Genomic DNA, 57,671 nt, shown 5'->3' with positions numbered 1-57,671 from the left:
ATTCGAACTGATCCAGACGGAAAGCTACAGCCTGGCGAATGGCACCAATTACGGCGGGCTTGGCCCCACGATTGTCGGTCCTGCCGCATGGTTCAAGCCCAACAGGCACAGTACTTTCGGCATCCAGACCTTCATGCAGACCGCAGTGGGCACGCGCGATGCGACATCGCCCAATTACTGGTCAAACATTTCCAGCTTCATCTTCGATTATGAATGGAAACATTTCAGCTTCGACGGGGATGCCGGAACGGTCGCCGGGGCGGCAAAACACCAGAAGGGACAGCATAGCTATAACCCCGGTGTCGTATTCTACACCAACCTGCGTTTCAGTTGGAAGGCGACGCATCTGTTCGAGCCGTTCCTTGCCCTTGACTGGCAGAACGTCAAGGGAACGTATGACAATACCGCACGACAGTATCTGGATGATTCCAACAGCCGTGAAATCACGCTTGGCGCCGGGGTGATGTTCAATATTTCGCAGCACCTATCCTTTACCACCCGCTACTCCCATTCCGTGGACGGGCGCAATGTTCCCGAAAGCAATGCCTATTACGTCAAATTCGTCTATCTATGGTAAATGAAGGGTCCTGCGCTGGCATCCGTCATTCCCGTAATGGCGTGGGCATGGTTCGTCTTTTCCATATCCTGTGACATTTATTTCCATCCATGGTGCAATCCGGCAGCCACGTCGCGCCAGCAGGCAATGACACCCGTATCTCGGCAAGTTGATACAGGATTGATGGAAAATATGAGACAAGTGCCTCCATGCCTATAATGGAAGGCGGGATATTCCATGAGCAAATGGACCTGTACAGGAAAATCACGCTTTTATACCCATGCATCGCGCATGACCTGATGTACAGGCCATGAACCAAGATCCGCATGGCCTGTGAAAGGCGCAGGGGCCCCATCGTCCCGAAGCAGTTGCTGCGAATGTCGAGCACGAGCAAGGTCGCCAAATCCTGACAGCACTGTGCCTCGTCCCACAATATGGACCCGCCGCAGGGATAGAGGACCGATGTCCTGTCCGGGGCGGAATTCCGACATGTTGCTGTCTGTTTCACAAATCTTCTGAAAACCGACATACCTGAAATGCGCCGCCTGTTCGGCCTTGTGCGAGGGGTGGGCCTGATGATCCTACGGACCGATCGGGACGCCATCATTCTGGTCCGTAATACTGATGACGCATGTCTCAGGCTGGAACTGCGCGAAGGCGCGATCTGGAGCGAGATTACCGCCGGAACCAGCGGGATCGGTACCGGCGCGCAGGATTGCCCCCTGTTTCTGGGGGGGGAATGGGAGTAGATGCGATCGTCCTCCCTTTGCCGTCCCGGTCACTGGCGTATATCGTGGACCGTCCGGTAATGGACTACGAATAATTGACCACGGGGGCAGAAAATATGACATGGGTTCCTGACACACACCGTTATGAACAGGCCGGTTTCCGGCGTTGCGGCCGTTCCGGGCTTGATCTGCCGCCGATCTCCCTAGGGTTATGGCAGAATTTCGGTGGGGTCGATGTGTTCGAAACGGGCCGTGCGGTCATCCGCCGGGCATTCGACCGTGGGGTCACGCATTTCGATCTGGCGAACAATTACGGCCCGCCCTATGGCTCCGCCGAAGAAAATTTCGGCGAGATCCTGAAAAAGGATTTCGCCGCCCATCGTGACGAGATGGTCATCTCCTCCAAGGCGGGATGGGACATGTGGCCCGGCCCTTACGGGGTGGGGGGATCGCGCAAATACCTGTTGGCCTCGCTGGATCAGAGCCTGCGTCGCATGGGCCTTGATTACGTCGATATCTTCTATTCCCACCGTCCGTCGCCCGATACCCCGCTTGAGGAGACAATGGGCGCGCTGGTGCAGATGGTGCGTCAGGGCAAGGCGCTGTATGTCGGCATTTCCTCCTACGGCCCGGAACGCACGCGTGAGGCTGCGGCAATCCTGAAGGCGCAAGGCGTGCCGCTGCTGATCCACCAGCCATCATATTCCCTGCTGAACCGGTGGGTGGAGGTCTCGCTGCTCGACACGCTGGCGGAACTTGGCGTGGGATGCATCGCCTTTTCGCCGCTGGCGCAGGGGCTGCTGACGGACAAATACCTCCACGGCGTTCCCGATCAGTCCCGCGCGACAAAAGGCACCTCCTTCAGTCCCGGGATGCTGGGGGAGGAAAACCTTGCCCATGTACGGGCGCTCAATGACCTTGCGGCGCAACGGGGACAGAGTCTGGCGCAGATGGCCATTGCGTGGGTGCTGCGTGACCCGCGGGTGACATCCGCGCTGATCGGCGCGCGTACCGTGGCGCAACTGGACAATTCGCTTGATGCGCTGAAGAACCTGCATTTCACCACGGATGAACTGAACCGGATCGACCAGTACGCCCGGGACGGAAAGATCGACCTGTGGCGCAGTGTCAGCGCCCTCTGACCCGCGATGACGGTGCGGTGGCCCCATCCCTGTTCCATAATCACGCCCGTACTGTAAAACGTTACGGGGACGTCAGGACACCTGCGGCCCTGCCTTGTATATCACGGGACTTACGACTGCATGCTTTCAAACATACTTGCCGCGATGCTGCCACTCATCTTGGTGTTTTCCCTTGGTTACCGGGCAGGCTGGCATAAGGATTTCGATGGGGAGCAGGTCTCCACCCTCAACCGGATGGTCATGCTGTATGCGTTCCCGCTGAACCTGTTCGTGGGCATCACCAGGACGCCACGCGCAATCCTGGCGCAGCAGGTGCCCCTTGCGGCCTGTGTCTTCCTGCTGATGTGCGGCAGTTTTGTCGTGGCCTATCTGATGTCGCGGCATGTGTTCCGGCGTGATGCGTCGGGTGCGACGCTGCAGGGACTGGCGATTGGCGCGCCGTCCGTCCCCTTCATCGGTTCGGCCATGCTGCCGCCACTGATCGGGCATAGCAGCGCCACCGTCGCCATTTCGGCCGCGGTGTTTGCCATGGTGCTGGTGCAGACACCGCTCTGTTTCATGCTGCTGGCAAAGAATGCAAGTGCGGGGATCGCGGCCCCGCCGGGGATCCGCAGGCAGATCATCTCCTCGCTGGAGGAACCGATCGTCTGGGCGCCGATCGCGGCGACGATGCTGGTGGTGATGGATATGCATCTTCCCGGGACGCTGCTGGACTCGCTCGGCCTGCTTGGCAATGCGGCGGCGGGTGTGGCGCTGTTTGCGTCGGGGATCGTGCTGTTTGCACAGCGTGTATCCATCACATTGCCCGTCGTCATGACGGTGGCCGCGCGCAACATCCTCGTGCCTGCGGTCTCGTGGGGGATCATGGTGCTGATCGGCATGTCACACGAGACGATCCGTGCGGCGGTGCTCGCGCTGTCCATTCCGGTTGGCACCGTGATGGTGATCCTGGCCGTCCGCTTCAGGGTTGATGAGCGTGAGGCCGCATCGACCCTGTTCCTCAGCGCGGTCCTGTCGGTCCTGACGATGACGTTCTTCATCGCCTGCACGGAATGAGGCCCGTATCATCGCCGGCGTCATTGTAAAGTTTTCGCGCCTACTGATACCCCGCCGCCTGCAGTGCAAACAGTTCGGCATAGCGTCCGCCATGGGCCAGCAGTTCGTCATGCGTGCCGGATTCCAGCACCTGCCCATGTTCCAGCACCACGATGCGGTCCGCAGTCCGCACGGTCGAAAAACGGTGGGAAATCACCAGCGCGGCCTTGCCATGGCGCAGGGCGCGCATGCGTTCAAAGACATCGGCCTCCGCCCGCGCATCAAGCGCGGATGTCGGTTCATCAAGGATCAGCAGGTCGGCATCGCGCATATAGGCGCGTGAAATGGCGATCTTCTGCCACTCCCCACCGGACAGGTCGCGTCCTTTCGCCACCCGCTTGCCAAGGGGCTGGTCGTATCCCAGCGGCAGTTTTTCAACCACCCCATCGGCCAGTCCTTCGCGCGCGGCGGCCGTGATCCGCGCGGAATCCGACAGTGCCCCGATACGCCCGACGGCGATGTTTTCCGCCGCCGTCAGGCTGTAGCGGACAAAATCCTGAAAAATGACCCCGATATGGGCACGCAGGTCATCAAGGTCCATGTCGCGCAACGACACGCCATCGACCGTGATCTCTCCCTCATCGGGATCGTACAGGCGCGTCAGCAGCTTGACGATGGTCGTCTTGCCCGCGCCATTTTCCCCCACCAGCGCCACAGTTTCCCCCGCCGCGATGCGCAGGTCCAGATGCCGCAGCGCCCAGCGGTCCGTGCCCGGATACCGGAACCCGACATCGCGAAAGCGGATTTCATGGCGGATCGGCGATGGAAACGGGCGTGTCGCAACCGGGGACATGATGACCGGGCGCAGGTCGAGAAAGGCGAAGAAATCATCAAGATACTGCGCCTGTCCCGCTGTCTGCGTAATGCCGAGCAGCAGACTGGACAGCAGGCCATGCAGCCGCAGGAACGATCCCGATAGGAACGTGAGGTCCCCGACCGAGAACTGCCCGCGCACCGTGTCATGCACGATCACGACATAGACACCGTAATAGGTCACGGACCCGATGGCGGCGAACAGGCTGCTCCACCCAAAACGGCGCACGGCAAGCCTGCGGTTCTGTTCAAGGACGGTGGCCGCCGCCGCGCGGAAACGCCCCACGAGGAAACCGCCCAGCCCGAACAGCTTGATTTCCTTGGCATGTTCCGCACTGGCCCCGATGCTGCGCAGATATTCCATTTCCCGCCGTTCCGCGGTTTTCGCCCGCATCAGGCGATAGGCCTCGGCATTGAAGCGGGCCTCCCCGGCGGCAGCGGGCAGCAGGCCGACAATCAGGATCAGGACCATCCACGGGGCAAAGGCGACAACGCCGATGACCAGCGTGATGGCCGTCAGCGCCGTCTGGCCGATATTGAACAGTTGCACCAGCAGGTTGTTGCGCCCCGATGCCTGCCGGCGGGCACGTTCCAGCAGGTCCTGCAGTTCGCTGGATTCAAACTGCGCAAGGTCCAGCGTCGCCGCATGTTCCATCAGCGCAATACTGACGGCGTTGATATAGCGTTCGTTCAGCAGGCCATCGACAAGGGCCACCGCACGCGATGTCAGGTCCGACAGGATGATCAGCCCGAATTCCACCGCCAGCCAGAGTTCCAGATGATCCGCCCCCGCACGGTCCCGTGCATGTCCGCCGAGATGTATGACCCCATCGACAATCAGTTTCGCGACATAAAGTGCGAGCGGTGGCTGGATCGCCTGTATCAGGCGCAGTCCCATGCTGGCCAGTGTCAGGGCAGGGCTGCATTGCCACAACTGCCGGAACATGCGCGGAAGGTGGCCGTACACCCCGAAACGCCGCGACAGCCATGTGCGCCATGATGGACCTGCATCGGACCGATGCGTTCGGGAGGCAGACTTATCAGGCAAGACCGGTTTTCCATGAACGTGACAGAAAGGACGGGCCGCATGACCGTCCGGGGCAGGGGGTGAGGGAAGGGGAAGGCATTATTCCCGCGCATCGGTGATTGTGGGGTAATCCGCCACCGGACGACAGCCATCGGGCGTGTTTTCGCGCAGGAAACGGGCGAATGCGCGGAATGCGTCCTCCCTCGGGTCTGATGCGCGCCAGACAAGGCCGATGGTGCGTTGCGCATCCGCAAGGGGCGTGGTGGTGATCAGGTCCTCCCACTCCCCGCGATGATGCAGGGCAAGGCGGGGAATCAGCGAATATCCTTCGCCCGCGCCGATCATGTGCCACAGCATTTCCAGACTGGTGGCAAGGCGCTGTCGGTCGTGATGCGCAGGCATGCCGCACAGGGCCAGCGCCTGATCGCGCAGGCAATGTCCTTCTTCAAGCAGCAGCAGGTCCGGCCCGTCAAGGTCGCCCATCGCAAGCGTCTGGCGGTGCGCAAGCGGGTGGCTGGCGGGAAAGGCGGCGACAAAAGGCTCTTCAAAAATTGGTGCGTAATGGAGGGCTTCATGACTGACCGGCAGGGCGGCGAAGACAAGGTCAAGTTCGTCATGACGCAGCATCCGCAGCATGGGAAGTGTCTGGCTGTCGGTTAGTTGCAGCCTGAGTTGCGGATAGGCATGGCGCAGCAGCGGCAGCAGGCTTGGCACGTAATAGGGGCCCAGCGTGGCGATGACACCAATGCGCAGCATGCCTTCGAGCGGGCCTGCCTGCACGCGCGCGGCCTCGATCATGGCGCGGGCGGCGGCAATCACCTCGCGCCCCAGCGCGATCAGGCGCGCGCCCTGCGGGGTGGGGGCGACATGGCGGCGGGTGCGTTCGAACAGGACCACGCCAAGCAGGGTTTCAAGCTTGCGCACCTGCTCCGACAGGCCACCCTGGCTGACGCCACAGCGTTCCGCCGCACGGGAGAAGTTGCGCAGGTCGTCCACCGCGACAACATATTCAATGTCCCGCAGCGACAGGCCGGAAAGGGGAATATAGCTCATGTGTATAGGTATAACGGATTCCTGAGGAGGGATTGAAAGGTTCTGCCTATCAGAGCTATCAGAACAAACAGTTTCCGCGTCATCCGTGTTCGTGGGACAACATGACCTGTCATCAACTGACAAGCGAAAGCGAGGAGCATTTCACATGGCACGCATCAATTCGCCCCTGAAGCCTTTCAAGGCCGACGCCTTCCACAATGGCAAGTTCATCACGGTGACCGATGCCGATGTTAAGGGCAAATGGTCCGTTTTCTTCTTCTATCCGGCCGACTTCACGTTCGTCTGCCCGACGGAACTTGAGGACCTGGCCGACAACTATGCCGCGTTCCAGAAGCTTGGTGTGGAAATCTACTCGGTCTCGACCGACAAGCATTTCACGCACAAGGCATGGCATGACACCTCGCCGGCCATCAGCAAGATCAAGTACGTGATGATCGGTGACCCGACCGGGCATCTCGCACGCAATTTCGATGTGCTGATCGAGGACGCCGGCCTTGCCGAGCGTGGCACCTTCCTGATCGATCCGGAAGGCAGGATCCAGTATATCGAAATCACGGCAGGCGGCGTCGGCCGCAGCGCGAGCGAACTCCTCGGCAAGATCGAGGCCGCGCAGTATGTCGCCTCCCACCCGGGCGAAGTGTGCCCCGCGAAGTGGAAGGAAGGCAGCGCGACCCTGACCCCGTCGCTGGATCTCGTCGGCAAGATCTGATCGCAGGTCCGTGGTCCGGCCCCTTTGCGGGTCGGGCCACCGTACCCACCTTTTCGGAAAAAGCGGAGTTCTTTCCCATGTTGCAGGACACCATCAAGGCGCAACTCAAGGGGTATCTGGCGACCCTGGTCCATCCGGTCGTGCTGGAGGCCTCGCTCGATGACAGCGCCCCATCGCGTGAGATGCATGAACTGCTGCACGAGGTCGCCGCCCTTTCCGACAAGGTGCAGGTGTCGGAGCAGGGCGTGGCCACACGCCGTCCCTCCTTCGTCATCCGTCGGGCCGATGCCACCGGGCAAGGCATGGCGGGCGTGACCTTTGCGGCCATCCCGATGGGCCATGAATTCACGTCCTTCGTGCTGGCGTTGCTGCAGGTTGGTGGACATGCGCCGAAATTTTCGGATGACGTGATCGCGCAGATCCGCGCCCTGCCGGGAAAATACGCGTTCGAGACCTACGTCTCGCTGTCATGCCAGAACTGCCCCGACGTGGTGCAGGCGCTCAATGCCATGAGCGTGCTTAATCCCAACATCCACAACACCACCATTGACGGCGCACTGTTCCAGGACGAGGTGGCGGCGCGCAACATCATGTCCGTGCCGCAGGTCTACCTCAATGGCGAGCCGTTCGAGACCGGGCGCGCGGATGTGGAGCAGATCCTTGCGAAGCTGGATGCGGACGCGCCCCGGCGCATGGCGGAGACGCTGAAAAATGTCGCGCCCTTTGACGTACTCATCATTGGCGGCGGTCCGGCGGGGGCTTCTGCCGCCGTCTATGCCGCGCGCAAGGGCGTGCGCACCGGCATCGTGGTGGAACGCTTTGGCGGGCAGGTGATGGATACGGACGGGATCGAGAATTTCATCTCGGTCAAGGAAACCGACGGCCCGAAACTGTCCGCAGCGCTCGAGGCCCATGTCCGGCAGTATGATGTCGATGTGATCTCCTCGCAGCGTGCGCAGGAACTGTTCCCCGCGGCACAACCGGGCGGCCTGCATGGCGTGGCGCTGGAAAGCGGGGCGATCCTGCATGCCCGCACGGTCATCATCGCCACGGGCGCGCACTGGCGTCACCTCGGCGTGCCGGGGGAGGAGGAATATCGCAACAGGGGCGTGGCCTACTGCCCGCATTGCGATGGTCCGTTCTACAAGGGCAAGCGCGTTGCGGTGGCGGGCGGGGGCAATAGTGGCGTCGAAGCCGCGATCGACCTTGCCGGGATTGTCGCGCATGTCACGCTGCTGCAGCGCGGATCGCACCTGAAGGCCGACAAGGTACTGCAGGACAAGCTGTACAGCATGCCCAACGTCACGGTCCTGACAGAGGCGCTGACCACCCGGATCGAAGGCAACGGGAAAAATGTCACCGGCCTGACCTATCGCGGGGGGGATGGCGCGGATCACCATCTGGATCTGGAAGGGGTGTTCGTGCAGATCGGCCTGCTGCCCAATACCGGATGGCTGAAAGGCACCGTAAAGCTGAGCGATTTTGGCGAGATCGTCGTCAATGACCATGGCGCGACGTCCATTCCGGGCATCTTTGCGGCCGGGGATGCCACGACAACGCCGTACAAGCAGATCGTCATCGCCATCGGTGATGGTGCAAAGGCCGCGCTTTCGGCCTTTGATTACCTGATCCGCGTCCCTGCCGCCGGGGAAAAGCATGTCGCTGCCCTGGAAACCGCGGCAAAGTAATCAAAAATCTTCACCAGACGCCGCCTTCTTTCACGAAGGCGGCGTTTATGCATTCAGCCCTGAAGCCGGGTCACAAGCAACTGGTTGATGCGGAATCCTTCGACATCGACCACTTCGAAGCGGAAGCGCGCCGTGTCCACCCGGTCGGCCTTGCGCGCCATGCGGCGCAGGCGGTGCATGACAAAGCCGCCGATGGTGTCAAAGGGACCGGCTTCGTCAAGGTCCGTGGCGTCGAGTTCACGGCGCACATCCTCGATCGAGGCCGCACCGTCGATCAGCCATGAATTGGCATCACGCCGGACGATCAACTGCTCCTCGAACGGGTTTGCGACCCCTCCCATCAGGGCGCCCATGATGTCCTTGAACGTGATCAGGCCCACCACAAGCCCGTATTCGTTCACGACAAGGGCAAAGCCGACCCCATGTGTGTCGAACTGCGCCAGGGTGTCCCACAGGTTGATCGTCTCTGGCACTGACAGGACATCGCGCCGCACCCCGAAATCCACCCTGTCGTCAGGAGAGGCCACGCCGGGGGCCGGGACACGGTCCACCACGGCGGCCAGCACGTCTTCCGCCCGGATGGACCCCACCACGTTGTCGAGGCCGCCATTGCACAGGGGGTAGCGGGAATAGGGCTTGGCGCGGACCTTGGCCTTCTGCTCCTCCAGGCTTTCCTGCAGGTCGAGGAACACGATCTCGTCACGCGGCGTCATGGCCGATGTGATGGAACGGTCCTGCAGTCCCAGCACGTTCTGGATCATCTGGTGTTCCTGCTCCAGCAGGACGCCCGATGCGGTGCCTGCGGCAAGGATCGCGCGCAGGTCCTCCGGGGTGACGGGCTCGACCGCAGATGCGGCGGGGATTTTCATCGCCCGCAGGATCGCATCCGACATCTTGGAAAACACCCAGACAAGGGGATAGAGCAGTTTCAGCGCCATGGCCGGGAACCACCCGACCGCAAGGGCGACCTTGTCCGGGGCGTTCATCGCGACGCGCTTGGGGATCAGGTCGGCAAACAGCACGAACATGCCGGTCACGAGGAAGAAGCCCACCGTTGCGGCCAGGGTCTGGGCCGTGGCTTCGCCCAGGTGCCATGCCATGAACCCCTGCGTCAGGGACGGGGCGAGCATTTCCGAACTGATGATCCCGCCCAGTACCCCCACACCGTTGAGGCATATCTGCAGGACCGTCATGACCTGCCCGCTATTGCGGCGCAGGCGCAGGAAGGCGGTGGCGCGTTCATCGCCCGCATCCGCGCGTGAGCGAAGCCGGACATCACGCGCGGCCGCGAACGATATTTCCGAAAGTGAAATAAAAATATTGAGTGCGACCAGAAGAACAAGAGAAATCAGGCCGGATAGAAACAGAATCACAAGGGCACCTGTTAAGAGACAACGCCCTCAAAGTAGCACGAAACCGACAAGGCATGGATATATTTTAAAAAACATACATACGCCATGTAAGTATGTTTTTTATAAATAATAACGGACATAATTTTTCATGCGGGCCAGATGCGGCCCGCATGGAACGCTACCTGACCGACAGGGCGGACAGGTTCGGCCCGGTCAGGTTGTCTTCGGGATCCTCGCCACGGGTGCGGGGCGCGGGGACATCGCCGACCGCGCGGGCCTGATGCAGGCCGGAATACTGCAATGGCCCCACGGACGGCAGCCGGTTCGGCGCTGGCAGCAGGGAGGCATCCCATCCCCCGCCACAGGCCCGGATCAGCCCGACCTGCGCCTGAAGGTAGCGCGTCTGCACCTCGACCTGCTGTATGCGTGCCTCCAGCGTGCTGACCTGTGCGATCAGGACATCGAGATAGGCGGCAAGGCCCCCCTTGTACAGGTTCATCGTGATGTCCTGCGTCTGGCTTGCCGCGCCCACGGCGGCCCGCAGGCGGGCGTTTTCACCATCCAGCCGCTTCGTGCGTGACAGCCCGTCCTCCACATCGCGGAAGGCCGTCAGCACCGTCATGCGGTAATGATCGCGTGTCTCGCGATAGGCCGACCAGCTTTGCTGCAACTGCGCACGCCGCAGCCCACCTTCAAACACCGGAAGCGTGGCCGTGGCGCCATAGGTCCACATGCTGTTGGCGAGATTGGCGAGGTTGAAGCCGTTATCACCAAAACCCCCATCCATCCGGAAGGAGACATGGGGATAGAACGCCGCGCGCGCGATGCCGATGGCCCGGTTGGCCTGCGCCATCTGGCGTTCGGCCATGGCGACGTCGGGACGGCGTTCAAGCAGTTCGGACGGCAGCCCGGGCGAGACGGCAAGCCGGTTTGCGTTCAGGTGGCTGTCGGCGGCAAGGTGAAAGGAAGACGGCGCGACATTGACCAGTACGGCAATGGCATGCTCCATCACCTCACGCTGCGCCTGGATGTCGAGCAGATGCGCCTGTGTGGTGTAAAGCTGGTTTTCCGCGCGCGCCACGTCGAGGCGCGAGGCCGCCTGGTCCTGCAGGCGCGTACGCGTCACGCGCAGGGAGTCCTCGTAGTACCGGATCGACTGGGTATAGATATCGGCCTGCGCATCAAGCCCGCGCAGGGTGAAGTAATCGCTGGCCAGTTCCGCCTGCAGGCTCAGCCGGGCGGAGGCGTATTCGGCGGCCTGTTCCTGCGCGTAATCCTTCTGCAGGCGGACGCGGTTGCGGATGGAGGACCAGAAATCCGGCTCCCACGAGGCCATGCCGCCATAGAATTCATCGGAATCCGTGATCGGCCCCTTGTAGCGGAACAGCCGTTCGGCCGAACTCTTGTTGTTGCTGCCGCCAAAGGCAATCCCGAAATGGGGCAGCAGGTCGGACCGGGCCTCGCTGACGACGGCGCGGGCCTGCATGAAGCGTTCGGACGCCGCCTGCAGGTCCCCGTTATGCGCCGTGGCCTCGGCCTCCAGCGCATCAAGGCGGGGATCGGCAAACCCCTTCCACCAGTCCGCGCGGACGCTGTCATCCATCGGATGCGCGGGCGCGAAGGGGGCCTGCCCCTGCCATGTCGTCGGGATGACGTAATGTGGCGTGTGATAGGCGGGGGCAAGGTCGCATCCCGCCAGCAGCAGCATGGAGGCCACACAGGCCCCGCGCAGTGTCGGGGCAGGACGAATGGCGCGCTTCATCATTCATCGTCCTTTTCAGAGACGTCGTTGCTGTATCCGGCGGCAGGCGGGACGACATGGACCTTTTCCCCCTCCAGCAGATCGGCGGGGGGATTGTCGATGATCCGGTCGCCTGTCGAGACGCCGGAGAGTACCTGCGTGGCCCCGTCCCCCATGCGCCCCACCGTGATGTCGCGGAAATGCGCGGTGTCGTGGCTGTCCACGACCGCGACCTGCATGCCGTGTTCCTGAAACACCAGCGCCCCCGTGGGGATGCTGAGGTGGCCTGACTGTTCCGGCGCGCTCAGCGTCACGGCGGCAAAGGTGCCCGGCCACAGGGCATTGTCCTTGTTATCGATCACGAATTCGCTGACGCTGGTCCGTGTATCAGGGTCATACCCGCCGGAAACCGTCAGGAATTTCCCCTCGAACACGCGATCGGGGAACTGCGGCACGCGCACGCTGGCCTGCAGGCCGGGCTGGAGGATGTAGGACATGTTTTCAGGGATGGAGACGAAAAGTCGCATCTGGTGCGTGTCCGCCACGCTGAACAGTTCGCTGGCCCCGCCATTGGCGTTGAGGTTGCCGCCGCCTTCATGCACGTAATCGCCCACATTGATGTCGCGCTCCGTCACCACGCCGCTGAAGGGGGCGACGATGACCTTGAACCTCTCAAGGGCGGCGTAACGGTCAAGGTTATGGCGCGCGGCCTCAAGGTCGGCGGCGGCCGATTTCTCGTTGGCATCCTGTACGGACACCGACTGGCCGGAGACGGCCTGCGACCGGCCCATCAGGCGCCAGCGCTGCGCCGTGACGACGGCGAGGTCGTATTTCGCCTGTGACGACTGCAGGTCGGCCTGCGCCTGCGCGAACTGCGCATCAAGGCCGGGCGTATTGATTTCGGCCAGCACGTCGCCGGCAGCAACACGTGCGCCATAATCCTTGTACCACATGCGCACATAGCCCGAGGCCTGCGGATAGATCGGGGCCTGGTACCAGGCCTCCACCGTACCGGGGAGTTCGAGGCTGACATGCCGTGCCTCGGGGCGGGGGGAGATCACCATCACGTCGGGAATGGCGGCCTCACGCGCGGTACGGCGCAGGGCGGCGGCATGGTGGATGCGCTCCCCCACAAGGTAGCCGCACCATCCCATGATGACGACACTTCCGGCCACCAGCAGCATTTTTTTCGATTTTCCGATCGACATCACTTCGGCTCCTCCCGGTGGCGGGACGGACGGTTATGCAGGATTGCGTAAACACACGGCACGAACAGCAAGGTGGACACCGTCGCCACCAGCAGGCCGCCAATGACGGCACGGCCCAGTGGCGCGTTCTGCGAATTGCTCATGGCCATCGGCACCATGCCGATCACCATCGCCAGCGCGGTCATCAGGACCGGGCGGATGCGGCCGTACCCTGCCTCCACCGCCGCGCGCAGGGCATTGCCATGTTCCTCGATCCGTTCGCGTGCGAAGGAGACGACAAGGATGGAATTGGCGGTGGCCGTGCCCATGCACATGATGGCCCCCGTCAGCGCAGGTACCGACAGGCGGGTATGGGTCAGGAACAGCGCCCATGCGATGCCGGCCAGCGCGCCGGGCAGGGCGGTGATGATGATGAACGGGTCAAGCCACGACTGGAAGTTCACCACGATCAGCAGGTAGATCAGCAGCACCGACACCACCAGCCCGAACACCAGTTCCACATAGGAATGGCGCATGGTTTCGGTCTGCCCCCGGATGGTCACGGCGGCGGTGGAGGGGACCATGCGTTCCGTCTGCTGCAGGACGCGGCGCACGCCTGTTGTCACCTGCCCCAGGTCCGCGCCTTCGGCCGAGACGTAGATATCGACTTCGGGCATGGAATTGAAATGCGACACCTGTCCCGGCGTGCCAGTGGCGGTGACATTGCTGATACCACCGAGCAACTGCATGTGCCGTCCCTGCGGGTCACCATCGCCCTTGTCCACCGGAATGGTCATCAGGTTGCTGAAATGCGTCAACTGGTCCTGCGAGACATAGACGTTCAGCGGAAAGGTGATCCCGGTCTGCGGATCCAGCCAGTATTGCGGGTCCACCGTCTGGCTGCCCGACAGGGTCATCAGTTCATTGTTCGCCAGGTCGGCCTCCGTCATGCCGGTCGCCTGGCCGAAGGTGCGGTTGCCCTGCACAAACAGGGTCGGCGTCTTCATGGTCTGCTGGATCACCACGTCGGCGGTTCCCGGCACCGCGCGCAGGCGATTGACCAGTTTGCGGGCATAGTCGTAATTGTCGCGCAGGTCCGGGCCGGAAATCTGCACGTCGATCGGCGCGGGGGAGCCGAAATTGAGGATCCGCGCCGTAAGGTCCGCAGGCTGGAACGTGAAGACCGTGCCGGGGAAGCGCGCCGACAGGTCCCGGCGCAGGACGGCGCGGTAATCCCATACGGGCGTTTCCTCGTCCTTCAGGGCGATCGTGATGTCGCAGTCCTGCGTGCCGATGGTGGGGGTGGGGATGAAGGCCTGGTTATGCGCGCCCTCGGGCAGGCCGCAATTCTCGATCATCGTGTCCACGCGGTCTGGGAAAAGCTGGTTGATGCGATCCTCCACCAGCGAGGCCTCGCGGCCTGCGACTTCGATACGGGTGCCAAGGGGCGCGCGCATGTGCATCTGGATCGTGCCGGACTTCGTCTCGGGGAAGAAGTCGCGCCCTGCGACAAGGTACAGCGCCATCGAACAGACGGAGACGCCCAGGAAGGCCCCGACGAACGGCCGCCTGCGCGCGATCGCCCAGCGTAGCAGGCCAGCATAGCGTTCGCGGAAGGTATTGAACCCGCGTTCAAACGCCTGCTGGAAACGTTCGGGCAGGCGCTGGGGGTATTGCAGCTTGTGATGCTGGGGTTCGCAGTGGTGTGAATCCCCATGTCCCGCAACGCTGTGCCCGGCCAGCAGGTATTTCGCCATGGTCGGCACCAGCGTGCGCGACAGGATGAAGGACGCGATCATGGCAAAGATGATCGCCTCGGCCATCGGCATGAACAGCCATCCCGCAACCCCGCTCAGCCCGAACAGCGGCAGCCAGACGATGCAGATGCAGGTGGTGGCGACAAAGGTCGGGATGACGATCTGGTTGGCCGCGTCGATGATCGCAAGTTCCAGTTCCTTTCCCATCTCCAGATGGGCGTCGATATTCTCGATCATGACGGTGGCGTCATCGACGAGGATCCCGACCGCGAGCGCAAGCCCGCCGAGCGTCATGACATTGATCGTCTGCCCCGCCCAGTGAAGGCCGATGATCGCGCACAGGATCGCCAGCGGGATGGAAGTCGCGATGATGACGGTCGGCCGCCACGAACCGAGGAACAGCAGCACGACCATGCCCGTCAGGCACGCCGCCGTCAGCATTTCACGCACGACGTCGAAAATGGAATCCTTAACAAAGACAGAGGCATCGCCAAGGATGCTGACCTTGACGTCCGGTGGCAGCAGTTTCTGTATCCGTGGCAGCAGCGCCTTGGCCCCGGCGACGACATCGAGCGTCGAGGCATCGCCACTTTTCATGACGACGATTTCAACGCCCTGCTTGCCCTTGACCAGCACGAGGTTGGTCTGCGGATGGCCGCCGCGATAGACCTCGGCCACGTCATGGACATAGATGACGGCATTGCCCACCCGCTTGACGGGAATATCGCCCAGTTCCTTCATCGAACGCGGCGTGGCGTTGGTCTGCACCATCCAGTCCGTGGCGGAGATTTTCTGGTCCCCCGCCGGCAGGACGATATTCTGGCCGCGCAGGGCATTCTGTACATCCATGGCCGACAGGTGATGCGCCTGCAACTGCTGCTGGTTCAGCGCGACCATGACAAAGCTGTCCATCCCGCCATAGGCCTGCGGCACCACCGCGCCCGGCACGGTCACCAGCAGGGGACGCACGCGGATCATCGCCAGCTTGAACAGGTCGGACGGCGTCTGCCGGTCCGACGTGACCTGCAGCGTCAGCACGGGCACGGACGATGCATCGAGGCTCATGACCATAGGGGCGGGGATGTTTTCAGGAAGCTGCTTGATCACCGTCTGGGAAATGGCGGTGACTTCGGCTTCGGCCTTGCCGATGTCCGTTCCGGGCTGGAAGTATATGTTGACGATGCCGCGGCCATAATACGAACTGCTTTCCATATGTTCGATGCCCTCGACGGTCGAGGTCACCATCAGTTCGTAATTATAGATGATACGACCGGCGAATTCCTCCGGCAGCATCCCGCCATAGGTCCAGACAACGGACACCACGGGGATGCGGATGTTCGGGAACACGTCCGTCGGCGTGCGCAATACCGACATGATGCCAAAGACCACGATAAGGATCGACAGCACCACGAAGGTATAGGGCCGACGTAGTGCGGTAACTACGATGGCGTTCATGGGATATGTATTTCATGCGTGGAAACAAACCCTGCACGCGCGGATGTCGTGCGGACATCGTGCCGGGTTCATTTCTGGTTCTGGTCCCCGGTCATTCCTGACCGCATGCGAATACGAAAGGTTAGGACAGACAGGCCATATCTGTGGAAAGTGACATGCGTGTACACTCCGGCAGGGTCGGCAGAAGATGCCTGACATGGTTTCATGGGGTAATGACCTGCGTGGTAGATACAGGGTTTTTTACAAAGTATGAATGGAAAATGTTTAAAATATTTTTTTAATACCTAAAAAATTTTCATTATTACTTATAATACATGAGATTCTTTTTAAGAAACTTCCGGACTGTAACGGATCCGTGAACCAGGGCCTGTCCTGCCGGGACAGGGCATGACCGCCATGCCATGGGACCGGAGATCGCGGCGGGACAGGGGACCAAGGCTCGACAGGTGGGCAGCAGCATGGCAAGAAACCGCAAAATCCCCTGATCGACCCATCCTGATGTGGTCACGGCCCCGCGTAAGCCCCGTTTTTCCTTGCGCCTTGAATGTTCGCGATGCCCTGCGGCATGATGAATGCGGACATGAGGAGAGTGTATGAAGCCCGACGCCACTGAGGACCTGCCCAAACCCGGCCTGCGTGAGCGCAAGCAGGGACGCATCCGCGCCACCCTGATTGCCGAGGCGATGCACCTGTTTTCCGAGCAGGGATACGACCAGACGACGGTGGATGAAATCGCCGATGCCGCCAAGGTTTCGCGACGCACGCTGTTTCGCATGTTCGAGACCAAGGGGGACATCGTCCTTGCCTGGACGCGCGGCATGACCCAGAGCCTGAGCGACGCGCTGGCTTCATGTCCTGCCGACATGCATCCCGCCGATGCGATGATGCATGCCTTCACCGCGCTGGTGCCCCAGATCGCGGAAAACCGGAAAGACACCTATGCGTTCGTGTTCCTGATTGAAAAGACGCCCTCCCTGCGGACGGTCAGTTTCCAGAAATACGCCAAGTGGGAGGACTGCCTTGCCGACGGGCTTGCGAAACGTATTTCCGACCGCAAAAACCGCCGCAACGCCGCCCGCCTGATGGCGCGGGGTGGCATTGCCATCTTCCGTACGGCTCTGGACGAATGGATACGCCTGAAGGGACGGCCGGCGCTGGTGCCACTGTTGCAGAAGACGTATGAACTGCAATCCTCGCTCTGGCCCGCGCCGGTCGGGGAGGCGACGGCCACTGCGACCTGAGTCCGTGGGGCATGGCCCCAAGCCCCTTTTGAAAAAATCTTCACCAGAAACTGTATCTCATTTCCCCATAACCTTGCGCACACCTTCGCCCAGCAGGTTGAAGCCCAGCACGGCGATCGTGATGGCAAGGCCGGGGAACAGGGACGGCAGGATGTCGATCCCCAGGTAATTGCGGCCATCACTCATCATCGCACCCCATTCCGGTGTGGCGGGGGCCACCCCCAGTCCCAGGAACGACAGGCTGGACGCCGTCAGGATGACCGATCCGGCCGTCAGCGTGGACTGCACCAGGATCGGCCCCAGCGCATTGCGCATGATATGGACATGCAGGATACGCCACGTGCCGGCACCCAGCGTGCGGGCGGCCTCCACATATTCCGTGCGTTGCAGGCTGTGCGTCAGGTTCTGCGCCAGGCGGGCATAGACGGGGATGGAAAAAAGCGAGATCGCCAGAAGCATGTTGAGAAATCCCGGTCCCAGCAGGCTGAGGATCAGCAGCGCGAGCACGATCCCGGGAAAGGCGAAGATGATATCGACAACCCACATGACCGCCTGTTCCACATATCCCCCCACAAGCGCGGCCAGCATGCCCGCCAGCGTCCCGGCAATGCAGGAGACGAGGACGCTGATGCAGACTTCGGCAAGGGAATAGCGCGTGCCATAGACGATGCGGCTGAAGACATCGCGCCCGAACGCATCCGTGCCGAACGGGTGGTGCCATGACATCGGCTGGAACGTGGCGTACAGATCCTGTGACAGCGGGTCGGCCGGACTGATGAGCGGGGCGAGGAGCGCGCCCAGCACCAGAAACGTGGTCAGCCCCATCCCCGCCAGCAGTGAAAGCGGCAGGCGTGTGAGCAGGACGCGAAAGGAAGCAGTCATGGCGGGATCTCCTTCAGCTACGCCGTGCCCTGGGGTCAACCCGGGAAATGAGGATGTCGGCCGCAAGGTTGACCAGGATGACCGACAGGACCGCAACCAGCGTCACGCCCTCGATCACGGGATAGTCGCGCCAGCGCACCGCCTCGATCATCAGGTGGCCAAGGCCGGGCCAGCCAAACACCGTTTCGGTCACCACCGCCCCGCCGATGACACTGCCAAGGTTCATGCCGATTACCGTAATGACCGGGGGCAGGGCATTGGGCAGGGCATGGCGCAGACACAGGCGCACAAGGCCCACGCCCTTTGCGCGGGCGGTGCGGATGTAATCACGCGACAGCACGGCGATCATGCTGGCCCGCGTCATGCGCCCGATCAGCGCCATGGGCATCAGCGCAAGGGTCAGCGACGGCATCAGCAGGCTGGACCATGAATGCGCGCCCATCAGCGGCAGCAGGCCAAGGCGCACGGAAAACAGTTCCATCAGCAGCAGCGCGAACCAGAAATTGGGCACCGACGCCAGCACGATCGTCATCCCCATGAAGATCCGGTCCCATATCCCATCCTCGAACATCGCGGCGGCAAGGCCACCGGGGATGCCAAAACACAGCGCAAGGGCATAGGCACTCAGCCCCAGCAGTAATGTATAGGGGAAATGACTGGCGATCTCGTGCCCCACCGACTGGCGCGATTCAATGGAAATGCCAAGATCCCCCTCCAGCGCACCGCGCATGAACCCGCCATATTGCTGCAGGACCGGCCGGTCCAGCCCAAGGCCATGATGCACCGCATCGACCGCATCCTGCGTCGCGGCGGGGCCGGCCAGCATGCGCGCCGGATCGCCGGGCAGGTGGCGGACCGCGACAAAGACCGCGAACGACACCACCAGCATCACGACCGGCAGCATCAGCAGTTTGTTGACGATACGTGCGTTCATGATCGGGACTGCCGGTTGCGTGTCACATGCGTGATGTCCAGCGCCCCGTCCGGCCGCACGACCAGTCCGGAGATATCCGAGCGCATGCCCACCAGCGTATCGCGGGTATAGATCAGCACGGCCGGCGCGTCGTGCATGATCATCTGCTGTACCTTTGCATAGATGGCCTTTCGGTTCTCCCCGGCCGTCTCCACGGCCCCCGCGTTGATCAGCGCATCGACATCCGGGTCATGGAAAAAGCCAAGGTTGGCCCCCGCGGGTGCGGCAGAACCGCTGTAGAACAGGGGACGCAACTGCATGTCCGGTATGAACCCCGACGACCATGACGCCAGTACGCCATCCAGTTGCAGCGCCTCCTTCTGCGCGGGACCGGCAAAGGCCTCGGACGCATAGACGCCGCCCTCCAGTCGCGAAATATGCAGCGTGATGCCTGATTTTTTCCACATATCCTGCAATGCCTCGGCAATGGGTTCGTCCATTTCCTGCACGGCAAGGCTGAATGTCAGGCCCGTGCCCAGCCCCGCTTCGGACAGGAGGGCGCGGGCGCGTTGGGGATCATATTGCGGGTCGGGCGCATAGCTGACGAAATAGGGGGAAACCGGCTGCAGCGGGGATCGTGCGGGCTGTCCCCTGTCACGCAGCAGGGCATGGACGAGTGCCTGCCGGTCGGTTGCGTAATTCAGGGCCTGGCGGATGCGCAGGTCGGATCCCGCGCGCCGGTCCATGTTGATGGCAATCCAGTACAGCGGCCCATTGGCGTCATCATGGATGACAAAGCGGGGATCGCCCTGCATCTGCTGTGCATAAAGCGCGGGCAGGTCGCTTACGATATCGCTATCGCCGGTATGCAGCGACATGTCCATGACCGAAGGTTCCGCCGACCAGATCCAGCGCACGGAGGTGATCTCCGGCGGTGTGCCCCAGTACTCCGGGTTGCGTGACTGCGTGACATATTCAGAACTTTTCCATTCCTCAAACCGGAAAGGTCCCGTCCCGTCCGCATGCCGCGACAGGGACGCGCCGGCATAGGGCGATGTGACGAAGGCCTGGCTGAAGGAAAGCAGCAGCAGGAAATCAGGGTAGGGACGGCGCAGGTGAAAACGCACCGTCATGTCATCATCCGTGGTCGTGACCGCATCAACGACGGCCATGAAACGGCTGCTTCCCGCAAGGGGCGCGTTCCGGTCCAGCAGGCGACGGAAACTGCGCACGACGTCCCCGGCCGTCATGGGGTGGCCATCATGGAACCTGACATTGCGGCGCAGGACGAAATCCCATGTCGTGCCCTGCGTGTCATGGGTCCATGTGGTCGCCAGCAGGGGATGGATGGTGCCATCCGCACCGGCACGCACCAGCCCTTCATACATCGCGGTCAGGATGGAGGACGTATCCGTCGCCACCTGGTCCGCCGGGTCCATGCTGCGCGGGGGTTCTGGCTGCATGACGCTCAGCCCCCCGGACACCTGTGCCGCCGATGCAGGGGGCAGGGTCGTGGCCAGCATGCCGATGCAGGCAATGATGGTGGTGCGGAGCAGGGGCAGGCGGTACTGGCATGTCATATGGCGGCCACGATCACCCATGTCGTTTCGATCTGTTGTCACTTATATCACATAAAAAACTTACTTGACGAATGAAAGATCAATCAATGATATAAATTGATCTTTAGCCGAAATGGAGGGGCATGTGTCCTGCCGGTCGCATGTGCAACTGCTACGCCTGATCAACCAGTTCGGTCCCCTGAGCCGGGCGGAGCTGATCCGTCTTTCCGGACTGAGCAAGGGTGCCGTTTCCATGGTGACGGCGGACCTGCTTGCACACGGCCTGATTGAAACCCGCGACACGGTGCATGGGGGCGGGCGGCCGTCAATCCGGCTGGGCATTGCCGCGGACAGCGCATTTTTCGTCGGGATATCGCTCGCCGACCGTCCGGTCATGGTGCTGGGCGACCTGCACGGGACGATCCTTGACCGCCACGACATCGACCTGCCGGACCGGGTGGAGGATATCGGCCCGCATGTGCGCCGCCTGATTGCCCGGGTCGCGCCCGAAGGGTCGATCCATGCGCAGCGCCTGCGTGGCATCGGGCTTGCGGTATCGGGACTGGTGGATGAAGGGGGCGGCATATGCGTGCGTTCCACCCTGACGGGATGGGAAAATGCACCGCTTGGCCCCCTGATCACGCAGGCCTGCGGACTGCCGGCCTATGTCGAAAACGATGCCAATGCCCTGACCGTCGCGCAATACAGGTTCGGCCCCATGCGGGAGGCCTCGTCCTTCAGCCTTGTTTCCGTCGGGCAGGGGATCGGGTGCGGGCACATGTTCGGCGGCGAACTGTTCCGCGGGTTTCGGGGCGGGGCGGGGGAGATCGCGCACGCCACGGCGGAACCGGGAGGGCTGCCATGCCTGTGCGGGAAAACCGGCTGCCTTGATACCGTGGCCTCGCTTTCGGCCATTTCGCACCTCGCAACACGGGCAGGGCTGCCGGGGGACCTGGAGCAGCTTGAGCAGCTTGCGGCCCAGGGCAACCTTGGCGCGGTGGAACTGCTGCACCGCGCGGGCAGTGCGCTGGGCCTGATGATCGCGCAGATGGTGCAGATCATGGACCCGCAGCATGTGCTTGTCGTGCGGCAGGGTGGCGAACTGACGGGCCTGTTCGGGCGCGCGCTGCGGCAGGCGGCGGAAGGCAACATCCTGCCGCAGCTTGCCCCCCGGCCCGAGATCATCACCGGCGACGTCATGGCCGATTCATGGGCATTCGGCGCGGCCAGCGTCGCGGCCGACCGGTCGTTATTCCGCGAATTCTGACAAAAGGGAAAACAGGACATGCGTATTGCCGTGGGCGGCATTCATATTGAATGCAGCACTTATAATCCGGTTCCGACCCGGATGGAGGATTTCCGGGTCCTGCGGGGCGATGCCCTGTCGCAGGCGCCCTATTTTGCGTTCCTGTCCGATTACCCGGCGCAGTTCATCCCGACCCTGCATGCCCGCGCCATTCCCGGCGGTCCCGTCGCGGCGGAAACCTACCGCGCATTGCGTGACGAGTTCCTTGAGCGCCTGCGCGCGGCGGGGCCGCTTGATGGTGTGTACCTGTCCATGCATGGTGCGATGTTCGTGCAGGGCATGGAGGATGCCGAAGGCGACTGGATCTGCGCCACCCGCGCTGTCGTGGGCGAGGATGTGCCCATTTCCGTCAGCTATGACCTGCATGGCAACGTGACGCAGCGCATCATCGACGCCATCGACATGTTTTCGACCTATCGCACCGCGCCGCACATCGACGTTCAGGAAACGATGCGGCGGTCGGTCACGATGCTAGTGCGCTGCCTGACGGACGGCGTGCGGCCCCATGTCGTATGGGCGCCGGTTCCCGTCGTGCTGCCCGGTGAGAAGACCAGCACCGAGGACGAACCCGCGCGCGGCCTGTACGCCCGCCTGCCGGAAGTGGATCGGCGCGAGGGGATCTGGGATGCCTCGCTCATGGTGGGGTATGTATGGGCGGACGAACCCCGTGCGACGGCGGCTTCGGTCATGACGGGCACGGACCCCGCGGCCATGCAGGCCGCAGCGGTGGAAATGGCCACGGCGTACTGGGACGCCCGGACGAAATTCGAATTCGGCTGCTGGACCGGAAGCATAAATGAAACGCTTGACCGGGCGCTGCAAAGCACAAGCGCACCCGTGATCGTGGCGGATTCAGGTGACAACCCGACAGGTGGCGGTGTCGGGGACCGGATCGACGTGCTGCGCGCGCTGATCGAACGCGATGCACGCGATGTCATCGTGGCCGGTATTGCCGACCCGCAGGCAACCCGCACGGCCTGCGCCGCGGGCGTGGGCGCGCAGGTCACCTTGTCGATCGGCGGTGCGCTCGATATTGCGGACACGACCCCGATCAAGGTGACGGGGGAAGTCCGCTTCGTCCTTGACGATCCGCAGGAGCGTGAACGTCAGGCGGTCATCGCCGTCGGCGGGATCCTTGTCGTCGTGGCGGCCCGGCGCAGGCCCTATCACAACATTGCGGATTTCACGGCGCTGGGCCTTGACCCGCACAAGGCGCGTATTGTCGTGGTCAAATCCGGCTACCTGTCGCCGGAACTTGCCCCCATCGCCAATCCCGCGCTGATGGCCCTCTCCCCCGGCGCGGTGGACCAGCACGTGACCCGCCTTGCGCGCCTGCACAAGGTACGTCCGACATTCCCGTTCGATACGTCCTTTACATGGTCGCCCCATGTTTATCCTTCGGCGCGAAAGGGACGCTGACACATGGCGGTGTCACGTCCTGTCCTTTCGGTCCAAGGGCTGAATATCCATTTCCATACGCGGCGTGGCGACATCCATGCCGTGGATGACGTGACATTCGATATCCACCCCGGCGAAATCGTGGCGCTGGTGGGGGAATCCGGTTCGGGGAAAAGCGTGACCAGCCTGTCGATGATGGGGCTTCTGCCGCGCATCGGCCAGATCACGGGCGGCAGGCTGCTGTTCCAGCCTGCGGGCCAAAACCCCGTTGACCTTGCCCGCGCCCCGGAAAAGGAACTGCGCAGGGTCCGGGGTGGCGGGATCGGGATGATCTTCCAGGAACCCATGACCTCGCTCAACCCCGCCATGACGGTGGGCGAACAGATTGCCGAGGCCCTTGTCCTGCATGATCAGGCGGACCGCCACGCCGCCATGGCGCGCGCCGCCGACCTGCTGGCGGCGGTGGGGATCGCCAGTCCGCACAAACGGGTGGGCAGTTACCCGCACCAGATGTCGGGCGGCATGCGCCAGCGCGTCATGATCGCCATTGCCATCGCCTGCCGTCCCGCACTGCTGATCGCGGATGAACCGACCACAGCACTTGATGTCACGACACAGGCGCAGATCCTTGATATCCTGAAACAGTTGCGTGACGATACCGGCATGGCGGTGCTGTTCATCACGCACAACCTGTCACTGGTGGAGACATTCGCCGACCGGGTAATGGTGATGTATGCCGGGCAGGTGGTCGAATATGGCCGCGCGGCCGATGTGATGGAGGCCCCGCGCCATCCCTATGCCCGGGCACTGCTGGACTGCCTGCCGGTGCGCCATCTTGGCGCGCTGGGGGAGGGGGCATTGCCGGAACTGCCGACGATCCGGGGCCATCCGCCGGATCTGGCCCACCGTCCGGCCGGATGCGCGTTTGCCATGCGGTGCGACATGGCGCGCGACGCCTGTCGTGTCGGGCATCCCGACCTGCAGATGGTCGATGCGGCGCGCGGACATGCCACGCGCTGCATTGCATGGCGCGACATGAACGTGGCGGCAGGCGCATGAGCACGCCTCCCTTACTGTCGGCTCGTGACCTGAGCGTGGAATTCCACGCCCCCCGCAGCCTGCTGGGCCGTCGCACCGGAAATGTTCAGGCATTGGACAAAGTATCATTCGATATCCATGCGGGCGAGATCGTCGGCATCCTTGGTGAATCCGGGTCGGGCAAGACCACGGTCGGCCGCTGCATGGTCCGCCTTCAGCGGCCGACGGCCGGGAGCGTCCGTTTCGAGGGACGCGACATCCATGCCCTGTCCGGACCGGACCTGAACTGGTACCGCCGTCAGGTGCAGATGATTTTCCAGGATCCCGCCGCAAGCCTCAACCCGCGCCTGAGGGTGCGTGATATCGTTGCCGAAGGGCTGGAAATCCACGGGATCGGTACACGCGAAAGCCGCCGGCAGAAGGTGATCGACCTGCTGGCGTCCGTTGGACTGGGCGAAGATGCGCTGATGCGGTTCGCGCATGAATTTTCCGGCGGACAGCGCCAGCGTATCGGCATCGCCCGGGCGATGGCGGTCGGGCCACGGGTGATCGTGGCGGATGAACCTGTCTCGGCACTCGATGTATCGGTGCAGGCGAAGGTCATCAACCTGCTGCGCAACCTGCGCGAACGGTTGGGCCTCGCCATGGCGTTCATCTCCCACGACCTGCCGACGGTCATGTTCCTGTGTGATCGTGTCGTGATCATGTATCTGGGCCGTGTCATGGAAATCGCCCCGATACAGACCTTCCGCGCGCAGCCCTTTCACCCCTATTCACGCACCCTGCTGGCGCTGGCCCCGGGACTGCGGCAGGAGGGGGAAGGCAACAACATATCCGCCGCGACCGACCTGCCCACGGCGGCGCAGGACCTGCGCCACGGATGTGCGTTCCGTAACCGCTGTCCCCATGCCATGACGGCCTGCGCCACCGTGGTTCCCCCCCTGAAACAGGTCGCACCAGGCCGGTGGGTGGCCTGCCTGCGACCGGAGATATTTCATGACCCGTGTTGAAATCTGCGTGGAAACCCCACAGGGCATCGCCGCCGCCAATGCGGCCGGGGCGGACCGGATCGAACTGTGCGCCTCCCTCGATGTCGGGGGGCTGACGCCCAGTGCCGGACTGATGCGGTGCGCGGCACGCGGCAATCTCCCCGCGCTGGCCATGATCCGCCCGCGCGCAGGGTCATTTGTGTTCGACGGTGATGAGGCCGCCATCATGGTCGATGACATACGCGCGGCGCGTGAAGCGGGCCTGAAGGGGGTGGTGCTCGGCGCGATGCGGCCAGACGGAGGACTCGATCATGACCTTCTGCTGCACCTGTCCGATCATTGCACGGGAATGGAGCGGACATTGCATCGTGTGTTCGATCTGGTGCGCGATCCTGCCGCGGAACTGGAATTTGCGATCAGGGCGGGCTTTACCCGCATCCTGACCTCGGGACAGCGCCCGACCGCGCCGCAGGGTGCAGACTGTCTGGCGCGCCTCAATGCACTGGCGGCGGACCGTATCACCGTCCTTGCCGGCAGCGGTGTGAATGCGGGCAATGTGGCGGCGCTGATCCGCGCTACGGGCGTGGGCGAGGTCCATGCTTCCTGCAGGCGGCGTGCGCAACCTCTGGCGGATGACGGTGCATTCGGCTTTGGCCCGATGCCGGGCCTGACCGATCCTGACGCCATCCGTGCCCTTGTCGCGGCAGCGCGGGGAGCAGGGCAGGCAGCATCATAGAAAGTCGGAACGGCCAGATGTCATATGCTGGCTTCGTGTTCCATGCGATGCCGGGCGGCGCGCCGCTCCTCGAAGGCGAGGTGTTCATAGCGGATGCGCTGGCGGATCCAGTTCAGCATGCCCGAGAAGGTGACCACGATAATCCCGACGAAGGTCCAGCCATCAAGCGCCTGATGAAACAGGAAATAGCTGAACACCACCGCCCACAGCATCTGGCTGTACTGCGGCAGGGCCACCCGGTTGGCGGGCGCACGGGCGGTCGCCACCATCATCAGCAACTGCCCCAGCGCGGCAAGGAAGCCATAACCGAACAGGAAGAACCAGGTTTTCAGCCCATGCGGCCAGTGCGCATGCGCCAGCATCAGAAGGCCGTCGCCCACAAGCGGGCCAAACAGGCTGGATCCGAACAGTGACAGTCGCGGCGTATTGTTTCCCGCCAGGCGGTAGGCGATGACGCCCACGGCATTGGCCACCGCCGCGATCAGGGCGCACAGGTGCCCCAGATGCAGCGCGCGCATGCCCGGCCGCAGGACGATCAGCACACCGATGAACCCGACAATGACCGATACCCACGCCCAGGCCGAGACCTTTTCATGCAGCAGGGTAACCGACAGGATGGTCACGAAAAGCGGCATGAGGAACATCAGCGACAATGCTTCGGGCATGGGCAGAAGCATGAAGGCCTCGACACTTGCAGCGGTCGCGGCGAAGGTGGCAATGGCGCGCACGATCCACATGCCGGGTCGCTGCGGCGAGAAGATGTCGAGGTAGGATTCGTCGCGGCGGCGGATGAAGGGGATGATCAGGAAGCCGAAGACGCCACCCGAAAAGGCGACTTCGAAGGGGTCTACCGCCCCCGCAAGCAGCTTGGAAAAGGCGTCGCTGACTGAAAATGAAGAAAAGGCGGCAAAGGCCAGCATCATGCCCGAGGAAAGAAAGCCCATCTTCATCTGCTGTATCCGTGATCCGTATGTCCCGGTCGAGACTTATGGGGCGACAGGTATGAAAACCAGCGCTGTCATGCAACCCCAGCCATGCGAAAAGACTGCGGCCTGTCTTGTCATTTCAGATATGACGCTTCGCCCGGAACATGCGGTAATCCCGTCCCTGCGGTCACGGCATCCATGGCCGCGCGCAGGGACGGCACTTACGCTGTCAGATAAGATCAGTCAGCGGATTTGCGTCCGAAGATGTAACTCGCCAGCGACGCGGCCGCGAGGATCAGGACACCATAGACCTTGCACGAAGTCGGGATCTTGTTTTCGTGGATCCGCACCTCGCCCTTCAGGCCACGCAGATGCTCGGCGATCTGCTGGTGCAGTTCGGCCTTGTGCTGATGAAGGGACTTTTCCAGATGTCTGGTAATGTCCTGAAGGTCTTCAGGGCTCAGCTTGCGGAGGTTTTCGGTAGCGCTCATGATCCGTTTGATCCTGTCTGTAATCGTCCAGAAATGCCCGTGAAATGATCGGGCCTGTTTTTCATATCGGTTTCACCGCGATACATTTCAACCCTTGCCCTGCCGTCACCCCGCCCGGACGGGTGGCATGTCATTGCAATGGACGATCGTATTGTAAATAACACACGGACTGTTCTCGTCGGGCATAGCAGGTACTTGATTTTTTCAATGACACATCCTTCGTCAGGTCGCTTTCGCCGTGTCCGTCCCCGCAGGGGACCGGCGCGCATCACTGTCGCACTTACGCTTACGATGCTGGCGGCATGCGCGGGCCCGGTCGAGGTCCGCAAGGTTTCCCTTGTCAGAAGCTATGACGACGCCCGCCATACAACCCTGCAGGGTCATGGGCCGGGTCCCGATACGCGGATCGTGCTGCATCGGCGCGGGCTGGACAACCTGTGGAACCGCCATCCCGACCGCGCCATCGCGGCGCTGCGACAGCAGGCGGCCACGGACCATGACGACGAACTGCCCGACATGCTGTTTGCACTGGCGGAACTGAGCTACCGGCAGGGGCTGCGCCATCACCGGGGGGAAGATTTCCTTGCCGCCGCGGTCTATGCCTATGCGTTCCTGCAGCCGGGACGGGCGGATGGCCCCAACCCCTATGACCCGCGTTTCCGGCAGGCAGCGGATTTCTACAACCTCGGCCTGACGGCAGCTTTTCCCGCACCGGTCGCAATCGTGGCGCAGCGCCGCGCCCTGCCGTTCGGGGAGATCGAACTGAGCGCCGATCCCGCGCAACTGCACTGGCATGGCCGCCTGCTGGAGGGGTTCCTCCCGACCGCGACACTGGCGGTCAGCGGCATGCGCAATGTCTATCGCACCCCCGGCCTGGGCGAGGCGCTGACCGCGCTGGGACGTCCGGAGGACGGCACGCCGGGCGCAACGCAGGAGACGACGCAGAACAACAGGATGTTCGAAGTCACCAGCCGCCTGCGCATTCCCGCGAACATGACGCTCGACATTGACGATCCGCGCAGGCAGGTGCTGACGGGACACCTGCATGGCCGCCTTGTCATGCATGTCATGGACGAAGCCGCCAACACGCCCGTTCCCCCGGCCTATGACCAGACGGCCGCCCGCGCCATCAGCCTGCAGGAAACGGCGCTGTGGACCAAGGAATATCGTGGCTTTTTCGATGGCACCACCTATGACGGCACGCAGCCACGACTGGTCGCCATGACGCCGCACCGGCCGGGCAACATGCCGGTGGTGTTCATTCACGGCACGGCGTCAAGCCCCTATCGCTGGGCCGGCATGGTCAATGACCTGCTCGAAAATCGCAATATCCGCGATCATTTCGATTTCTGGTTCTTTTCCTACGCCACCAGCAACCCGATCCCGTATTCCGCATGGCAGTTGCGCCGCGCCATTACGCAGGCCGTGGACAGCCTTGGGGGGACAAAGGCCGATCCCGCCCTTGGGCACATCACGCTGGTAGGACACAGTCAGGGCGGCCTGCTGGCGCGCATGCTGGTGATCAATCCGGGCGACAGGCTGTGGAACGGCACGGCGGGGCGTCCGCTTTCGACGTTTCATCTCAATGCGCGCACCCGGGAGTTGATCCGGGAAACCATGTTTCCCACCCCGATGCCCGAAATCCAGCGTGTCGTGTTCATCGCCACCCCCCAGCATGGCAGCTACCTTGCCGGGATGTCGCTGGCCCAACTGATCGGGGGCATGGCCAGCCTGCCGTGGCGGGTAAGCGAAACCGCGCGTGAGATCGTGACCGGGGCAGGGGACAGCACGCATGTGGACAACCGCATGCCTCGGCTGGGCAGTGTCTATGCCATGTCGCCACGCAGTCCCTTCATGCGCACGCTGCCCACGATCCCGATCATGCCCGATGTGCACACCCATTCCATCATCCCGGTCTGTGGCACGGGGGATCCGCTCTCACGCGCGGACGATGGCGTCGTGTCTTATGAAAGCGCCCATATTCCCGGCGTGGATTCGGAACTGGTGGTCCGCCATTCCGAACATTCCACGCAATCCAATCCCTTCACCATTGCCGAGGTGCAACGCATCCTGCTGCTGCAACTGGCGCAAAATCCCGCCACGGCATCACGGTCGATACCGCAGCGGGCCGCGGCACGATGAACAGGCATCCATTGCGCCGATGGGGCGGTCATGTGCTGCTGCTGCTGTGCGCCGTGCTTGGGGGCGCGGCCATATATTATTCCACCCTCCAGCCGGATGTGCTTCGGGTGGGGGCGGCCGTGGCGTTTCCCGCCCTGCTGCTGGGTTCCGCATGGGTGCGCCCCCCGCGCCCGAGGCGGATCCTGCGCATGGGACTGATCGGTGGGCTGGGCGTCTGGTATGTCACGGATCCCCCGCGCAATGACCGGCAGTGGGCACCGGAATATTCCATTCCGGCCGATGCGTGGCGTGAGGGCAGTGACATACATGTCCGTCACGTCCGCAATTTCCGTTATCGCACGCCAAGCGACGGCATCCCCGCATGGTACGACGCCACATATCCTCTGGACGGGTTACGCAGCGTTGACCTTGTCACCTCCTACTGGGCCGGGGAAACCATCGCCCATGTCTTCCTCAGCTTCGGCTTTGCCGATGGGCGGCACCTCGCGATCTCCATCGAGACACGGCGGCAGGCGCGTTTCGACTATTCCACCATTGCCGGTTTTTTCCATCATTATGAACTGTTCTATGTCACGGCGGACGAACGCGATCTGATTGGCGTCAGGACCGACATACGGCGTGAACGCGTCTATCTCTATCGTCTGAACCTTTCGCCCGAGGTGCGCCAGCGTCTGTTCATGAGCTATGTCGGCGCGATCCATGACCTGATCAGCCACCCACAATGGTACAACACGCTGACGGATAACTGCACCACCGGCATTCTGGCGCGCGCCGGGGCGCGACTGCGTTACCGGCTGGACTGGCGCGTGATCCTCAGCGGCCATACGGCGGCAATGGCCTATGACATGAACCTGCTGGGGCCGTATGATCCGGTGCGCTTTGCGGATTTCGCGGCCCTGCATGCCGCAAGCCACATCGTCCGTGCACCCGGCGCCGTGCTCGGGCCGGATTATTCCGCAGCCATCCGCGCCCACCTGCCGCCGCCCGAAGGGCCGGGAACTCCGTAGGCGGTTTGCTCCCGATTACGGATATCCCTGTTCCGTGCGTGCGGCGCTGGCGCGGTCGCGGCGGCGGGCCAGCATCTGCCACCCATCATACAGGCAGACAAAGAATACCGCGTTCAGCAGGCTGGCAACCGCCGTCATGCGCTCTGTCGGGTCAAGCAGCATCGCAACAAACACCACGCAGATGCCACCAATGCTCAGATAGGCCTGCCAGCTACCGCCTGGCGTGTCCTGCCGCCGTTTCATGACAAGGTAGGTGACCGCGATCAGCAGGTAGACAAGCAGGATGACGCCACCGCTGCAATTGAGCAGGAAAGAGAAGATCACATTCGGCGACAGGATGGAGCAGAACGCCACGACCAGGCCTGCAAGCGTGCTGGCGATCAGGGCGGAATGCGGTGCACCCTGCGCCGAATGCCGTGCCATCAGGGCAGGGGCATTACCGGAGCGGGCAAGTTCCGCCAGAATGCGCGATGTGATGTACAGGCTGGAATTCAGGCATGACAGGATCGCGCTGAACACGACGATGCGCATGATGGTTGCCGCACCGGGAACCCCCATGACCGTCATGGCCGCAACAAACGGGGATTTGCCTGCCGTAACATCGGTCCAGGGAACAATGGCAAGCAGCAGCATGATGGAGGTGAGGTAGAAGACCGTGATCCTGACCCCGATGCTGCGTGTCACGCGGGCCACGCCCATGCGCGGGTTGGCGGATTCCGCCGCCGCCACGGTCGCCACCTCGGACCCGATCATGCTGAACATGATGGTCGGGATGACCGCCAGCAGGGCGGTGACGCCATGCGGTGCAATCCCCCCATGCCCGAAATAATTGGCCCGGACGGATATTCCCGGCCCGAACATATGCCCCACGAACAGTACGCCCATCACGACGAACAGGATGATACTTGCGACCTTCAGCAGGGACAGCCAGAATTCACACTCCCCGAACACATCCACCGATCGCAGATTGATCGCCATCAGTACAAGGATGATGCCCACCGCCAGCAGCCAGGTGGGCAGGGCGACCCAGTCCTGCAGCAGCAGCCCCCCGGCGATGGCCTCGCTTCCCATGGCTACCACCCAGAAAAACCAGTACATCCAGCCCGCGACGAAGCCCGCCCTGCTGCCATATCCCTGCCGGATATATTCCACGAATGAACCAAGGCCCGGCTGCTGCATCACCATTTCGCCCAGCATGCGCATGACGACCATGATCAGTCCGCCGCACAGGGCATAGGCCAGCAGGACCGCAGGCCCCGCCACCGCAATGGCGGAACTGCTCCCCACGAACAGGCCGGCCCCGATGACACCGCCGAGGGCGATCATGGCGATATGGCGATTTTTCAGCATCCGGCCGGAAGCGGCATCCTGTGTCATCAAATATCCTTCATGGTCACGGACTGCTGGCAGCCCGCCAGAACCGCCCCCACCATCAGGAAGAGGACGGCATCATGCCAGTTCCCTGCGGGCGGGAACGCTATCACCTTTCATGACATGTGTCCAAAACCGTAACGTAAATTCCCTTGTCATGATTTGGTTTTCCCGATTTCACCATGTCAGTTCGCTGCATGTACGGAAATATTGCAACATGCCGAAAGAATGGGCATCGGTCCCGAATCCCGCCCATTGTGCATCTATGGAAACCGCAAGGAATTGTCTGGTACAGGTTTTGGGAAAAGATCCGGACAGCACCGGACTTTACTGGTCATCAGGCCGTTGCGAAATGGACATCCATCACAAAGGAAGGCCCTGCGCCATCCCATCCGCCGGGGCAGGGATCCGGTGGATGGAAACGGGGCAGGGCGGTTGTCCATGCCGTGCGATCAGAAATCGGCCTTGATGGCGCCAAAGGCCATACGCGGCGTGCCCAGCAGCATCGACTGGTCGGTATAGGCGGATGCGGCGTTCATCGGGTTGCCGTTTTCGCCCATGGTGGCGATGTAGCGGGTATTGGTCAGGTTGGTCAGGTTGAACGACAGGGTCAGGCCACGCAGGAACCCACCCAGGCGCGGGCCGGTATCGCTGGTTTTCTTGACGTGCCACTGCAGGCCAAGGTTCGACAGCCAGTACCCCGGAATGCGGTATTCACCCTCGTAATCGTAATTGCGCTGCCCGACGTAATTGCCATCAATATAGAAGCTGAGCGAACGCCAGTCATAGGACAGGCGCGCCTTGTACATGAACCGCGGATAGTTCACGACCTGCTGCCCCTTCGTGGGATGGGTGCCGTTGGAATCCGTGATGTTATCGTCATAGACAGCATGGTTGTAGCTGATGCTGTTGGTGATCGCGAGGTTGCGCAGCGGCGTCACCGTCAGGGCCGCATCCACGCCATTCATGGTCACGCCACCCACATTGGCGACGCTCGAAATCGGGTTGACCGCCGGGCCGGACGTGATCTGCTGCAGGCGGTTGTTGAAATTCGTACGGTAGGCATAGACCGACGCACCAAGCAGGCGATCATGGTACCGGTAGCCAATGGCATAGGTCCAGGCCGTTTCCGGGCGCAAAGTGCTGCGTGCGTCGTTATAGGCCGTCTGCGTCACGGCGAACGGGGAGTTCGACAGCTTGAACCCCGATTCCGCATAGGTATGGACGTTTTCGGAAATATCGATGAACAGTTCATGACGTTTCAGGAATGTCCAGTCCACGCCGATATGCGGCAGGAATGGCTTGGCGATCGTCTGGCTTACGCCGCTGGTGATGTTGCCGATGTTACCGTAATAATCCTGGTTCAGATATCCATCACCCACGCGCGTCGTGTTCAGCAGCGACTTGAACCCGAAATGCAGGGCCAGGTTGCGGATCGGGCGATAGGTATCCTGCACGAATGCGGTGAAGGTATTCGTGTTGTAGTTCTGGTTGAAGACCTCGGCAAAGGGGTCCTTGAAATGTCCAAGCGGGTTGACCAGGTTGCCCTGCACGACGCCATTGACGACATTCGGTTCCGCATACTGGTACATCGGGGACTGGTAATCGTTGTTTTCATACCAGACGCCGCCGCTGATATGGTTGTGGGCGACATCGTAGGTCACCTGAGACAGCACGCCAAAACGCCGGATGGAAGGCTGCTTGACCAGTTCACTCAGGGGGGAACCATTGGGCGAACCGCTATAGGGCGTGGTCCACGTGGTCTGCTGGGATTCCCCATGGCCATAGGCGGTGGTGGTCCAGCGCACCTTGTCCGTCAGCGCCAGATCCGCCTTGAGGTAGCCTACGATATCGTCCTGGTTGGTTGCCCCTTCATAATAGGACGCATCCGACGCATCGCTCAGATTGCCATACCCGGCGGGATAGCCGCCGCCCTTGCCCTGCGCCGCAAGGGCGGCGTCATAGGCGCGGATATAACCGCTTGCCTTGCCGTTATAGTAATTGTCCGCATTGTAGCCGAGGTGATTGAGGATATCAGGCGACATGTCCTGATATTCCATCTCGTGCAGATCGCTCCAGTCGAAATAGGCGGAGATGGAACTGTTCTGTCCGATCGGCTGCACCAGCTTGGCGTTGACCTGCTGGTAGAACTGCTCCCCATACCCTTTCCACTTGTCCTGGTCGTTACGCATATACGACGCATAGAAGCGGGTGCCGGTGCTGTTCAGGTCGCCACTGTCCACGCGCGCATAGGTGTGGAACGTATCAAAGCTGCCGAACCCCTGGTTGACCGTACCGCCGAGCTTATGGCTCGGGTCGCTGGTGGTATAGGCAAGCGAGCCGCCAAGGTTGTTGGTCGCCGCCACGTCTTCCGCACCGGCGGACTGCGACACGTCAATGCCCTGCACATTCTCCGACGAGACCGCGAGCACAGGATTCATGCCGTTGTAGTTACGATACGTCATTTCGCCGAGGGGAATGCCATCGAGCGTCATGCCGATTTCCTGCTGCTGGAAACCGTGCATGAAGATCTGCGTGCTCCAGGTGCTGACACCCTGCGCGTCGGCGGACTGGAAATCCACGCCAGGCATGGTGTTCAGCGCCGCCATGGGGTTCGTGCCGGGCGGGGCGGATTCCAGAAGTTTCTTGCCGACGATCAGGTGCGCGCCATGCACCGTGCGATGCGCCGAAACCGACAGGGCTTCGGGGGCAGCGTGTGAACGGACCGGACCGGCAGGGTGGGCGGTGGCCGTTCCGCGTGTCGCATGCACGCCCGTCGCGCGTGTCGTACCTCGTGCCGCGGCGTGGCCGGGGTGGGACGTGGCTGTCGTTGTGGTGCTGGTGGCGGCATGAACCTGATGAGACGACATGCCCGACAGGACCGTTGTCATCAAAAGCAGGCCTGAAAAGAGATTACGGTTGTTCATTCGTCTGTGTTCCTACCGGGCGGATGGACAGGGGAGGATCAGGATGCGCGCAGACATAAGGTGGACCACGGTCCGGGCCGACAGGCGCGATGCCGCGTCATGACTGTCCGCCAGGTGGCAAAACAGATTGTTTTCATACAGCATCATTCCTCACCTCCTTTGCATATATTATTAGATTTCAAGAACAAAAACGTACGTTCCAAATGAACACGCAAGTATTCCCATGACGCACCCACCCAACCGGACGTGGCGTTTTAGCCACAATATTTTCCCCGTTTGAAAGCGCAACCGGACGGAGCGATTGGTATGGATGTCCCGGCCTGGCATTCGCATGCAGCATGCCGAATTCCCTTGGAAAATCACGCATATCCAGAGTGCTTCGTTATTTTTGTTTCTTTCAATCCCCTTATTGGTATCGAATATATCGTATACCGTGCATGAAATATAATATATGATCAATACGTTTTCGCATTATTCCGCGACAAAAAAGATGTTGCGTCCCCATGCCGTTGCATATTTGACACATGTTTTATGATAAACATTACATGCGTCGGGTTAGTTTGATTTATGAAAAAAAGCAGGGGAACCCTTTCGGATTCCTGACATTCCCATGAAAGAAGGCTATATTTCCCCGAAAAATGTATCGAAGATATTCAATCTCTTGGAATTCATATAATTATCAGCATATTAAAATACAGATCGAAACGTATTACATTTTCTACTCTGAATTTATTATGAGTCTGCTTTTGCGTCCTGTTCGACGACAGGAACCAGCATGTCACCATCGGTACGCATATGCAACATCATATATTATATGATGTTGATATTTATATATGGGATGTGATTTTCGTCGAAAAATTGGGCATCAGCGACGCAAAATCAATGCATCTGCCCTGTTTCCGGTCATTTTGTAAGGCGGGGCGATTCATGACCACAGGCCATCTGGGTCGCCTGCGTCCCGCCATGCCGCAGCAGGGGTTACAGCCGGGAGCCGTTGCGCGGCAGTTCCTTGCGCAGGTCGTCATGCGTATTGCGGATATGGCTGCGTGACAGTTTCAGCAGGGTCTTCTCATCCCCATTGATCCATGCCTCCAGTATCTGGCCATGCTGGATGTTCGCCTGTTCCGGCCGTCCCATCGGTCCCAGATGGAACCGCACATAGCGGTCCGCAATGACATTGAGGCGTTCGATCATGGTATAGGTCAGCGTGCCCGCACCGGGGGCGATAAGGGACATGTGAAAGGCGCGATTGCATTCGCCCCAGTCAACATCATCCTGCATCGCGGCATTCCCGACCGCCGCCAGGGTCGCGCGGGCCAGTGCATGGTCGGCGGCGGTCGCGCGCCTGCTGCCTGCAACAGTGGCGGTGGGTTCAAGCTGCAGCCTGAGCGCAAAGACCTCGTCGGCTTCTTCCGCACTCAGCGTATTGACGGTAAATCCACGATTGGCATGCGACCTGACCAGGCCATCCTGCTCCAGACGCGCCAGCGCCTCACGCAGGGGGATCTTGCTGATGCCCAGTTCGGTGGCGATCGTATCCTGACGGATGGGTTCGCCTTCTGCCAGTTCACCTTTAAGGATACGTTTGCGGATCAGGTAATAAAGCTGATCCGCAATGGTGCGTACCTGCAGTGATGTGGAATGGCGTACGATGCCCATGCGCAGGGGGCCTTTATGCAAGAAGGGTCACTCCGGATGGACGTGCTCAGACCACCTGGAAACCGTTGCTGAAAACATCTTCCTCATCAATCCAGATCGTGTTGAACCCGGTTGAAATGGCGCTGCCCGTAATCAGCGGGACGATCGCACGATGGTCGCCGACTTTTGTCTCGCTGTCGATACGTCCTGTAAAGCGGCTGCGGATATAGCTTTCATGAATGAACGGCTGGTCCACGCCAAGGCCCCCCTTGTGCCACAGATGCGCCAGCCGTGCCGACGTGCCGGTGCCGCAGGGGCTGCGGTCGATGGCCTTGTCGCCATAGAACACGGCGTTGCGGCCCTGCTGCGCCGGATGTTCCCCCGGTTCCGCCCACAGGACGTGACTGACGCCGGAAATGGTGGGATCAAGGGGATGGACGGGGGTATAGGCGTCGCGGACCAGATTGCGGATCACCGGGCTGAGTTCAAGGATGCGCCGCGCGCCAAGTTCATCGAGCGTGCGGTACTGGCCCTGCGGTTCCACGATAGCGTAGAAATTCCCGCCATAGGCCACATCGACCGTCAGGGGGCCGAATCCCGGCACGTCGATGGAAATCCCGGTTTTTGCCACCCATGCCGGGACATTGCGGATGGTAACGGATGTCACCCGGTTGTGTGTATGGGTATAGGTGATGTCGATGATGCCTGCCGGCACCTCCAGCCGAAGCTGGCCCCTGGTGCGCGGCTGCAGCAGTCCGTGTTCCAGACCGAACGTCACCAGCCCGATCGTGCCATGCCCGCACATCGGCAGGCAGCCGCTGGTTTCGATGAACAGGATGCCCCCATCCGTATCCGGACGGGTAGGGGGGTAGAGGAAACCGCCCGACATCATGTCATGGCCCCGGGGTTCAAAGCACAGCCCGGTGCGGATCCAGTCAAAGCGCGAGAGAAAATCCTGGCGCCGTTCGCTCATGCTGGCCCCACGCAGCAGGGGCGCACCACCCGCGACAAGCCGGACGGGATTACCCGCCGTATGACCGTCAACACAGAAAAACGTATGTCGCATCGTCATGTCCTTGATTAAAGTGCGGCCGTCGCGGGCATATGGCCTATCGTGCGGAAGGGCGCGTGGCGGCAGCCTTTTCCACCATGGCCGTAACTTCGGCACGACGCGCACCCGTCAGGGGCATGCGCGGCATGCGCACACGTTCATTGCCGCGTCCCATGATCTGTTCCGCCAGCTTGATCGACTGCACCAGATCATGTTCCGCATCCAGGTGCAGCAGGGGCATGAACCAGCGATAGATCTCCAGCGCCCGCGCCATGTTTCCCTTCTGCAGGGCCTCCACCAGTTCGACCGACTCCTGCGGGAATGCGCTGGTCAGGCCGGAAATCCAGCCCGCCGCCCCCAGTGTCAGCCCTTCGAACGCCACATCGTCCAGCCCGGCCATCATGATATACCGGTCCCCGAACGCATTGACCACATCGGTATAACGGCGGGTATTGGCTGAACTTTCCTTGACCGCAACGATTGTTTCCACATCCGTCAGTTCACGCAGCACATCCATGCTGATGTTCACGCGATAGGCGGTGGGGTTGTTGTACAGCATGATCGGCAGGTCGGATGCCGCCGCCACGGCCTTCAGGTGGGCGACAAGTTCCGCTTCCTTGGGCACATAGACCATCGCGGGCAGGACCATCAGCGCGTCCGCGCCGATCCGTGCGGCATCGGCCGCGAATTTCACCGCCCGCGGCGTCGTCAGTTCCGACACGCCCACGATGACGGGCACGCGTCCCTTTGCCGTTTCGCACGCGGCGGCCAGCACCTTCAGCTTTTCATCCGGTTCGAGCGAATTGTTCTCGCCGCAGGTGCCCATGATCGTCAGGCCATGGACGCCATCGCCGATCAGGTTGTCCAGAACCTTCTGCGTCGCGGCGAAATCGATCGACAGATCCGGGGCGAACTGTGTGGTCGCCGCAGGAAAAACACCCGTCCACTGCATTGGAACTCTCCACTTGATTTCGATAACGTTTCGTCTATCGTATACGTATCGATTTGGAAAGGAAGAAAACATCCATGCCCGAAAATACCGGTCGCGTTGCATCCTCTGTCGTGGTCGGGGGCGGGATTGTGGGACTTTCCTGTGCGCTGCGCCTCAGGGCGCGGGGCATGCATGTCACCATCATGAATGTGGGCGCACCGCAGGACGCGGCGTCATGGGGCAATGCGGGACATATCGCCGTGGAGCAGGTGATGCCCCTGGCGTCCCCACAACTCCTCCTCTCCGCGCCGGGACGCCTGTTTTCCCTGACGGGCGGGGCACTGGATATCGGCTGGCGATATGTCGGCACATGGCTGCCATGGTGCCTGCGCTATATCCGCGCATGTGGTGGTGCGACGGCACGGCGCGGGCATCTGGCCCTGCGTGAACTGCTGTCGCATGCCCTGCCTGCCTGGCGGCGCATGGCGTGCGATCTCGATGATCCCGGACTGCTGATCGAAACCGGGCATCTGATGCTGTGGAACGGCGCGCAGGATCCGCTTCCGGCGATGCGCGCGATCATGTCATCGGACCACGGGACGGCCACGGTGCGCCCCATGGCGCAACATGAACGTGAAGGTCTGGTGCCGCTGCTGGGCCATGTTCCGCGTGGGGGACTGGTGTTTGACGGAACGGCGCAGGTACGTGCGCCCGCCCTGGTGATGGAGGCACTGCGCAACCGCCTGCATGCCGATTCCGGCTGCGAACTGCGCCAGCAGCGCGTCATCCGGGTCACGTCGGGTCCGCAGGGACCGCGCGTGTTCGTGGCGGATGGCACATCGCTGTCACCGGATGTCGTTGTCATGGCTGCCGGCATGGGAACGCGCGACATCGTGCAGGGATGGACGCCGCCACTGATCGCAGAACGCGGCTATCACGTCGAATGGGACCATGGAGGGGCACCTGTCGCACCGCCGATGATATTCGCGGATCACTCCGTCATCGTCTCGCGCTTTGGCCCGAGGATGCGGGCCTCGACATTTGTCGAATTCACGCGCGCGGACGCCCCGCCAGACCCGCGCAAGTGGCAGAGTCTGGAACGGGTAGTACAAAACAGTGGCCTTCCGGTCCGCTCGAACTTTTCCCGCTGGGTTGGCTGCCGTCCGACCCTGCCTGATTACCTGCCGGCCATCGGCCCGATTGCGGGCCTGCCGGGCGTCATCGCCGCATGCGGGCACCAGCATCTGGGCCTGACGCTGGCCCCGTTCACGGCGGACCTGGTGGCGGCCATCGCAACCCATGAAGAAACACCGCTGGACCTGCATGCCTTCCGCCCCGACCGTTTCGGGCGGGCGCAGGCAAACGCGGCATGAAAGACATGAGAGGAAAGAGAGCATGACACTGAGCGGAGCCCTGCTGATCGGACAGCACGATGTCGGGGGCAAGACACATTTCCATGCGATCAACCCGGCGACGGATGCACGGATGGAGCCAGCCTTTGCCTGCGCCACGCATGCGGATGTGGATGCCGCCTGCCGTCTGGCGGCAGGCGCATTCGACCCTTATCGCGCCATGTCGTTTGAACGGCGTGCCGCATTCCTTGAACAGATCGCGACCTGTCTGGGCGAAAACGCGGATGCCATCATCGCGCGCGCGGGTGCTGAAACCGCATTGCCCGAAGGCCGCCTGCGCGGGGAAATGGGACGCACGATGGGGCAGTTGCGCCTGTTCGCCACCCTGGTCCGGCAGGGAGAATGGAGCCAGCCACGCATTGATCCCGCATTGCCCGACCGTACACCGATGCCGCGCGCCGACCTGCGGCAGCGCCGTATCGGCGTGGGGCCGGTGGCGGTATTCGGTGCCAGCAACTTTCCGCTGGCCTTCTCTGTCGCGGGCGGGGACACGGTTTCCGCGCTTGCGGCGGGATGCCCGGTGGTCTGCCGTGCCCATCCCGCCCATCCGGGGACCAGCGAACTGGTGGGGCGCGCGATCCGTCAGGCCATGACAGCCTGCGACATGCCCGAAGGCGTGTTCTCGCTTCTGGGCGGGAACGGGCACGAGGTCGGGGAATGGCTGGTGAAGCACCCGGCCATCATGTCGGTCGGCTTTACCGGTTCCTATGCCGGGGGGACGGCCATCGCGGCACTGGCGGCACAGCGCGACGTACCCATTCCCGTCTTCGCCGAAATGGGCAGCATCAATCCGGTCTATCTCTGCCCGCAGGCGCTTGCGGCCCGCACGGAAGCCCTTGCGCGCGGGTTTGTCGACTCCCTGACGATGGGGGTGGGGCAGTTCTGTACCAATCCGGGCATTGTCATTGCGCCCGAAGGCGAGCCGTTCGAATCATTCGTCCGTATCGCGGCGGAGTCGATCGCCACACGACAGGCCGCAACGATGCTGACGCCGGGAATCCACGCGGCCTATGACACGGGTGTGGACCGGCTGGCGCGGTGTCCGGGGATCGAGGCCGTGGGGCAGGGAAATGATGATGGTGCGCCCAACCGGGGCCGCCCGATGCTGTTCCGCACGACCGCGGAACATTTCATGCGCGAACGTAAGATGCAGCATGAGGTTTTCGGCCCTGTTTCGATCCTGGTTTCCTGTCCCGATACCGCCACCATGCACGCCCTGACCGAAAGTCTGGAGGGGCAGTTGACCATCACCCTGCAGATGGATGGCACGGATACGGATTTCGCACGCGCGCTGCTGCCGGTCTTCGAGCGCAAGGCGGGACGTATCCTCGTCAATGCATGGCCTACGGGGGTGGAGGTCTGCCCCGCCATGGTCCATGGTGGCCCGTTCCCCGCCACGACGGATACCCGCACCACATCGGTGGGAACGGCGGCGATTGAACGATTCCTGCGCCCGGTCTGCTATCAGGACCTGCCCGATATCCTCCTGCCGCCCGAACTGGCGCGCGCCAATCCGCTGGGACTGACGCGACTGGTCAACGGGACGATGCAGGCCCCCGCCTGAACCTCTGTCCACACCGGCTCGCGGTCCCGGCGGGCCGCGCGCCGCCATGCATTTACCAAGCGAGGAGGCGCGCCATGGCCCCGCCATCACCGGCATTCAATCGTTCGCTGTCCCTTCTTGACCTGACATTGCTGGGGTTCGGGGCCGTCTTCGGGTCGGGCTGGCTGTTTGCGGCATCACATGTCGCGGCGATCGTTGGCCCGGCCAGCATCATTTCATGGATCGCCGGCGGGATCGCGGTCCTGTTTCTGGGGCTGATCTATTGCGAACTTGCCGCCGCCCTGCCAGAGGCCGGGGGCATGATCCGCTATCCGGCCTATGCACATGGGCCATTGCTGGGGGCGCTGCTGGGTTTCATCACCGTCATTGCCTATTCCAGCCTGATTTCAATCGAAATCATCGCGGCGCGCCAGTATGCCGGGTCATGGATTCCGGGACTGACGGCCAACAGCGCGGGGGATCCGACCCTGCTGGGGTGGGCGGTGCAGGTCGCGGTCCTGTCCGGGATGCTGCGGATCAACATTTCCGGGGTCAAGACCTTCGCGCTGTTCAACAACATCATCACCATCTTCAAATTCGTCGTGCCCATGCTGGTCATCGGCGTGCTGCTGCTGTTCCTCCATCCCGGGAATTTCACGACATACGGCTTCATGCCCTTTGGCTGGCAGAGCATCGAGGGCGCCGTGTCCATCGGCGGCATCATCTTTGCCTATCTGGGCCTGACCCCCATCATCGCGGTGGCGAGCGAGGTGCGTAACCCGCAGCGCACCATTCCAATCGCCCTGACGCTTTCGATTTTCCTTGCCGCATTTGTCTATGTTCTGCTGCAGGTCGCCTTTGTCGGCAGCGTACCCGCCGGCATGCTTGCGGCCCACGGATGGGCGGGCATCGACCGCCTGCTGCCCCTGCCATTCCATGACATCGCCATGACACTGGGGCTTGGATGGCTGGGTTTTGCCGTCGTGATCGATGCGGTGGTGTCCCCCACGGGCACGGGCAACATCTATATGGGTTCAACCGCGCGCATCATTTACGCCTGGTCGCATTCGGGCACGTTCCTGCCATGGTTCGGCCATCTGGACCCACGCCATAGCGTGCCCCGCCGCGCGGCCTTCCTGACCTTCGGGCTTGGCGTGTTCTGGATGCTGCCGTTCCCGTCATGGGAGGCGCTGATCGGCGTGGTGTCATCGGCCCTGATCATGAGTTACGCCTTCGCCCCCGTTGCGGCGGCGGCACTGCGGCACGCCGCCCCCGGACTTGCGCGCCCGTTCCGGGTCACGTGCATCAGGGTCATGGGGCCGGTTTCCTTCATGATCGCAAGCCTGATCGTCTTCTGGTCGGGATGGCATACGCTGTCGTGGCTTCTGTCGGTGCAACTGCTGTTCGGGATCATCTTCCTGGCCATTCGCGCCCTGCGCGGGACAGGCAATATGGGCGAAGACATCCGCAGCAGCGCATGGGTGCTGGCCTATTTCGCCGGCATGCTGGTCCTTTCGGCCTGCGGGACGTTCGAAGGATACGCGATCATGGCCCATCCCTTCGACGACATGATGGTGGTGATCTTCGCAGGCCTGATTTTCGTATGGGGGGAACATGTTGCCCATCGCGACATGCAGTTGCCCGATGTCACGGCCGACACACCGCAGGCAATGACACCGGATACGGTCATTGCCAATGAACCCGTGGTGTCACTCTGAAGGCATATCGTCATCTGCCACCTCTTTCCTTCAAAAGGTGGCATCCGAAATTTCCTACTGAAAAAGCTTCACCAGAAACCCGCGATGGTTTTGAAGGGCGTCCTGCAGACGGGGATGGCAAACCCTTTGACGGCATGCATGGCGTATCATATAATTTGACACATAATGTATACCAACCTTCCTGTCGTATAACGTACCCTATGGTACTGCGGCAGGAGTGGGGCCCGGGATCATGATACAGGGATGCCGCTGTTTTCCTGTCTGGAACATATGGGGACAGGGCCTCCTTGCCAGGGAAAATACCTATGCTGCCATCTTCCATCTTTGACGTGGAAACCGGCCAGAAACGTGGCGCGGCATCCATCGTGGTGGGGGCGGCGCTGCGCAATGCCATCCTGACAGGCAAGCTGCCGGCGGGACAGGCGCTGCCGCAATCGGAACTGGCCGGTGGTTTTGGCACCAGCATCATTCCCGTGCGCGAGGCGCTGAAACAACTGGAAGCCGAGGGACTGGTGACCTTCCTGCCCAATCGTGGCGCGATGGTCACCGGCATGACCGAACAGGACATCATCGAATATTCCGAAATCCGCGCCTCGCTGGAGGAAATGGCCGCCCATCATGCCGTCAGCCATATGTCGCGCATGGACCTTGCCCGGGTCGAGGATGCCTACGAAGCCTTTGTCGAAGGGGCGGCGAACGCGACAAGCAAGCATGATTCGGGCGACCTGAACCGCGCCTTTCACAATGCGATCTATGTCGCGGCGCAACGCCCGCGCCTGCTGGAAATGATCGACGACCTGCATATCCGGCTCAACCGCTATATCCGCAGCCATCTCGAGATCGAGGGGCGCAAACTGGTAACCGACCGGGAACATGCCGAGATCATGCAGGCCTGCCGCAGGCGCGATGCCGACGCGGTGGCACGCCTGACGCGACAGCATATCCTCGAAGCGGCCAATATTTCCATCAAGGTGATCCGCGAACGCGCGCAACGCTGACGGCGCGCTACATCCCGGCAATTCAGGCAGACATACCGCCGCCATATCAGGCAGGCAGGGGCGGATTATGCCCATTTTCCGGGCAGACGCCGCCAGCATGGGATGCAACATGTCATAACGCTGCAAAAACATGCTATGCATTTTTAGATCATATATTATAATATCTTCATTATATCATTCTGGGGGTATTCCCCGGACATGCCGTCCTGCCTTGGGATCTTCATCATGGTGTTTTTCAAAGATTTTGCTGGCCCGGTGGATGCGCCGTCATCCCTGCGGCAACGGATAACCGATGCCCTGCGGCGTCCCGAACCTGACTGCATGGCCGAACTGGCCCCCGGCGCGACACTGACGCCGGAACAGGGCGCGCATACGACCGCGCTTGCGACCCGACTGACCGAAGGGCTGCGCCATAACCGTGCGCCCGGCGGGGTAGAGGCCCTGGTACAGGAATTCTCCCTGTCCTCGGCCGAAGGGGTGGCCCTCATGTGCCTGGCGGAGGCGCTGCTGCGCATTCCCGACAATGCAACCCGCGATGCGCTGATCCGTGACAAGATCGGATCCGGCGACTGGATGGCGCATATTTCACGTGACCGTCCCCTGTTCACCAATGCCGCGGCATGGGGACTGCTGGTGACGGGACGGCTGAGCACCGGCACCGAAGATGGGCAGGCCGGGCTTGCACGCGCGCTGAAGGGGCTGGTGGGCCGGTGCGCCGAACCCGTGATCCGCAAGGCGGTCGATATGGCCATGCGCATGATGGGGGAACAGTTCGTCGTTGGCGAAACCATCGAAGCCGCGCTGAAGAACAGCGAAAAGCTGGAGGCCACGGGCTTTCGCTACTCCTACGACATGCTGGGGGAGGCCGCGCTGACGGCGCATGATGCCGAACGGTACCGGCAGGATTACATCACGGCCATTCACGCGATCGGCAGGCGGGCGCGGGGTGCGGATGTGTATGAACGTCCCGGCATTTCGATCAAGCTGTCGGCACTGCATCCGCGCTACAGCAGGGCACAGCGCGCGCGCGTGATGGCCGAACTGCTGCCGGTTGTCATCGAACTGACGGTACTGGCGCGGCAGTATGACATCGGCCTCAATATCGACGCCGAAGAAAGCGAACGGCTTGAGCTTTCCCTCGACCTGCTCGAAGGGCTGTGCCACGAACCGGCGCTGCAGGGCTGGAACGGCATCGGCTTTGTCGTGCAGGCCTATGGCCGGCGCGCGCCCTTCGTGCTGGACTTCATCATCGACCTTGCACGCCGCACGGGCCATCGTCTGATGGTACGCCTTGTGAAAGGGGCTTACTGGGACAGCGAAATCAAGAAGGCGCAGATCGAAGGGGTCACGGATTTCCCCGTCTATACGCGCAAGGTCCATACCGACATCAGCTATATTGCCTGCGCGCGCAAACTGCTGGATGCGCGTGACGTCATCTTCCCGCAGTTCGCGACCCACAATGCCCGCACGCTTGCCACGATCTATACGCTGGCAGGCAAGGAATTCCATGTCGGTTCCTATGAATTCCAGTGCCTGCACGGCATGGGTGAACCGCTGTACAAGGAAGTCGTCGGCCCGAACAAGCTGGGGCGGCCCGCGCGTATCTATGCCCCGGTGGGCACGCATGAAACGCTGCTGGCCTATCTGGTGCGGCGTCTTCTGGAAAATGGGGCGAATTCTTCCTTCGTGAACCAGATCGGCGATGAGCGGGTGCCGGTTTCCGCGCTGGTGGCGGATCCCATGACCATTGCGCGCGGCGTCGTGCCGTTCGGGTCCCCCAATCCCGCCATCGCGGCCCCGCCCGACCTGTTCGCACCCGAACGCCGCAATTCGGCGGGACTGGACCTGAATGATGAAAACTCCCTGACCGCGCTGGGCAGGGGACTGGCCGCGGACATGCCCGCATGGACCTGCGCCCCGATGGTGGCCACGCCGGTTGCCGCGGGCGCGGTGCTGGACGTTGAAAACCCGGCGGACCGGCGTGACAGGGTGGGGACATGGACGCCCGCCGATGTGGCGATCATCCCTGCCGTTGTGCAGGACGCCGTCAGGGGCGGCGTGGCATGGGCGACCATGCCACCGGGCAAGCGCGCGGAAATCCTTGAACGCGCGTCGGACCTCATGGAATCCCGTACGGATGCGCTGCTGGGCCTGATCGTACGCGAAGCGGGCAAGTCGTTTCCGAACGCCATTGCCGAAATACGCGAAGCTGTCGATTTCCTGCGTTACTACGCCGCGCGGATCCGTGCGGAATTCGACAATGCCACCCATATCCCCTTGGGGCCGGTGGCCTGTATCAGCCCATGGAACTTCCCGCTTGCGATCTTCACGGGGCAGGTGGCGGCGGCCCTTGCCGCAGGCAACAGCGTCATTGCCAAACCGGCCGAGGAAACGCCGCTGATCGCGGCACAGGCCGTAGACATCCTGCACCAGGCCGGTGTGCCCGCCGATGTGCTGCAACTGCTGCCCGGTGCGGGGGATGTGGGCGCGGCCCTGGTCGCGGCCCCGCAGGTCGCGGGCGTGATGTTCACCGGTTCGACCACGGTGGCGCAGTCGATCAACCGCCAGCTTGTCACCCGTCGGGACCACACGGGACAGCCTGTGCCGCTGGTTGCCGAAACAGGCGGCCAGAATGCGATGATCGTGGATTCCTCCGCCCTTGCCGAACAGGTCGTGACGGATGTCGTCGCCTCCGCCTTCGACAGCGCGGGGCAGAGATGTTCGGCACTGCGCATCCTGTGCGTGCAGGAAGACTGCGCCGATCATGTGCTGACGATGCTGCGCGGGGCGATGCGTGAACTGCAACTGGGCAATCCTGCCCTGCTGTCCACCGATATCGGCCCGGTCATCACGCCGGATGCGGCAAAAGGGATAGAGGCCCATGTCGCGGCCCTGCGTGCGAAGGGCGCGCCGGTGTTTCGTGTGGACATCCCGGCGCATTGCGGCCATGGCAGCTTTGTTCCGCCGACCCTGATCGAGATTGATTCCATCTCCGACCTCGGGCCGGAAGTGTTTGGTCCCGTGCTGCATGTCCTGCGCTATCGCCGGCAGGCGCTCGATACGGTCATCGATGCCATCAACGCGTTGGGCTATGGCCTGACGGGTGGACTGCATACCCGTATCGAAACGATGGTCGATCACGTGACGCAGCGTCTGGACGTGGGGAACCTGTATATCAACCGCAATACGATCGGCGCGGTTGTCGGGGTGCAGCCCTTTGGCGGGCGTGGCCTGTCCGGAACAGGGCCAAAGGCGGGGGGACCGCTGATCCTGCGTCGCCTTGTCGCGCAATGTCCTGCGATGGAAAACCTGCTGCCCGGCATGAAGGGTGGCGCGGTGCCACACATGATGCAGACATGGCACGACTGGCTGATGGGCAAAGGCCACCAGCAGGTGGCGCGGCAGGTGGCCGAGATGATGAAAACCCCGCTCTGTGGCGCGGAAATGGTACTGCCCGGACCGGTGGGGGAGGAAAACCTCTACCGTTTCATGCCGCGCGGCAATGTCCTGTGCATCGGTGGGGGCACGCGTGAAGACCTGTTGATGCTGGTTTCCATGGCGCTGTCCTGTGGCAATACGGTCTTCATCACGGGCGGGACCGACGATACGGCGTGGCTGTCTGGCCTGCCGTCGGATGTCGCACGCCATGTCCGCGCTGTCAGTGACGTGGGACAGCACGAATATGCGGTTGTGCTGGGCGCCTGCGATGATGACGGTTTCCGGACAGTTACACGCACCCTTGCCGAAGGGAAGGGACCGATTGCATCGGTCTTCGTCCTGAAGGAAGGGGGACTGCGACGCGAATTCCTCGTCGAGGAGCGGTGCCGCAGCACGAACACGGCGGCCGCGGGCGGCAATGCCAGCCTGATGTCGATCGGGTAGGAAATCTGTCCGGGGTCAGAAGATGGGTCCGGGGTGCCGCCTTTTATCCACACAGGTAGCACCCTCTGACGTTTTTTCATGCAGGCAGGTCCGAACCGGCCTCAGTCCGGTGTCGGTGCCGCCTGTGCCGCCTTGGCTTTTGCCAGTTCCTCCAGATGGGCGCGATAGGCCTCGTAATGTTCCGGGGCGGCATGTTTGAAATGGGGGTCGTCCAGATGGGGCACCCGCCCATGGTGGCCGAAATTGACCAGACGTGCCTCCAGAAGGTGGATCTTGCCAAACAGGTCGAACCGGATGGCCAGAACCGCCAGTGACGAACCGGCAAACGGCCCGATCAGGTAGATCCACAGATTGGTCCATGTCCCGTCAAACAGCGCGGGTCCCAGGCTGCGGGCGAAGTTGACGCTGTTCCCCGACAGCCACGCGGTCAGCGGGTTCATGACCAGAAAGAAGATCCCCCCGATCCATGGCGTGATGGCCTTGTAACGCGGATGCGCCGCAAGCCAGTAGAGCGTGACGATCAGCAGGCCGGTCACCAGCGCTTCGGACCCAAGGGCATACCAGACCGAAATGCTGGTATAGGGAATGGTCGCGCCGTAATGCACCTCGCTCGACAATACATGCCACGGGGCGAAAACCAGTCCCAGGGCATAGACCGCCGCCGTCCCCGCCAGCGCGCCGAGGATCTGCGCGATGGCATAGCCAAGGGCGTCGATCCAGACGATCTTTTTGGAGAGCATGAAGGCAAGGGTCACGGATGGGTTGAGGTGCGCGCCACTGATCTTGCCAAACGGTGTCATTGCCGCTGCTGTTCCCGCCATGCCAAAGCACAGTCCGCACAGGGCGGTCTGGATGTTCGGATACGGCGCCAGCAGGCGGGCGAAGAATGTTCCCGGCGCGGTCAGCAGGATGACACAGACCAGTCCCACGATCATCAGCACGGCCGTGGCCAGTGCCTCACACCAGTACAGGCGCCAGTGGAACGGCCGTTCCGGATGCGGTTCCCCCGACAGGGGACGGTCATGAAAATGGATGTGAAAATGCGGCCAGTGGATATGTGGCAATCGCACATGGGGAAGATGAAAATGCGGCAGGTGCATGTGCGGCATATGGAAATGCCGATGGTGCCTGTCCCTGTTTTCCGTACCGTCCTGATGTTCCGCCATTGCCCTGCCCATGTATTCATCATGCCGTGAAAACGGAAACACATCATATACTGATATTGACCTTTGTCATGGCGCCTCAATACATAGGTGGTATCCAGATATGACAGCGTAAATACATCGTGATCTCGCGGTCATATTCATTTATCTTATTATAGATATTTCGAGGTCGTTGGCCTTTTTTATCATTATATTTCTGGATTTTGCGGGGACCATATTCCTGTCGGTGATGCACGGCCCCATGCTTAGCCAAGTGTCACCGATACCGTATGCTGTCGTGCGTCATCGAGCATGGTGATGCGGCGGCTTTCACCCATGGGCTGTCCATCCACAACCAGTCGCGTGACTCCACGGCAGACATGGTTCGGGTTTTCAACCCTGATGGCATAGCGCGCCGTGCGCCATGCAAGCTCCACCTCGAAAGCGGACCAGTCGGCGGGAATGCACGGATCAATGCACAGTTCCGTGCCTTCGACATGAATCCCGAGGATGGTTTCACACCCGACCCGCTGCATCCAGCCTGCCGATCCCGTATACCATGACCACCCGCCGCGTCCCTGATGGGGCGGGCGGGAATAGATATCCGCCGCCACGACATAAGGCTCCAGCAGGTAGGTCCTGGCATCGCGCATCGTCCGCGCATGCGTGATGGGCAGGAGTTCATGGAACAGGCCATGGGCGCGCGTCCCGTCATGCAGGGCCGCCACCGCCATGACGGTCCACAGCGCCGCATGGGTATACTGTCCACCATTTTCGCGGATACCGGGGGGATAACCGCTGATATAGCCCGGATCGGGACCCGCCCCCTCAAACGGTGGCGCAAGCACGAGGACCAGTCCCTGCGGGTGTCCCGTCAGGTGCTGCAGCGCGGACTGCATGGCGTGCGCGGCCCGTTCCGGCGTCGCAACCCCGGACAGCACGCTCCATGACTGCGAAATCGCGTCGATCCGGCATTCCCTGTCAAGGTGCGATCCCAGCGGTGTGCCGTCATCGAAATAGGCACGCAGATACCAGTCCCCGTCCCACGCCGCCTCGAGCGCCTGCGCCAGGGCGTTTGCATGCGCCTGCCACACATCCGCGCGCGCGCCTGCCCCACATTCCCGTGCCAGCGGGATGAACGCCATCAGCGCGGCATGCAGGAACCATCCCAGCCACACACTCTCCCCACGGCCCTTTTCCCCCACCCGGTTCATGCCGTCGTTCCAGTCGCCCGTTCCCATCAGGGGCAACCCATGCGCACCCACAGCCATGCTGTGCTCGAGCGCGCGGGCGCAATGCTCGAAAAGGGACGCGACCTCGGCGGAGACGGCAGGGACCATGAAACGGTCATGCTCGGTTATCGGCAGCGGGGGAGCGTCCAGAAACGGGACCTGTTCCTCCAGTATCGCGCGGTCCCCGGTGGTTCGCACATAATGGGCGACGGTGTAAGCCAGCCATGCGCAGTCATCGGAAATATGGGTACGCACGCCCGCCCCGGTCTGCGGCAGCCACCAGTGCTGCACATCCCCTTCGACAAACTGGCGTGAGGCCGCGCGCAGCAGATGTTCGCGCACCCGTGCGGGAGAGGCCACCGCCAGCGCCATGCCATCCTGCAACTGGTCGCGAAAGCCGAAGGCCCCGCTGGCCTGGTAAAAACCGGCCCGCGCCCGGACCCTGCTGCTCAACGTCTGATAGAGCAGCCAGCCATTGAGCATGATGTCCATTGCGCGGTCCGGCGTCCGGACCTGCATCGAACGGGTCAGCGCCTCCCACCGGGCCATGACCCCGCGCAGGACCGCATCGGGATCGGCCGCGCGATATTTCAACACGAGGGCACGCGCCGTATCCTCGTCCTGTGCCTCGCCCAGCAGGCAGACAGTTTCCACCCGGCCATCGGGCGGCAGGGTGACGAGCGTCTGCAACACCCCGCACGGGTCCAGTCCCGCGCCCAGCGCGCCCGCGACACCATCGGCCCGCGTGAAGGCCGCGGGTGCATCCAGCGTGCCATTGCGGCCCACAAAGGCGCGCCGGTCCCCACATGCGGCGGTCCTGTACCCCCCGATATCCAGAAAGGCGATACGGCGGCCATAGGTCGCATCCCACCGGTTGCACGCAAACAGGGCGCCGGTCTGTGGATCGAGCCATGTGATGACGAACGGTGCGGCATTCCCGCGCGCGGCCCCCAGCACCCATTCCACATAGGCGGTAATGGACAGGGTCCGCGGGCGGGGGGAGAGGTTGTGCAACTGGATGCGGGAAATCTTGACCGGATCGCTCTCCGGCACGTACTGCACCACCGTGCTGGCGATGCCATGCGCCACACGTTCCTGACGGGTATGGCCCCATCCGTGACGGGTGACATAGGTCGCGCCCGCATCCCGCCGGGTCGCGGCGTTCGGACACCACAGGTCATGCGTGTCCTGATCATGGAAATAGAAGATTTCCCCGCCCCGATCAGCCACCGGATCGTTCGACCATGGCGTCAACTGGTGTTCACGGCTGTTGAGCGCCCACGTATATCCCGTCCCCTCGGCGGAGATCTGGCACCCGAAATCATCATTGGCGATGACATTGACCCACGGTGCGGGTGTCGTGCAGCCGGGAGACAGGATGACCTCATATTCCCGGCCGTTCTCGGCAAAGCCGCCGAACCCGTTGAAGAATTCCAGTTCCGGCACAACAGGCCCGCCACGTGCGGCCATATCCGGGCCGGGTGGCGCGGTCCTGCGCGCGACCTGTGTGGCGGCGGGATGTGGCGGCGGCAGGGTTTCCGCATGCCCAAGCTGTTCGGCAAGGGACTGGCGCGCCGACAGCACGACCCGCGCCACCGATACCAGCAGGTCATGCAGGGCGGGGGAGATCAGGTCGGCACGCAATATGCGCACCGAGCCTGCACCTGCTGCCACCCGGCCCGACGCACGCACCATGTCTTCAAGCGAGGCCTGAAGATCCTGGAGGTAGGAAGAGGGATGTTCATTCAGGATCACGATATCCACCGCCAGTTGCTTGAGCCGGAAATATTCCTGTGCCTGCAGCAGGTGACGCACCACGTCGGTATTGGCGTTATCGTGGATCCGCAGCAGCACGATCGGCAGGTCGCCCGAAATGCCCTGCTCCCACAGGGCAGGCTGCGCGCCAGCACCGGCGCGTATGCTCTGCGTGTCGGCGCGCAGGGCAGGCCCTGCATAGATGATGTGTCCCGCAAGGCGCTGGAACAGGTCGGCATCCGCCGGGGTGATGTCCAGGTGGCGCAACTGCACCTGCGCCTGCGTCCATGCCAGCATGCGCACCCGTTCGAACGCGACCGCATCCCGGTGCGTGTCGATCAGGTCCAGCAGTTCCGTGCGTGAGGCGGCGACCAGTGTCCAGAAGGTGATCCGCGTCATCGCACCGGGCTTGATGAGCAGCGTGCTGCGGATGGCAAAGACCGCATCCAGCACGGTCCCCGTGCGTCCCGACATCGTCCCTTCGGGCAGGAGCGCATGCGGCAGGCGCACGCCATGCCCGCGCCCGACAAAGTGCGCCCGGTCCGTTTCCACCTGTACCGGCGTGGCGCAGACCGCCAGATGCGCGGCCCAGATTTCAGGCTCCTCCGGCGTGCGGCGGCGGCGGGTGGCCAGCAGGGCGCGGGATTCCGGCAGGTATTCGGTCTGCACGAACAGCTTGGTGAACGCCGGATGCGCAAGGTCCGCCGCCTGCGCGATCAGCGCAAGTTCGGCATAGGACGTGACCTCGATCTCCAGCGTTTCGCTGCCACCATTGAACAGGGAAACCTGTCTGACCTCCACATCATCCTCGGCCGAGACCATGACCTCCATCATGGTGGTGACATCGCCATCACGGCGCGCGAATTCCGCCCGGTCCTCATGGAACATGACGGCATATTCGTCCGCCCGCACGCCGCAGGGTTGCAGGCCCGCGGACCAGGCCTGCCCGGTGCGTACGTTCCTGAGATAGACATATGATCCCGTATCATCGAGTGTCGGGTCTTCGCGCCAGCGGGTGATGGCCTGCCCCTGCCACCTGCTGTATCCCGATCCCGCCGCGCTCAGCATGACCGTATAGCGCCCGTTCGACAGCAGGTGCGTCACAGGTTGCGGTGTATCGGCGGTGGCATAATACCGTCCGCCGGCCGTGGCCTGCGCATGGGAGGGTGCGGGTGCGGCTTCCTCCGACGGAAGGGCGCGTGCGACCGCGCCGGTGCGTGGCGCGCGTTCCTGCAGCAGCAGTTCGGCCGAGGCAATGGTCGGGTCATCATGGAAACGCGCGCGCATGATGCCGTTCATGACCGTATCCGCGACCGCCAGGATCGACATGCCCTGATGATGGGCCATGTAGGCGCGCACGATCGCCATGCGTTCACGGTCCGGCACGCGCTGCGGTGTATAATCGAGGGATTCGTAAAACCCGTAACGCCCCTGTGCCCCCAGCCTGTCGAGGGCCGAAAGGTTGGCGACCGCCTTTTGCGGGTCAACCATGGCCGCCAGCATCGTGGCATAAGGCGCAACGACGGTGTCATTCCCCAGACCGCGTTTCAGCCCCAGGCCGGGCACGCCGAAATTCGAATACTGGTAGGTATATTCAAGATCGCGCACATTATAGGCGGATTCGGAAATGCCCCATGGAATGCCGCGCCCCTGCCCATAGGCGATCTGGCACTGCACGACCAGCCTGTTGGTCTGTTCCAGCAGGCTTCCGATAGGCGCGCGCATGACCAGCGACGGCATGAGGTATTCGAACATCGACCCCGACCATGACACCAGCGCCGCACCATTGCCGACGGGGGTGATGGCACGGCCAAGGCGGAACCAGTTGCGCGCCGGCATGTCCCCCTTGGCGATGGCGAAGAAAACCGCCAGCCGTGCCTCCGACGCCAGCAGGTCGTAACAGTTGCTGTCCTGCGCCTCCTCCGACACCACGAAACCGATCGAAAGCAGCTTGCGCGATTCATTGCACAGAAACCCGAACTCCATGTCCTGCGCCATGCCGCGCGCCGTATGCTCCAGCGCTTCAAGCCGCGCGTCCAGGGCATTGCCCCCATCCGGCGCCATGTCCCGCATGTGGCTCTCGAGGCTCCGCAGCGCCGCACCGGCCCAGAACCCCGGATCGGCACGCCATCCGGCCGCCGTATCGTCAGGCCCGCGCCCGGTACCCACCGCCAGTTCGCTGACAACACGCGCCCGTGACTGCAACACCGCAAGCTGCGCGGCCGAGGGGACCTGTGGGGCGGACAGGATCGCGGTCTTCAGCCCCGCAAGCGCACGCAGCAGGCGTCTTTGCCCGAGGGAGAGGGACAGGCGTGCGCCATCGCGAAACGTCAGGTCCGTAATGGCGATGTTGAGCGCATCGGCAACCCCTTCGCGCCATGATGCGCAAGGGCCGCCGCGATCACGACGCCACATGCGGCACGTGCTGGCCAACGCCACCAGATGACCCGCCATGTTGCCGCTATCCACGGTGGAGATGTAGGCAGGCTCCAGCAGCGTGAGGTCGGACGTGTCATACCAGTTGTAGAAATGCCCGCGATAGCGCGGCATGGAAGCCAGCGTGACGAATGTCGCCTCCACCCGGTCAAGGGTATCGGCAAGACCCGCCCACCCGAAATCGCGCGCACTGATGCAGCACAGCAGGTACAGCCCGATGTTTGTGGGGGACGTGCGATGCGCCAGAATGGCATCCGGGTCCTCCTGAAAATTGTCCGGCGGCAGCATATGGTCCGCCGGGGTCACGAATGTTTCGAAAAACCGCCACGTCCGCCGCGCGGTCATCCGCAAGGAGCGGATATCCGTACGCGACGGACGCGACCGCGCCGCCGTGACGGGAAACCTGCTGACCCACATCGCAACAACGGGCGAGGCCCCCCACACGACCGCAAGTGGCAAGGCGACAAACAGGCTCCACGCTGCAAAGCGTGTAACCATGTCCACCATGAAAAGGCAGAGCAGCGGGGCCGAAAGCATGCGGCGGTAATAGACCGCAACGCCCGGACGCGCGGTGGGAAGGGTCTGCGCCGCGGGCACCCATTGCAGCAGGTTGCGGTGGGTCACGCAGACCCGGATCAGGGTCCGCACGATCGCATCCCCCATCAGGTAGGCAAGATGTGCGGCAAACGTGATGTTGAGCAGCACGACAACCAGCGCGTCGCGACTGTCGGCCAGCAGGACGCTGCCGTAACTGCGCAGTGTGATCCATTCACGACGGGGGACAAAATCCGCAAGGACAGGCAGGAAAACCGGCAACGCCATCATCGCCAGGATGAACAGGGTCCAGATGGCGGCGAGAGGAAGCGGCAGGAACCAGCAGGCAAAAAACGCCAGCAGCACAAGCGGCGCACCCAGGGTCCGCCGCAGGTTGTCCGCCATTTTCCACCGCGCGATCCCCGACAGCCTGCGGCGCGGGTCCGTATGGCCGCCAAAGCCGGAAAAAATCCACGGCAGCAACTGCCAGTCCCCGCGCGTCCAGCGATGCAGCCTCTGTACCGCGACAAGGTAGTCGGTGGGGGAGTCCTCCACCACCTCGATGTCGGAGGCAAGGCCCGCACGGGCAAAAATCCCCTCGAACAGGTCATGGCTCAGCAGGGTGGAGTCCGGGACACGATGCGCAAGTGCCGCCTCGAACGCGTCGATGTCGTAAATCCCCTTGCCTGCATAGGATCCTTCGCCAAACATGTCCTGATACAGGTCGGACACCGCGGCGGAATAGGCGTCGATGCCACTGGCGCTGGAGAAGGCGCGCTGGAAGATCGTGCTCTTGTGGCCGACCGGCAGCGCGGGCGTGACCCGTGGCTGCAGGATGGCGTATCCTTCACACACGCGCGCGGTGACGGGGTCGAAACGCGGCAGGTTCAGCGGATGCGCCATCTTGCCCACCAGTCTGCGCACCGTCTCAAGCGGCAGGCGGGTATCGGCATCAAGGGTGATGACATAACGGACGTCATCGGGCAGCACCCGCGCCGGGTCGGGCAGGAACGTGGTGTTGCGCCCACCGCGCAGCAGCAGGTTGAGTTCATGCAGCTTGCCACGCTTGCGCTCCCATCCCATCCAGATACGCTCGCTGTTGCACCAGACGCGCCTGCGATGCAGCAGCATGAAGCGCGGGCCACCTGATGCCGCGCCATGACGCCGGTTGAGGCGGTCGATCCCCTGTGCCGCAAGCGCAAGCAGCGCGTCGTCATCCGGTGCATGCGCGCTGTCATGGTCGCGCCAGTCGCTGAGCAGGGCGAAATGCACCGCATCGTCCCGCGTCGCGAGGTAATGCACCTCCAGCCGTGCGACGAGTTCCGCGACGGTTTCCTCCGTCACCAGCATGACCGGCATGACAACCATCGTACGCAGGTGCTGCGGGATGCCCTCGCTCAGATCCAGTCCCGGTAGCGCCATCACCCGGATCGCCTGCAGCGCAAGGCGGTTGATGCAGGCCACGGCGGCGTCGGTCGTCGGCACGAAGGCAATGAACGCCACAACCATGACCCATGGCATCGCTGTATCCACGGATGATGAAAACCAGACCGGAACGGCCAGGAACAACAGCGCAAGGAGCGTGACCGCGCCACTATATCCCGCGATCCCCCACCGGCATCCCCCGCGCACCATCCGCATGAATGGCGTGGGCCTGAACCCCAGCACCTGTTCCAGTATCTGGCGCCCGTCCATCAGCAGGTAATATCCCGGATCCCCGCGCCGGGGATCATCCGGATGGTCCTGTCGCGCCGTACGGGCAAGCGAGACGGCGGCCTGCGCTATGTCCATCTCCGTACGGGCGCATCCACGGGCCAGTTCCTCTATCGCCTTGCGATAAAGGTCGCGACTGGCGAAATCCGCCTGTGTGAAGCTGTCATATCCGGCGAATACCCGGTCCACCAGGCAGATCCGCTCGAACGCCTCGGTCCAGTCCAGGCCCGCGATCAGGCGCAGGCTGGTGATGATGTTGCGGATCGTGGCGTTGAAGGCCCCCTGTTCATGCAGGTCGTCACGCACGGCGGCGTCAATCGTGCTGCCCCTGTCGGACAGGCGCTGTTCCAGCCAGACAAAGGCGGCATCCTTTTCCGGGTCCAGTCCACGCAGGCAATGGGCCATCTGCGCGCTGAAGGCAGGCGTCAGCATGGCAGGATCGACCGAGGCGAGGAGG

The 57,671-nt window shown here is 62.5% G+C and carries 37 protein-coding genes (2 of these 37 cut by a window edge); 19 read left to right on the top strand and 18 right to left on the bottom strand.

Going from position 1 to position 57,671, the window contains the following annotated elements; all coding sequences use genetic code 11:
- The 4 genes from HNH97_RS00535 to HNH97_RS00520 form a co-directional block, all read left to right on the top strand.
- A protein-coding gene (locus HNH97_RS00535; protein ID WP_390669621.1) for a transporter crosses the window boundary here: on the top strand, nt 1-577 show its 3' portion. It extends 278 nt beyond the left edge of the window; the window shows 577 of its 855 coding nt (coding positions 279-855); its start codon lies off the left edge, out of view; the stop codon is at nt 575-577.
- 554 nt (nt 578-1,131) lie between these two features.
- On the top strand, nt 1,132-1,305 hold the full coding sequence (locus HNH97_RS00530) for a hypothetical protein (protein WP_171789465.1): 174 nt from the start codon (nt 1,132-1,134) through the stop codon (nt 1,303-1,305).
- A gap of 95 nt (nt 1,306-1,400) precedes the next feature.
- Entirely contained in the window at nt 1,401-2,426 is a 1,026-nt protein-coding gene (gene mgrA / locus HNH97_RS00525; protein WP_171789464.1) for an L-glyceraldehyde 3-phosphate reductase, read from the top strand.
- 120 nt (nt 2,427-2,546) lie between these two features.
- Nucleotides 2,547-3,482 (top strand): AEC family transporter, encoded by a 936-nt coding sequence (locus tag HNH97_RS00520; RefSeq protein WP_171789463.1) that lies wholly within the window; start codon nt 2,547-2,549, stop codon nt 3,480-3,482.
- Between the two features lie 40 nt (nt 3,483-3,522).
- Here HNH97_RS00520 and HNH97_RS00515 read toward each other — a convergent pair whose 3' ends face one another.
- Both HNH97_RS00515 and HNH97_RS00510 read right to left on the bottom strand, forming a co-directional pair.
- Nucleotides 3,523-5,382 carry an ABC transporter ATP-binding protein gene (locus tag HNH97_RS00515; protein ID WP_171789462.1) on the bottom strand — a complete coding sequence of 620 codons (1,860 nt, stop codon included), beginning with the start codon at nt 5,380-5,382 and terminating at the stop codon, nt 3,523-3,525.
- Nucleotides 5,383-5,460: 78 nt separating this feature from the next.
- Nucleotides 5,461-6,414 (bottom strand): hydrogen peroxide-inducible genes activator, encoded by a 954-nt coding sequence (locus tag HNH97_RS00510; protein WP_171789461.1) that lies wholly within the window; start codon nt 6,412-6,414, stop codon nt 5,461-5,463.
- 145 nt (nt 6,415-6,559) lie between these two features.
- Between HNH97_RS00510 and ahpC the strand changes: the two genes are divergently transcribed.
- Together ahpC and ahpF are read left to right on the top strand one after the other, a co-directional pair.
- Complete coding sequence (ahpC, locus tag HNH97_RS00505) at nt 6,560-7,123, top strand: alkyl hydroperoxide reductase subunit C (RefSeq protein ID WP_110913971.1); 564 nt, start codon at nt 6,560-6,562, stop codon at nt 7,121-7,123.
- 77 nt (nt 7,124-7,200) lie between these two features.
- The gene (gene ahpF, locus HNH97_RS00500) at nt 7,201-8,811 is read left to right on the top strand and encodes an alkyl hydroperoxide reductase subunit F (RefSeq protein WP_171789460.1); all 1,611 of its coding nucleotides are present in this window, start codon (nt 7,201-7,203) and stop codon (nt 8,809-8,811) included.
- 53 nt (nt 8,812-8,864) lie between these two features.
- Here the strand turns inward: ahpF and HNH97_RS00495 are convergent, their stop codons facing one another.
- The 4 genes from HNH97_RS00495 to HNH97_RS00480 all read right to left on the bottom strand — a co-directional run bounded on the left by HNH97_RS00495 (nt 8,865) and on the right by HNH97_RS00480 (nt 16,303).
- On the bottom strand, nt 8,865-10,184 hold the full coding sequence (locus tag HNH97_RS00495; RefSeq protein WP_171789459.1) for a hemolysin family protein: 1,320 nt from the start codon (nt 10,182-10,184) through the stop codon (nt 8,865-8,867).
- Nucleotides 10,185-10,341: 157 nt separating this feature from the next.
- Nucleotides 10,342-11,928, bottom strand: a complete 1,587-nt coding sequence (locus tag HNH97_RS00490) for an efflux transporter outer membrane subunit (RefSeq protein ID WP_171789458.1) — start codon at nt 11,926-11,928, stop codon at nt 10,342-10,344.
- The gene (locus tag HNH97_RS00485) at nt 11,925-13,112 is read right to left on the bottom strand and encodes an efflux RND transporter periplasmic adaptor subunit (protein WP_171789457.1); all 1,188 of its coding nucleotides are present in this window, start codon (nt 13,110-13,112) and stop codon (nt 11,925-11,927) included. The genes HNH97_RS00490 and HNH97_RS00485 overlap by 4 nt, the downstream gene beginning before the upstream one ends.
- Nucleotides 13,112-16,303: an efflux RND transporter permease subunit gene (locus HNH97_RS00480; protein ID WP_110913966.1), complete on the bottom strand. Its 3,192-nt coding sequence runs from the start codon at nt 16,301-16,303 to the stop codon at nt 13,112-13,114. The genes HNH97_RS00485 and HNH97_RS00480 overlap by 1 nt, the downstream gene beginning before the upstream one ends.
- A 593-nt stretch (nt 16,304-16,896) precedes the next feature.
- Between HNH97_RS00480 and HNH97_RS00475 the strand changes: the two genes are divergently transcribed.
- A complete protein-coding gene (locus tag HNH97_RS00475; protein WP_171789456.1) occupies nt 16,897-17,544 on the top strand; it encodes a TetR/AcrR family transcriptional regulator in 648 nt (215 codons plus the stop codon).
- A 57-nt stretch (nt 17,545-17,601) separates the two neighbouring features.
- Here HNH97_RS00475 and HNH97_RS00470 read toward each other — a convergent pair whose 3' ends face one another.
- From HNH97_RS00470 to HNH97_RS00460, 3 genes are read right to left on the bottom strand one after another with little or no spacing between them, the layout of a single operon-like run.
- The gene (locus tag HNH97_RS00470) at nt 17,602-18,426 is read right to left on the bottom strand and encodes an ABC transporter permease (protein WP_171789455.1); all 825 of its coding nucleotides are present in this window, start codon (nt 18,424-18,426) and stop codon (nt 17,602-17,604) included.
- Between the two features lie 13 nt (nt 18,427-18,439).
- Nucleotides 18,440-19,360, bottom strand: coding sequence for an ABC transporter permease (locus HNH97_RS00465; protein WP_171789454.1), 921 nt, complete (start codon nt 19,358-19,360; stop codon nt 18,440-18,442).
- Nucleotides 19,357-20,940 (bottom strand): ABC transporter substrate-binding protein, encoded by a 1,584-nt coding sequence (locus tag HNH97_RS00460; RefSeq protein WP_171789453.1) that lies wholly within the window; start codon nt 20,938-20,940, stop codon nt 19,357-19,359. Before HNH97_RS00460 ends, HNH97_RS00465 begins: the two co-directional genes overlap by 4 nt.
- A 103-nt stretch (nt 20,941-21,043) precedes the next feature.
- Between HNH97_RS00460 and HNH97_RS00455 the strand changes: the two genes are divergently transcribed.
- From HNH97_RS00455 to HNH97_RS00435, 5 genes are read left to right on the top strand one after another with little or no spacing between them, the layout of a single operon-like run.
- On the top strand, nt 21,044-22,165 hold the full coding sequence (locus HNH97_RS00455; protein WP_171789452.1) for an ROK family transcriptional regulator: 1,122 nt from the start codon (nt 21,044-21,046) through the stop codon (nt 22,163-22,165).
- 18 nt (nt 22,166-22,183) lie between these two features.
- Nucleotides 22,184-23,623 carry a M81 family metallopeptidase gene (locus tag HNH97_RS00450; RefSeq protein WP_171789451.1) on the top strand — a complete coding sequence of 480 codons (1,440 nt, stop codon included), beginning with the start codon at nt 22,184-22,186 and terminating at the stop codon, nt 23,621-23,623.
- Nucleotides 23,624-23,626: 3 nt separating this feature from the next.
- Complete coding sequence (locus tag HNH97_RS00445) at nt 23,627-24,661, top strand: ABC transporter ATP-binding protein (RefSeq protein WP_171789450.1); 1,035 nt, start codon at nt 23,627-23,629, stop codon at nt 24,659-24,661.
- Nucleotides 24,658-25,650: an ABC transporter ATP-binding protein gene (locus HNH97_RS00440; RefSeq protein WP_171789449.1), complete on the top strand. Its 993-nt coding sequence runs from the start codon at nt 24,658-24,660 to the stop codon at nt 25,648-25,650. Before HNH97_RS00445 ends, HNH97_RS00440 begins: the two co-directional genes overlap by 4 nt.
- The gene (locus HNH97_RS00435) at nt 25,637-26,365 is read left to right on the top strand and encodes a copper homeostasis protein CutC (protein ID WP_171789448.1); all 729 of its coding nucleotides are present in this window, start codon (nt 25,637-25,639) and stop codon (nt 26,363-26,365) included. Before HNH97_RS00440 ends, HNH97_RS00435 begins: the two co-directional genes overlap by 14 nt.
- Nucleotides 26,366-26,385: 20 nt before the next feature.
- On the opposite strand, the gene HNH97_RS00430 is transcribed toward HNH97_RS00435, so the two are convergent.
- A complete protein-coding gene (locus HNH97_RS00430; RefSeq protein ID WP_171789447.1) occupies nt 26,386-27,315 on the bottom strand; it encodes a DMT family transporter in 930 nt (309 codons plus the stop codon).
- A gap of 215 nt (nt 27,316-27,530) precedes the next feature.
- A complete protein-coding gene (locus tag HNH97_RS00425; RefSeq protein WP_110913653.1) occupies nt 27,531-27,782 on the bottom strand; it encodes a hypothetical protein in 252 nt (83 codons plus the stop codon).
- Between the two features lie 207 nt (nt 27,783-27,989).
- Here HNH97_RS00425 and HNH97_RS00420 point away from each other — a divergent pair, with 207 nt between their 5' ends.
- Both HNH97_RS00420 and HNH97_RS00415 read left to right on the top strand, forming a co-directional pair.
- A complete protein-coding gene (locus HNH97_RS00420; RefSeq protein ID WP_244949156.1) occupies nt 27,990-29,924 on the top strand; it encodes an esterase/lipase family protein in 1,935 nt (644 codons plus the stop codon).
- Nucleotides 29,921-30,931: an Lnb N-terminal periplasmic domain-containing protein gene (locus HNH97_RS00415; protein WP_171789446.1), complete on the top strand. Its 1,011-nt coding sequence runs from the start codon at nt 29,921-29,923 to the stop codon at nt 30,929-30,931. Before HNH97_RS00420 ends, HNH97_RS00415 begins: the two co-directional genes overlap by 4 nt.
- Nucleotides 30,932-30,946: 15 nt before the next feature.
- Here HNH97_RS00415 and HNH97_RS00410 read toward each other — a convergent pair whose 3' ends face one another.
- From HNH97_RS00410 to HNH97_RS00390, 5 genes are all read right to left on the bottom strand, one after another.
- Nucleotides 30,947-32,308: an amino acid permease gene (locus HNH97_RS00410; protein ID WP_171789445.1), complete on the bottom strand. Its 1,362-nt coding sequence runs from the start codon at nt 32,306-32,308 to the stop codon at nt 30,947-30,949.
- Between the two features lie 446 nt (nt 32,309-32,754).
- The gene (locus tag HNH97_RS00405; RefSeq protein WP_227744223.1) at nt 32,755-35,193 is read right to left on the bottom strand and encodes a TonB-dependent receptor; all 2,439 of its coding nucleotides are present in this window, start codon (nt 35,191-35,193) and stop codon (nt 32,755-32,757) included.
- A 1,014-nt stretch (nt 35,194-36,207) separates the two neighbouring features.
- On the bottom strand, nt 36,208-36,909 hold the full coding sequence (locus HNH97_RS00400; protein WP_244182234.1) for a GntR family transcriptional regulator: 702 nt from the start codon (nt 36,907-36,909) through the stop codon (nt 36,208-36,210).
- A 25-nt stretch (nt 36,910-36,934) separates the two neighbouring features.
- Nucleotides 36,935-37,933: a 4-hydroxyproline epimerase gene (locus HNH97_RS00395; protein ID WP_171789443.1), complete on the bottom strand. Its 999-nt coding sequence runs from the start codon at nt 37,931-37,933 to the stop codon at nt 36,935-36,937.
- A 43-nt stretch (nt 37,934-37,976) separates the two neighbouring features.
- The gene (locus tag HNH97_RS00390) at nt 37,977-38,870 is read right to left on the bottom strand and encodes a dihydrodipicolinate synthase family protein (RefSeq protein ID WP_171789442.1); all 894 of its coding nucleotides are present in this window, start codon (nt 38,868-38,870) and stop codon (nt 37,977-37,979) included.
- Between the two features lie 74 nt (nt 38,871-38,944).
- Between HNH97_RS00390 and HNH97_RS00385 the strand changes: the two genes are divergently transcribed.
- From HNH97_RS00385 to putA, 5 genes are all read left to right on the top strand, one after another.
- A complete protein-coding gene (locus HNH97_RS00385) occupies nt 38,945-40,222 on the top strand; it encodes an NAD(P)/FAD-dependent oxidoreductase (RefSeq protein ID WP_171789441.1) in 1,278 nt (425 codons plus the stop codon).
- Nucleotides 40,223-40,244: 22 nt separating this feature from the next.
- A complete protein-coding gene (locus tag HNH97_RS00380; RefSeq protein WP_171789440.1) occupies nt 40,245-41,825 on the top strand; it encodes an aldehyde dehydrogenase (NADP(+)) in 1,581 nt (526 codons plus the stop codon).
- 74 nt (nt 41,826-41,899) lie between these two features.
- Nucleotides 41,900-43,522: an APC family permease gene (locus tag HNH97_RS00375; RefSeq protein WP_171789439.1), complete on the top strand. Its 1,623-nt coding sequence runs from the start codon at nt 41,900-41,902 to the stop codon at nt 43,520-43,522.
- Between the two features lie 305 nt (nt 43,523-43,827).
- The gene (locus HNH97_RS00370) at nt 43,828-44,520 is read left to right on the top strand and encodes a GntR family transcriptional regulator (protein WP_110913663.1); all 693 of its coding nucleotides are present in this window, start codon (nt 43,828-43,830) and stop codon (nt 44,518-44,520) included.
- 225 nt (nt 44,521-44,745) lie between these two features.
- Nucleotides 44,746-48,402 (top strand): trifunctional transcriptional regulator/proline dehydrogenase/L-glutamate gamma-semialdehyde dehydrogenase, encoded by a 3,657-nt coding sequence (putA, locus tag HNH97_RS00365; protein WP_171789438.1) that lies wholly within the window; start codon nt 44,746-44,748, stop codon nt 48,400-48,402.
- Nucleotides 48,403-48,503: 101 nt separating this feature from the next.
- Here the strand turns inward: putA and HNH97_RS00360 are convergent, their stop codons facing one another.
- Together HNH97_RS00360 and HNH97_RS00355 are read right to left on the bottom strand one after the other, a co-directional pair.
- A complete protein-coding gene (locus tag HNH97_RS00360) occupies nt 48,504-49,472 on the bottom strand; it encodes an MIP/aquaporin family protein (RefSeq protein WP_265176141.1) in 969 nt (322 codons plus the stop codon).
- Between the two features lie 338 nt (nt 49,473-49,810).
- Nucleotides 49,811-57,671: the 3' portion of a GH36-type glycosyl hydrolase domain-containing protein gene (locus tag HNH97_RS00355; RefSeq protein ID WP_171789437.1), read on the bottom strand. It continues 734 nt past the right edge of the window; 7,861 of the gene's 8,595 nt are visible here — the last part of the coding sequence; the start codon falls outside the window, past its right edge — the gene reads right to left on this strand; it ends in the stop codon at nt 49,811-49,813.

Source organism: Gluconacetobacter entanii (genome assembly GCF_013155425.1).
GTDB classification, from domain to species: Bacteria; Pseudomonadota; Alphaproteobacteria; order Acetobacterales; family Acetobacteraceae; genus Novacetimonas; species Novacetimonas entanii.
This window is presented reverse-complemented; position numbering and strand designations above follow the sequence as displayed.

Excerpts from the sequence above, each read along its gene's own strand:
- HNH97_RS00530 (WP_171789465.1), top strand. The coding sequence starts at position 1,132 with ATGATCCTACGGACCGATCGGGACGCCATCATTCTGGTCCGTAATACT.
- mgrA (WP_171789464.1), top strand. The coding sequence starts at position 1,401 with ATGACATGGGTTCCTGACACACACCGTTATGAACAGGCCGGTTTCCGG.
- HNH97_RS00520 (WP_171789463.1), top strand. The coding sequence starts at position 2,547 with ATGCTTTCAAACATACTTGCCGCGATGCTGCCACTCATCTTGGTGTTT.
- HNH97_RS00510 (WP_171789461.1), bottom strand. The coding sequence starts at position 6,414 with ATGAGCTATATTCCCCTTTCCGGCCTGTCGCTGCGGGACATTGAATAT.
- ahpC (WP_110913971.1), top strand. The coding sequence starts at position 6,560 with ATGGCACGCATCAATTCGCCCCTGAAGCCTTTCAAGGCCGACGCCTTC.
- ahpF (WP_171789460.1), top strand. The coding sequence starts at position 7,201 with ATGTTGCAGGACACCATCAAGGCGCAACTCAAGGGGTATCTGGCGACC.
- HNH97_RS00490 (WP_171789458.1), bottom strand. The coding sequence starts at position 11,928 with ATGATGAAGCGCGCCATTCGTCCTGCCCCGACACTGCGCGGGGCCTGT.
- HNH97_RS00485 (WP_171789457.1), bottom strand. The coding sequence starts at position 13,112 with ATGTCGATCGGAAAATCGAAAAAAATGCTGCTGGTGGCCGGAAGTGTC.
- HNH97_RS00480 (WP_110913966.1), bottom strand. The coding sequence starts at position 16,303 with ATGAACGCCATCGTAGTTACCGCACTACGTCGGCCCTATACCTTCGTG.
- HNH97_RS00475 (WP_171789456.1), top strand. The coding sequence starts at position 16,897 with ATGAAGCCCGACGCCACTGAGGACCTGCCCAAACCCGGCCTGCGTGAG.
- HNH97_RS00470 (WP_171789455.1), bottom strand. The coding sequence starts at position 18,426 with ATGACTGCTTCCTTTCGCGTCCTGCTCACACGCCTGCCGCTTTCACTG.
- HNH97_RS00465 (WP_171789454.1), bottom strand. The coding sequence starts at position 19,360 with ATGAACGCACGTATCGTCAACAAACTGCTGATGCTGCCGGTCGTGATG.
- HNH97_RS00460 (WP_171789453.1), bottom strand. The coding sequence starts at position 20,940 with ATGGGTGATCGTGGCCGCCATATGACATGCCAGTACCGCCTGCCCCTG.
- HNH97_RS00450 (WP_171789451.1), top strand. The coding sequence starts at position 22,184 with ATGCGTATTGCCGTGGGCGGCATTCATATTGAATGCAGCACTTATAAT.
- HNH97_RS00445 (WP_171789450.1), top strand. The coding sequence starts at position 23,627 with ATGGCGGTGTCACGTCCTGTCCTTTCGGTCCAAGGGCTGAATATCCAT.
- HNH97_RS00440 (WP_171789449.1), top strand. The coding sequence starts at position 24,658 with ATGAGCACGCCTCCCTTACTGTCGGCTCGTGACCTGAGCGTGGAATTC.
- HNH97_RS00435 (WP_171789448.1), top strand. The coding sequence starts at position 25,637 with ATGACCCGTGTTGAAATCTGCGTGGAAACCCCACAGGGCATCGCCGCC.
- HNH97_RS00430 (WP_171789447.1), bottom strand. The coding sequence starts at position 27,315 with ATGAAGATGGGCTTTCTTTCCTCGGGCATGATGCTGGCCTTTGCCGCC.
- HNH97_RS00425 (WP_110913653.1), bottom strand. The coding sequence starts at position 27,782 with ATGAGCGCTACCGAAAACCTCCGCAAGCTGAGCCCTGAAGACCTTCAG.
- HNH97_RS00420 (WP_244949156.1), top strand. The coding sequence starts at position 27,990 with ATGACACATCCTTCGTCAGGTCGCTTTCGCCGTGTCCGTCCCCGCAGG.
- HNH97_RS00415 (WP_171789446.1), top strand. The coding sequence starts at position 29,921 with ATGAACAGGCATCCATTGCGCCGATGGGGCGGTCATGTGCTGCTGCTG.
- HNH97_RS00410 (WP_171789445.1), bottom strand. The coding sequence starts at position 32,308 with ATGACACAGGATGCCGCTTCCGGCCGGATGCTGAAAAATCGCCATATC.
- HNH97_RS00405 (WP_227744223.1), bottom strand. The coding sequence starts at position 35,193 with ATGACAACGGTCCTGTCGGGCATGTCGTCTCATCAGGTTCATGCCGCC.
- HNH97_RS00395 (WP_171789443.1), bottom strand. The coding sequence starts at position 37,933 with ATGCGACATACGTTTTTCTGTGTTGACGGTCATACGGCGGGTAATCCC.
- HNH97_RS00390 (WP_171789442.1), bottom strand. The coding sequence starts at position 38,870 with ATGCAGTGGACGGGTGTTTTTCCTGCGGCGACCACACAGTTCGCCCCG.
- HNH97_RS00385 (WP_171789441.1), top strand. The coding sequence starts at position 38,945 with ATGCCCGAAAATACCGGTCGCGTTGCATCCTCTGTCGTGGTCGGGGGC.
- HNH97_RS00380 (WP_171789440.1), top strand. The coding sequence starts at position 40,245 with ATGACACTGAGCGGAGCCCTGCTGATCGGACAGCACGATGTCGGGGGC.
- HNH97_RS00375 (WP_171789439.1), top strand. The coding sequence starts at position 41,900 with ATGGCCCCGCCATCACCGGCATTCAATCGTTCGCTGTCCCTTCTTGAC.
- HNH97_RS00370 (WP_110913663.1), top strand. The coding sequence starts at position 43,828 with ATGCTGCCATCTTCCATCTTTGACGTGGAAACCGGCCAGAAACGTGGC.
- putA (WP_171789438.1), top strand. The coding sequence starts at position 44,746 with ATGGTGTTTTTCAAAGATTTTGCTGGCCCGGTGGATGCGCCGTCATCC.